The sequence below is a fragment of the Pseudoalteromonas sp. AWH4_217 genome, assembly GCF_056161105.1.
This window is the reverse complement of record NZ_JBSWYM010000024.1, coordinates 1-56096: the sequence shown is the minus strand read 5'-3', so window position 1 is coordinate 56096 and position 56096 is coordinate 1. Positions and strand designations below refer to the sequence as shown.

General features: G+C 49.3%; 45 protein-coding genes, 3 tRNA genes and 1 rRNA gene. 26 read left to right on the top strand and 23 right to left on the bottom strand.

Annotated elements, in window-relative coordinates:
* Positions 1 to 4 precede the first annotated feature (4 nt).
* The 3 genes from ACXAH1_RS21880 to ACXAH1_RS21870 all read left to right on the top strand — a co-directional run bounded on the left by ACXAH1_RS21880 (position 5) and on the right by ACXAH1_RS21870 (position 422).
* A tRNA-Leu gene (locus tag ACXAH1_RS21880) sits at positions 5 to 91 on the top strand.
* A 148-nt stretch (positions 92 to 239) separates the two neighbouring features.
* Positions 240 to 315: transfer RNA gene (locus ACXAH1_RS21875), tRNA-Gly, on the top strand.
* Positions 316 to 348: 33 nt separating this feature from the next.
* A tRNA-Cys gene (locus tag ACXAH1_RS21870) sits at positions 349 to 422 on the top strand.
* Positions 423 to 445: 23 nt separating this feature from the next.
* On the opposite strand, the gene ACXAH1_RS21865 is transcribed toward ACXAH1_RS21870, so the two are convergent.
* Genes ACXAH1_RS21865 through ACXAH1_RS21835 form a run of 7 tightly spaced genes read right to left on the bottom strand, consistent with a single transcriptional unit; the run spans position 446 to position 8858 of the window.
* Positions 446 to 1543 carry a hypothetical protein gene (locus ACXAH1_RS21865; RefSeq protein WP_475199631.1) on the bottom strand — a complete coding sequence of 366 codons (1098 nt, stop codon included), beginning with the start codon at positions 1541 to 1543 and terminating at the stop codon, positions 446 to 448.
* A gap of 22 nt (positions 1544 to 1565) precedes the next feature.
* Positions 1566 to 2900, bottom strand: a complete 1335-nt coding sequence (locus ACXAH1_RS21860) for a sensor histidine kinase (protein WP_475199628.1) — start codon at positions 2898 to 2900, stop codon at positions 1566 to 1568.
* The gene (locus tag ACXAH1_RS21855; protein WP_475199626.1) at positions 2897 to 4228 is read right to left on the bottom strand and encodes a sigma-54-dependent transcriptional regulator; all 1332 of its coding nucleotides are present in this window, start codon (positions 4226 to 4228) and stop codon (positions 2897 to 2899) included. The genes ACXAH1_RS21860 and ACXAH1_RS21855 overlap by 4 nt, the downstream gene beginning before the upstream one ends.
* A gap of 54 nt (positions 4229 to 4282) precedes the next feature.
* Positions 4283 to 5500: an ABC transporter permease gene (locus tag ACXAH1_RS21850; protein ID WP_253049723.1), complete on the bottom strand. Its 1218-nt coding sequence runs from the start codon at positions 5498 to 5500 to the stop codon at positions 4283 to 4285.
* Positions 5501 to 5504: 4 nt separating this feature from the next.
* Positions 5505 to 6866, bottom strand: coding sequence for an ABC transporter permease (locus ACXAH1_RS21845; RefSeq protein ID WP_475199625.1), 1362 nt, complete (start codon positions 6864 to 6866; stop codon positions 5505 to 5507).
* Positions 6867 to 6875: 9 nt separating this feature from the next.
* On the bottom strand, positions 6876 to 7571 hold the full coding sequence (locus tag ACXAH1_RS21840; protein WP_138552918.1) for an ABC transporter ATP-binding protein: 696 nt from the start codon (positions 7569 to 7571) through the stop codon (positions 6876 to 6878).
* Positions 7572 to 7589: 18 nt separating this feature from the next.
* Positions 7590 to 8858 carry an efflux RND transporter periplasmic adaptor subunit gene (locus ACXAH1_RS21835; RefSeq protein ID WP_475199623.1) on the bottom strand — a complete coding sequence of 423 codons (1269 nt, stop codon included), beginning with the start codon at positions 8856 to 8858 and terminating at the stop codon, positions 7590 to 7592.
* A gap of 269 nt (positions 8859 to 9127) precedes the next feature.
* Between ACXAH1_RS21835 and ACXAH1_RS21830 the strand changes: the two genes are divergently transcribed.
* The 3 genes from ACXAH1_RS21830 to ACXAH1_RS21820 are packed head-to-tail and all read left to right on the top strand — an operon-like array spanning position 9128 to position 13275.
* Positions 9128 to 9784, top strand: coding sequence for an ABC transporter ATP-binding protein (locus ACXAH1_RS21830; RefSeq protein WP_475199621.1), 657 nt, complete (start codon positions 9128 to 9130; stop codon positions 9782 to 9784).
* The gene (locus tag ACXAH1_RS21825) at positions 9777 to 12191 is read left to right on the top strand and encodes an ABC transporter permease (protein ID WP_475199618.1); all 2415 of its coding nucleotides are present in this window, start codon (positions 9777 to 9779) and stop codon (positions 12189 to 12191) included. The genes ACXAH1_RS21830 and ACXAH1_RS21825 overlap by 8 nt, the downstream gene beginning before the upstream one ends.
* A gap of 10 nt (positions 12192 to 12201) precedes the next feature.
* The gene (locus ACXAH1_RS21820; RefSeq protein ID WP_475199616.1) at positions 12202 to 13275 is read left to right on the top strand and encodes a lipocalin-like domain-containing protein; all 1074 of its coding nucleotides are present in this window, start codon (positions 12202 to 12204) and stop codon (positions 13273 to 13275) included.
* A 241-nt stretch (positions 13276 to 13516) separates the two neighbouring features.
* Here the strand turns inward: ACXAH1_RS21820 and ACXAH1_RS21815 are convergent, their stop codons facing one another.
* Positions 13517 to 14452: an acetoacetate decarboxylase family protein gene (locus ACXAH1_RS21815; RefSeq protein WP_475199615.1), complete on the bottom strand. Its 936-nt coding sequence runs from the start codon at positions 14450 to 14452 to the stop codon at positions 13517 to 13519.
* Positions 14453 to 14787: 335 nt separating this feature from the next.
* Here ACXAH1_RS21815 and ACXAH1_RS21810 point away from each other — a divergent pair, with 335 nt between their 5' ends.
* Both ACXAH1_RS21810 and ACXAH1_RS21805 read left to right on the top strand, forming a co-directional pair.
* Positions 14788 to 15159, top strand: a complete 372-nt coding sequence (locus ACXAH1_RS21810; protein WP_475199613.1) for a hypothetical protein — start codon at positions 14788 to 14790, stop codon at positions 15157 to 15159.
* A gap of 24 nt (positions 15160 to 15183) precedes the next feature.
* On the top strand, positions 15184 to 15480 hold the full coding sequence (locus tag ACXAH1_RS21805) for a hypothetical protein (protein ID WP_475199612.1): 297 nt from the start codon (positions 15184 to 15186) through the stop codon (positions 15478 to 15480).
* A 37-nt stretch (positions 15481 to 15517) separates the two neighbouring features.
* Here the strand turns inward: ACXAH1_RS21805 and feoB are convergent, their stop codons facing one another.
* Together feoB and ACXAH1_RS21795 are read right to left on the bottom strand one after the other, a co-directional pair.
* Positions 15518 to 17602, bottom strand: coding sequence for a ferrous iron transport protein B (feoB, locus tag ACXAH1_RS21800; protein ID WP_475199611.1), 2085 nt, complete (start codon positions 17600 to 17602; stop codon positions 15518 to 15520).
* A 19-nt stretch (positions 17603 to 17621) separates the two neighbouring features.
* Positions 17622 to 17846 carry a FeoA family protein gene (locus ACXAH1_RS21795; protein ID WP_475199608.1) on the bottom strand — a complete coding sequence of 75 codons (225 nt, stop codon included), beginning with the start codon at positions 17844 to 17846 and terminating at the stop codon, positions 17622 to 17624.
* 264 nt (positions 17847 to 18110) lie between these two features.
* Between ACXAH1_RS21795 and ACXAH1_RS21790 the strand changes: the two genes are divergently transcribed.
* Both ACXAH1_RS21790 and ACXAH1_RS21785 read left to right on the top strand, forming a co-directional pair.
* On the top strand, positions 18111 to 19490 hold the full coding sequence (locus tag ACXAH1_RS21790) for a YHYH protein (protein ID WP_475199606.1): 1380 nt from the start codon (positions 18111 to 18113) through the stop codon (positions 19488 to 19490).
* Positions 19491 to 19500: 10 nt separating this feature from the next.
* Entirely contained in the window at positions 19501 to 19986 is a 486-nt protein-coding gene (locus tag ACXAH1_RS21785; RefSeq protein ID WP_138552929.1) for a hypothetical protein, read from the top strand.
* 34 nt (positions 19987 to 20020) lie between these two features.
* Here ACXAH1_RS21785 and ACXAH1_RS21780 read toward each other — a convergent pair whose 3' ends face one another.
* The 3 genes from ACXAH1_RS21780 to ACXAH1_RS21770 form a co-directional block, all read right to left on the bottom strand.
* The gene (locus ACXAH1_RS21780) at positions 20021 to 24256 is read right to left on the bottom strand and encodes a DEAD/DEAH box helicase (RefSeq protein ID WP_475199634.1); all 4236 of its coding nucleotides are present in this window, start codon (positions 24254 to 24256) and stop codon (positions 20021 to 20023) included.
* Positions 24257 to 24333: 77 nt separating this feature from the next.
* Positions 24334 to 24855, bottom strand: a complete 522-nt coding sequence (locus ACXAH1_RS21775) for a GNAT family N-acetyltransferase (RefSeq protein WP_475199605.1) — start codon at positions 24853 to 24855, stop codon at positions 24334 to 24336.
* Positions 24842 to 25267: a hypothetical protein gene (locus tag ACXAH1_RS21770; protein WP_475199603.1), complete on the bottom strand. Its 426-nt coding sequence runs from the start codon at positions 25265 to 25267 to the stop codon at positions 24842 to 24844. Before ACXAH1_RS21770 ends, ACXAH1_RS21775 begins: the two co-directional genes overlap by 14 nt.
* 122 nt (positions 25268 to 25389) lie before the next feature.
* Between ACXAH1_RS21770 and ACXAH1_RS21765 the strand changes: the two genes are divergently transcribed.
* A complete protein-coding gene (locus tag ACXAH1_RS21765; protein WP_475199601.1) occupies positions 25390 to 26196 on the top strand; it encodes a helix-turn-helix transcriptional regulator in 807 nt (268 codons plus the stop codon).
* Between the two features lie 216 nt (positions 26197 to 26412).
* Positions 26413 to 27345 (top strand): GGDEF domain-containing response regulator, encoded by a 933-nt coding sequence (locus ACXAH1_RS21760; RefSeq protein WP_138552934.1) that lies wholly within the window; start codon positions 26413 to 26415, stop codon positions 27343 to 27345.
* Positions 27346 to 27376: 31 nt separating this feature from the next.
* On the opposite strand, the gene ACXAH1_RS21755 is transcribed toward ACXAH1_RS21760, so the two are convergent.
* Positions 27377 to 28651 (bottom strand): aromatic amino acid transport family protein, encoded by a 1275-nt coding sequence (locus tag ACXAH1_RS21755; RefSeq protein WP_475199598.1) that lies wholly within the window; start codon positions 28649 to 28651, stop codon positions 27377 to 27379.
* A 322-nt stretch (positions 28652 to 28973) separates the two neighbouring features.
* On the opposite strand from ACXAH1_RS21755, the gene ACXAH1_RS21750 reads away from it, so the two are divergent.
* Together ACXAH1_RS21750 and ACXAH1_RS21745 are read left to right on the top strand one after the other, a co-directional pair.
* Complete coding sequence (locus ACXAH1_RS21750; RefSeq protein WP_138546336.1) at positions 28974 to 29444, top strand: GNAT family N-acetyltransferase; 471 nt, start codon at positions 28974 to 28976, stop codon at positions 29442 to 29444.
* A 76-nt stretch (positions 29445 to 29520) separates the two neighbouring features.
* Entirely contained in the window at positions 29521 to 30744 is a 1224-nt protein-coding gene (locus ACXAH1_RS21745; RefSeq protein WP_475199597.1) for a DEAD/DEAH box helicase, read from the top strand.
* Positions 30745 to 30772: 28 nt separating this feature from the next.
* Here the strand turns inward: ACXAH1_RS21745 and ACXAH1_RS21740 are convergent, their stop codons facing one another.
* The 5 genes from ACXAH1_RS21740 to ACXAH1_RS21720 all read right to left on the bottom strand — a co-directional run bounded on the left by ACXAH1_RS21740 (position 30773) and on the right by ACXAH1_RS21720 (position 37978).
* The gene (locus ACXAH1_RS21740) at positions 30773 to 32104 is read right to left on the bottom strand and encodes a sensor histidine kinase (protein ID WP_475199595.1); all 1332 of its coding nucleotides are present in this window, start codon (positions 32102 to 32104) and stop codon (positions 30773 to 30775) included.
* A complete protein-coding gene (locus ACXAH1_RS21735; RefSeq protein ID WP_475199594.1) occupies positions 32101 to 33474 on the bottom strand; it encodes a sigma-54-dependent transcriptional regulator in 1374 nt (457 codons plus the stop codon). The genes ACXAH1_RS21740 and ACXAH1_RS21735 overlap by 4 nt, the downstream gene beginning before the upstream one ends.
* Before the next feature lie 82 nt (positions 33475 to 33556).
* On the bottom strand, positions 33557 to 35968 hold the full coding sequence (locus ACXAH1_RS21730) for an ABC transporter permease (RefSeq protein ID WP_475199593.1): 2412 nt from the start codon (positions 35966 to 35968) through the stop codon (positions 33557 to 33559).
* Positions 35969 to 35979: 11 nt separating this feature from the next.
* Positions 35980 to 36687 (bottom strand): ABC transporter ATP-binding protein, encoded by a 708-nt coding sequence (locus ACXAH1_RS21725; RefSeq protein ID WP_054017043.1) that lies wholly within the window; start codon positions 36685 to 36687, stop codon positions 35980 to 35982.
* Positions 36688 to 36721: 34 nt separating this feature from the next.
* Positions 36722 to 37978 (bottom strand): efflux RND transporter periplasmic adaptor subunit, encoded by a 1257-nt coding sequence (locus tag ACXAH1_RS21720; protein ID WP_475199590.1) that lies wholly within the window; start codon positions 37976 to 37978, stop codon positions 36722 to 36724.
* A 202-nt stretch (positions 37979 to 38180) separates the two neighbouring features.
* On the opposite strand from ACXAH1_RS21720, the gene ACXAH1_RS21715 reads away from it, so the two are divergent.
* A complete protein-coding gene (locus ACXAH1_RS21715) occupies positions 38181 to 38636 on the top strand; it encodes a GNAT family N-acetyltransferase (protein WP_475199587.1) in 456 nt (151 codons plus the stop codon).
* Here ACXAH1_RS21715 and ACXAH1_RS21710 read toward each other — a convergent pair.
* Positions 38633 to 39484, bottom strand: coding sequence for a DMT family transporter (locus ACXAH1_RS21710; protein ID WP_475199586.1), 852 nt, complete (start codon positions 39482 to 39484; stop codon positions 38633 to 38635). The genes ACXAH1_RS21715 and ACXAH1_RS21710 overlap by 4 nt on opposite strands.
* A 745-nt stretch (positions 39485 to 40229) precedes the next feature.
* On the opposite strand from ACXAH1_RS21710, the gene ACXAH1_RS21705 reads away from it, so the two are divergent.
* Both ACXAH1_RS21705 and ACXAH1_RS21700 read left to right on the top strand, forming a co-directional pair.
* Positions 40230 to 40793: a lipid-binding SYLF domain-containing protein gene (locus ACXAH1_RS21705; RefSeq protein WP_054017039.1), complete on the top strand. Its 564-nt coding sequence runs from the start codon at positions 40230 to 40232 to the stop codon at positions 40791 to 40793.
* Between the two features lie 127 nt (positions 40794 to 40920).
* Entirely contained in the window at positions 40921 to 41643 is a 723-nt protein-coding gene (locus ACXAH1_RS21700) for an NAD(P)-binding oxidoreductase (protein ID WP_475199584.1), read from the top strand.
* Here the strand turns inward: ACXAH1_RS21700 and ACXAH1_RS21695 are convergent.
* Positions 41640 to 42833, bottom strand: coding sequence for a porin (locus tag ACXAH1_RS21695; protein WP_475199583.1), 1194 nt, complete (start codon positions 42831 to 42833; stop codon positions 41640 to 41642). The two genes, ACXAH1_RS21700 and ACXAH1_RS21695, sit on opposite strands and share 4 nt — an antisense overlap.
* A 189-nt stretch (positions 42834 to 43022) precedes the next feature.
* Between ACXAH1_RS21695 and ACXAH1_RS21690 the strand changes: the two genes are divergently transcribed.
* Together ACXAH1_RS21690 and ACXAH1_RS21685 are read left to right on the top strand one after the other, a co-directional pair.
* Positions 43023 to 44807, top strand: a complete 1785-nt coding sequence (locus ACXAH1_RS21690; protein ID WP_475199581.1) for a methyl-accepting chemotaxis protein — start codon at positions 43023 to 43025, stop codon at positions 44805 to 44807.
* 57 nt (positions 44808 to 44864) lie between these two features.
* Positions 44865 to 45326 carry a YaiI/YqxD family protein gene (locus ACXAH1_RS21685; protein ID WP_138552943.1) on the top strand — a complete coding sequence of 154 codons (462 nt, stop codon included), beginning with the start codon at positions 44865 to 44867 and terminating at the stop codon, positions 45324 to 45326.
* A 47-nt stretch (positions 45327 to 45373) separates the two neighbouring features.
* Here ACXAH1_RS21685 and katG read toward each other — a convergent pair whose 3' ends face one another.
* Positions 45374 to 47527 carry a catalase/peroxidase HPI gene (katG, locus tag ACXAH1_RS21680; protein WP_475199577.1) on the bottom strand — a complete coding sequence of 718 codons (2154 nt, stop codon included), beginning with the start codon at positions 47525 to 47527 and terminating at the stop codon, positions 45374 to 45376.
* 201 nt (positions 47528 to 47728) lie between these two features.
* On the opposite strand from katG, the gene ACXAH1_RS21675 reads away from it, so the two are divergent.
* The 4 genes from ACXAH1_RS21675 (at position 47729) to ACXAH1_RS21660 (ending at position 53244) form a co-directional block, all read left to right on the top strand.
* Positions 47729 to 48211: an N-acetyltransferase family protein gene (locus ACXAH1_RS21675; RefSeq protein ID WP_475199576.1), complete on the top strand. Its 483-nt coding sequence runs from the start codon at positions 47729 to 47731 to the stop codon at positions 48209 to 48211.
* Between the two features lie 195 nt (positions 48212 to 48406).
* Positions 48407 to 48727, top strand: coding sequence for a hypothetical protein (locus ACXAH1_RS21670; RefSeq protein WP_475199574.1), 321 nt, complete (start codon positions 48407 to 48409; stop codon positions 48725 to 48727).
* Positions 48728 to 48916: 189 nt separating this feature from the next.
* Positions 48917 to 50086, top strand: a complete 1170-nt coding sequence (locus ACXAH1_RS21665) for an efflux RND transporter periplasmic adaptor subunit (RefSeq protein WP_475199573.1) — start codon at positions 48917 to 48919, stop codon at positions 50084 to 50086.
* A gap of 11 nt (positions 50087 to 50097) precedes the next feature.
* Positions 50098 to 53244: an efflux RND transporter permease subunit gene (locus ACXAH1_RS21660; RefSeq protein WP_475199571.1), complete on the top strand. Its 3147-nt coding sequence runs from the start codon at positions 50098 to 50100 to the stop codon at positions 53242 to 53244.
* Between the two features lie 53 nt (positions 53245 to 53297).
* On the opposite strand, the gene ACXAH1_RS21655 is transcribed toward ACXAH1_RS21660, so the two are convergent.
* Positions 53298 to 54215 carry a DMT family transporter gene (locus tag ACXAH1_RS21655; protein WP_475199569.1) on the bottom strand — a complete coding sequence of 306 codons (918 nt, stop codon included), beginning with the start codon at positions 54213 to 54215 and terminating at the stop codon, positions 53298 to 53300.
* Positions 54216 to 54451: 236 nt separating this feature from the next.
* Between ACXAH1_RS21655 and ACXAH1_RS21650 the strand changes: the two genes are divergently transcribed.
* The 3 genes from ACXAH1_RS21650 to ACXAH1_RS21640 all read left to right on the top strand — a co-directional run.
* Positions 54452 to 54916 (top strand): nuclear transport factor 2 family protein, encoded by a 465-nt coding sequence (locus tag ACXAH1_RS21650; RefSeq protein ID WP_475199568.1) that lies wholly within the window; start codon positions 54452 to 54454, stop codon positions 54914 to 54916.
* A gap of 94 nt (positions 54917 to 55010) precedes the next feature.
* Positions 55011 to 55346 carry a hypothetical protein gene (locus ACXAH1_RS21645; protein ID WP_138552951.1) on the top strand — a complete coding sequence of 112 codons (336 nt, stop codon included), beginning with the start codon at positions 55011 to 55013 and terminating at the stop codon, positions 55344 to 55346.
* 670 nt (positions 55347 to 56016) lie between these two features.
* Positions 56017 to 56096 (top strand): 16S ribosomal RNA (locus ACXAH1_RS21640); the annotation flags it as partial.

The window sequence follows — 56096 nt, the reverse complement described above, 5'->3', positions numbered from 1 at the left end:
CGATGCCCGGGTGGTGGAATTGGTAGACACAAGGGATTTAAAATCCCTCGCTGGTAACAGCGTGCCGGTTCAAGTCCGGCCCCGGGCACCACTGTCACAGACAGCTTAATCGCTTGATATGACAGTAAGATTAAGTTAGAGTAGCAACAATATGGAACGCGAGTATAGCTCAGCTGGATGAATGAAAAGACGCAACCTTGCTTCTTACATATCCAACTAAGTTAAAAAGCTTCTGGAGTGCGAGTATAGCTCAGCTGGTAGAGCGCAACCTTGCCAAGGTTGAGGTCACGAGTTCGAACCTCGTTACTCGCTCCAATCTCTCTGATACATTAAGTATCAACACAATGTGGCGGAATGGCAGAGTGGCCATGCAGCGGATTGCAAATCCGTCTACCTCGGTTCGACTCCGGGTTCCGCCTCCATTTTCTTTTCCATTTATCTTTTTTTAAATTCTTTCCCCAGTTTTTTCCAGTAACCACACGTAAATCACGGGTATATCATTTTTATATTGAATTCTCAGGTCTACTAACTCACCGCTGACACTTTCATTGATGGTAAATTCGCTGCTGGTGAGCAGGTATTGCCCCTGGTGGTGTTTTACTTCTACCTGCGCATCTACGGTGATCCCTTTGTTCTTGGCAATCTCTGTCAGGGCATCCTGAATAGCAAGCTTGATGGCAGTGCTGAGCAGGTTATCTGAGGTCATAGTACCATCTTCACCAAACGCGCCTAAAACCAGGTGTCCACTGCGCTTCATGTCAGCCATGGCGCTTACTGTCGGTGTACTTATAGCCTCCAGAACATCTGGCTTATACAGACCGATTAGCGTGGAGCCATACTGACAGCTTTGGTGCAGTGCCAGCCGAGTGGGTACACCTTGTGCCGTTACTTTACCATTGCGATTAAAGTCTATTTCATGCTGCAAAGTACCATCGCGACTGATTGCGCGCTCTTGAAGGTATTCCGTCGCATTTACCCTGGCCTGCAACAAAAAGCTCGCTACTGCTTTGGCATTGTGCTCACTGACTGAGATCTGTTGATGGGGCGATGCCGTGTAATAACTCACTCCCAGCACCTGATTGCGCTGTTCATTTTCACAAAGCCAGGCAGGCTGGCAAAGCGCAAAGTCACAGTCACGTACAGGGCAGTTGGCACTTTCTTTAAGTGGCATGAAGCTGACATAGCTGTATTGGGTATCTTGGGTATTGAAGGGCGCTGAGTAATAGACGGTATGACCGGAAGATAACACCTGTGTGGATTCATCCGGTGTCACACCTTGTAGATCGCTGCGTTGCAACTGAATAGCATGATAGGCCGCCAGCTTTTTGAGAGCACGGGTCCGACTGGCCAACTCAGAACCATTGGGAATGGCGCTGAATGGGGCCGCTGTGCCAATGAAGCCAAGTTGTTCGGCTTGTTTTGGCGACTGAATCCAGCAGGGCAGGTGTGTCTCCCGGTGCTTTTCGGGTGGCTGTGGAAGCGTTTTACAGCCCGTTAAAACTAGGGTGCCAGATAGCAGAGCCCAAAGCAAAGGTGAATGCACAGTCGATCCTTGTGAATGTAGGTTACTGTCCATTCTCTCCCAAAGGTAAGTCGAATTCTACCATCAGGCCACCCTTTTCGCGGTTGCGGAGCCTCAACTGGCCCTGATGTGCTGTGATGATGTCATGACACAGGCTCAATCCGAGCCCAGTACCCTGAGATTTAGTCGAGTAAAATGGCTGCAGTGCCTGATGTAAATTACCCGGCTGGATCCCACATCCGCGGTCAACGATGGCAAAGCGAAGCCTGCTTTGATCCCGAACCACCTGCACCGAAATTTCGCTTTTATCACTGCCTGATTCGTGGGCATTTTTGAGCAAATTAAGCAACACCTGCTCTACCTGAGCAAGATCGAAGTCGCCGCTGTAATCGGGGACTGTGCCCAGTAGTGTAAAAGGGTAAAAGGTCTGCAATCTATCCAGAAGCGGTGCGATAGCGTGCGTTGCGCTGCTAGGGGCCGGTAAACGTGCATACTCTGCATAGCGCTGGATAAACTCGCTCAGATTATGCGCTCGCTGTGAAATGGTGTCCAGCATGTCTGGCAGCAGCTCAAGGTGTTTTTGCTGGTTCAGCATAGTCTGTGCCGAGCTGGTCAGTGACTGAATGGGTGCCAAAGAATTGTTTAGCTCGTGGCTTATCAGACGAATGGCATTTTTCCACAGCATGATCTCTTCACGATTTTGCTCTGCCGAGACGTTTTTACAGATCACCAGCGTATGGGGCTGATAATTTAAAGTAACCTGTTCGATGCCAAGATAAAAAGTGTGCTTTTGCTCTTGTTGCTCAAAGCTTAACATACCTGTGTAACCCAGGCTGAGTGCCTGAGCCAGTGGTGCGGGTAAAGCATCACTGGCCGTTTCGAATGTGCTGCCTGTGAGTGCGCCAGCTTGTTTGTTTAGCAACTGGCGCGCGGCAGCATTGTGGTAAACAATGTGGCGGTGTTTATCGAGTAACAGTGTCGCCATCGGTGAAGCCTGAACTATGCTATCCAGCACCAACTCTTTTTGATTGAGCTTTTGTTTCTGCTGCTTCAGGTTGGTTGTCAACTGGTTGTACAGCTCAATCAGGCTGGTTAACTCAGGATCGGATGTTGGTGAAATCCGCAGTGACAGGTCACCATCTTTGATACTCTTAATGCCATCTTCTAAAGTCGCCAGTACCCGCTGACGGCGGGCTGTTAAACGGCTCAGTAGTGCGAGTAAAGTCAGTAAGGAGATGAGCAGAATCGAACAACTGGCAATGATCACGGGGATTTGGTGGTGTAAAGCTATCGCCAGCGCTATCAGTGCGCAAGCAAGCACTAAAGTACTACTTAACAGGATCTGGCCCGCGAAAGACCAGTGCAGGCGCACGTTCATCGCTTAATTCCAAACTTGTCCATACGACGGTACATAGCCTGGCGACTTAAGCCAAGGCTCTTGGCCGCATGCGTTACATTACCCTGGTGTTTATCGAGGGCCTGGGTAATATCCTCAATAGTAAATTCATGGCTTGTCAGCGTAGATGCCGATGCATTCAGGCCCAGGTCCGTCGCTTCAATGCGCTCTCCGGCAGCGAGCAGCTCGGCCCGTCCTATCACATTTTGCAGCTCTCGCACATTGCCCGGCCAGGCATATCGCTTCAGCAAACGTTGCGCGCCTTCACTCAGCGATTTGTGGCTGCTGAGGAAATGCATAGCGAGCGGAACAATATCATCGGGTCGCTCAGCGAGGGGAGGAAGCCGCAGTTCAATCATATTCAGGCGGTAGTAGAGATCTTGTCTGAATTCTCCACGGGCGATGGCCTCATTCAGATTCGCATTGGTCGCACTGATCACCCTGACTTTCACTTTTTGCGTGGTGCTACTGCCAACGGCTTCAAACTCGCCAGTTTGCAGTACTCTGAGTAATTTTTGTTGTCCGGAAAGTGGCAGGTTACCAATCTCGTCAAGGAATAAAGTTCCGCCATCCGCAGCACTAAAGCGGCCTTCGCGGCTTTTTGTTGCGCCAGTGTATGCACCGCTGACCACGCCAAACAACTCAGCTTCGATCAGATCTGCGGGCAGGGCACCGGCATTGACCCGAATAAATGGTCTATCCCGATAGGCGCTGTTGGCCACCAATAGCTCAGCGATTTTTTCCTTGCCAGCCCCATTAGGACCTGTGATCAAAACCTGAGCATCGGAATGTGCCACTTGTGTTGCAGTTTCAAGCAAAGACAACATGGCCTGATCGGCGAAGATCAATCCACAGAGGTCGTAATCCTGGCGAAGCTGCTCCTGTCTGACCTTAAACTGTTTTTTACTGCGGGTTTGAGCTTGCTGGAGCTGATACATTTCCAGCAAGTTGTTCACCGAGCTGAGGAGCTTGTCATCCTGCCAGGGTTTAGCAATATAATCAGCAGCCCCATGTTTAATGAGTTCTACGGCCATTTCCAGCTGGGCCCAGGCGGTTAGCAGGATAATTGGCAGATCCGGATTGAGTGCCCGGATCTGATGATAAAGGGTTTTACCTTCTTCACCTGAAGTCGTGTCATGGGTGAAGTTCATATCCTGGATCACCAGATCGTAATCCTGTGACTGCAGCATGGCTAATCCCTGCTCTGGCGAACTCGCACCTTCGCAGTCGATATCGTTAATTAAAAAAAGAATTTTAAGCGCTTTGATAACATCAGTATTGTCATCAATCACCAGAATTTTGTGTTGCATGGCGTTATTTATCGTTATTATTTTATCAGTATCAAGGGCTTTTCAGCCCTTGGTTCAGGTTTTTGTGACTCTTGCAGGCGCTATCTTAGCGGCTTTACGAACAGGAATATAGACTGCCACCGCACTGAGCAACCAGACAGAGATGGCAACCAAGACAGCCAGCCAGGGTTCTACCAGGCCTTGTGCTCGTAAATGAGTCACAAAATAATTGTTCAGCCATAAGGCCGCAAAACTGCCAAGCAGGATACCCGCCATGGCCAGCAATGCGTTTTCGATCAACAGCGTTTTAAGCACGGTGCTCTGGCTGGCACCCAGAGCGCGCAAAATACCAATGTCTTTTTTGCGGATAGAGACAGAAAATGAGACCAGGCCAATGATCCCAAATGTGGTGACCGCCACAGCGATCACACTGATCCCAATCATGATAAAGGCGAAGGTACTGCGGCCATCCCATAACCGCTTTTTTGCACGGGCAGCAAATTCTACTCGTTCTACTATGCGCCCACCTTGTTGGTACAGTGTGTCTTCAACGTCTTTTAAAATGGCTTCTGCGGTGCCTTTTTTGACTCTCAATAAATAGTTGATGTCTGTGTTGCCAAAATGCGCCTGAGGGACAATCGTCGAGTGATACCAGTGTTGCTCATAGACCGCACTTTCGCCGAGCATTTTATTCGCATAGACCCCGACGACTCGATAAGGCAGACGCGCGCGTTGTAAATACACGGTTTGTCCCAGCGCACTTTGTTCACCAAAAAGTGACTTCGCAAGGGCTTCGCTGATCATGGCGACACTGGCAAACCGGCTCTGATCTGAACCCGCAAAGACAAACTCATTAGGATAGAAGTCCCGTCCTTGTGTGATAGTCAGGCCCAGAGTGGCAACACCTTCAGAGGTAATGTCAAACTGCGCATTTTCAATACCAGCTTCCTCCTGGTCGGTGGTTTTGTAAACCTGATTACTGCCCGAGACTGTGGCCAGCACCAGTTCATTGCTGGCATAAGTTACCTGAGTTACCTCTGGTAATGCACTGAGGTTGCTTAAATCCCGCTGGATCAGGGCTGATTTATCAACCTGGTTGTCAAACACTTTAGTGTAGACGTTGAGTATCTCATACTCGTCCAGGTGAGACGGTATCAGCCAGTTTTTGAGCGTCCCATAACTGATGAAGCTCGCATTGCCTACTATTGTCACCGCAATGGCTATCTGGATCAGGATCATCAGTGAGATATTTCGGTGCTTAACAATAATTTTAAGTATATGTTTCAATGACATCGTCTTATCCTCTTAGCTGAGCTGCGGGTGCAGTGCGACTGGCTTTGATGATGGGGTAGAGCCCGGCGGTAAATATCGCGATAAAAATACCCATGGCGGCTTGCAACGCAAACGGAATATCCATGCTGTACATGCGGCGCACTTGCTCAGCATCGGCCAGGTAGTCCGCCTGATACAGCGCCAGATGAAACATGGCAACCAGTCCAAATTGTGCTAGCAGTATTCCCAGCACAATAGCAGCACCGCTGAGCATACTCAGCTCCAGAAGTTGGATCTTCAGAATATATAGTTTGTTAGCCCCAAGTGCCCGATACAAAGAGACCAGCCTGGCGCGACTTTGGTTTTTTGCCAGCAAGATCCCTATGGTGTTGATAAGACAAATCGCAAACAGCAAATAGGCAAACTTAAGGTAGATCTGCTCCCAGTAAAGATTGTCACTCATCCTGTCGTTCAGAGTCGCAAGTTGACCCAGATAGAATGGCTCGGCGTGACCAAAGCGCCCCAGAGCAACCTGTTGTTCTGCATAGTTACGTAGCCAAAGGGTGAGCTCTGCGTGGCTTTGTTCCTGGTTATGAGGGGCAAATTCTGCCCAGGCATGCAGATATCCACACTCGGCACTTTTTAATCCCTGTACATCGTCACGACGATAGCTGTTTCGCAGTGGCTCGTCTTTGGTACGACATGGCATATAGCCGGTACGGGCAATATTATTTGCATGTGCATACCCTAACGGTACAACGGCCATATCATTGACCCGGCCACGAAAACGCATGTTCTGAAAGCGACGCAAATAGGCCGACATATCCATTACACCCACTACCTCAAGCTGGCGGTTGTTGATCACAACCTGCTGACCGACCGAGTTTTCACCGCCGAACAATAGATCGTTGGCTTTTTTATCCAATACAATGACGGCTGTGTTATCCATGTCTGCGCGCCAGGGAGCGCCATAGATAAAAGGGACCTGAAGTAAGTCAAAGTAGCGCGTATCGGCCGCCGAAGCTTCTGCTGTGACGGGTCTGACGCTGCGATCAGGCAAGTCAATGACGAACGACGTGGTGTAATTTAAAGACAGGCTCACGCTGCTGTGACTTGCCCAGTCGGCATAAAGTGACTGTGCATCTGTGTAGGTCAGCGGTGGCACGCTAAAGGGCGAGCGATTCTCATAGTCCGGATCCATAAAGTTTAAGCTCACGTGGTAAATGCGGTCGGCACGTTCGTCTATGGGGGAATGTCCGCTGCGAGTTACTATGGTGCCCATAGTTAACAGCAGCGTAATGCCAATGGCCAGATTAAGAACCATCAGCAAGGTCAGTTTGCGTTTTTGTTTCAGACCACGCCAGGCCAGTTGCACTAAATCCTTCATTGCAGTCACCTAAGAGATCAGCTCAACCAGTTCATTTTTATTGATGTCGCGCAGTTGACCATCGAGGATCTGAATATTTCGATGGGCACGCTGTGCCAGCTCATTATCATGGGTCACCATGAGTAAGGTGGTGCCCTGACGATTAATCTCCTCCAGCAGGTCCATAACCTGTCTTGCCATCATAGTGTCCAGGTTGCCGGTGGGTTCATCGGCGAGCAGAAAACGCGGCTGGCCCGCCAGTGCCCTGGCAATGGCGACCCGTTGCTGCTGACCACCACTTAACTGTGCGGGAAAGTGGCTGGCGCGGCCGCCAAGGCCGACTAGTTCAAGGCTGTCTTCAATACGTTTTTTACGCGCCTGAGCGGATAAGCCCCGGAAAATCAGCGGCACTTCGATGTTGTCGTAAAGATTTAGGTCGCTGATCAGATTAAATCCCTGGAAAATAAAGCCAATCTTCTCATTGCGCAAACGAGACAGCTGTTTATCACCTAATGTACTGACATCTTCTCCGTCCAGTTCATAGCTGCCTTGTTCGAAGCTTTCAAGCAGCCCGGTAATATTCAAAAAGGTCGTTTTACCTGAGCCAGACGGGCCTGTCACGGCAATAAATTCGCCTTCTTCTACGGTGAAATTAACGTCTGACAGTGCGTGTGTCTCGACCAGCTCAGTGCGATATATTTTACTGATGTTCTTCATGCGTAACATGGGTATGTTCCTTTATTATTATTCGCTGAGGATCACTTGTTGTGATTGTCCGAAAGCAGCCAGACTTGAGATAATGATTGTATCACCAGGTTGCAGCCCCTGGGTAATCTCTACTTCTCTGACACTTTTGACACCCAGTGAAATAGGGGTTCTGAATGCGGAGTTTTGTTCAATTTTGTAGGCGGTGCGTGATGCGCCGGTTTCGACAAAGGCGCCGCGTTCAACCTTAAGTACATTCTGTTTTTGCGCGATAATGATCTGAGCATTGACGCGTTGATTCTGGCGTAAATTTCCGGGCTGCTCGGTAAAGCGGATCCGACCACGAACCTGGCCCTGCTCAACTTCGGGAGAAATAGCCACTAAAGTCGCACTGTAGTGTTCATTGTTAATTTGTACATTTGCTCGCAAACCTATGCCTAGCTCATCTGCGAGGTTTTCAGGGATATAGGCTTCGACCTCCAGCTCGTTGAGGTTAACCAGTGACATCAATTGCGTGTCTCGCTGCACATGTTGCTTCTGCTGAACATTCAGTGTGCCGACAATACCGGACAAAGGTGAATGTAAAGTCAGCGCTTCGACCTGGCGGCGCAGTTCTTGTGTCAGGTGGCGCTGACGAGTGAGATTGAGTTCGCTACTTTTTAGCTCAAAGCTGAGTCGCTCTTGCGCCAGTTGCAGGCTGGCAATGGCATGGCGTTCATTCAGCTCTGCACGTTTCAGAGCAACCTGAGTTTGCTCCAATTCTTCTTTAGAGATGATCTGTTTTTCGATACTGGTGCGGGCTCTGGCCATTTCACTTTGTGCGGCCTCGAGCTCTACTTTGGCCAGCTCCATTTGTTGCGTGTTGTCCAGTTGCTGTTGTTTGATGGCGATTTTCTGGCGGCTCACTTCCATCTCCAGGCGTGCCAGGGTGGCTTCTTCCTGAAGTAGCTGGTTACGTAGTTCCGGACTGTCGATGGTCAGCAATGCTTGCCCGGCCTTAATTTCATCGCCAGCTTTGACAAACAAAGTAACAGTGCCGGCCGCAATGGCGTACATAGAGGGACTATCTGCCGCCATGGTACGCCCTTCCACACGCAGATCCTGGACCATATCGCCTCTTACTACGGTGGCTGTTCGTAAGGTTTGTAACGACACCACCTGATCAGCGTTGAGTAGTTGGTCGAAACTGTTGTAGGAAGCTGTTGCAGCCCCTATTAGCCCGATGGCCGTTGCCATCGCCAGCCACCAGCGGGGCAGTCTGCGTGTTTGCTGGATCACTTTGTCTTGTTGTCTGGTATCTCGGATCATGCCGGGTACGGCTCCTTGTTTTCTGGATTACTCCTCTAGTTACAAAATCAATGCCAAATCTTAAGTTTATGAAATTAGAGGTTTATTTTGTTTTTCTCTGTTGTGTTGTTATCGCAGCGGACGGACAGCGGACAGTACGCGGACAGTGGATGGGTGTCCGGACAGGTGCAAAGTGGGGAGCTGACAGAATACACTAGCATTGCTGGGTTGTTCCTGTACCATAGAGACATAAGCTAAGCTGCTGTTAATTAAGTGGTAATGGAGATACGATGATCCAACTTGATGAAGTCACCTTTAAGCGCCCGGATGGTATCGGGTACAGACATGTGTTGGATGGCTTAAGCTGGTCGGTGGCAGCCGGTGAGCAAGTCGCGTTAACGGGTGAGAGTGGTTCTGGTAAAACAACACTCCTCAATATTCTGGCAGGCTTGTTGACACCAGATGCCGGTTCTGTGTTGATCAATGAGCGGAAGATCAGTCATTACAACACCACTGAGTTGGCATTATACCGTCGTACAATTGGCATGATCTTTCAGCACTATCAGTTACTCAGCCCGCTCACGGTTGCTGATAATATGGCTTTCCAGGCACGTTTGAATGGTCGCTCAGTCAGCCATGGCGACATTATGGCTATGGCAGAAAGACTGGGGATAGCAGCTAAGCTCGACGCATATCCATCGCAATTAAGTGGCGGGGAGCAACAGCGCGTAGGGATCGCCAGAGCACTGCTCAATCAACCTCGCATGCTACTGGCGGACGAACCCACCGGCAACCTGGATAGTGTGCGAAGTCAGGAAGTACTGGAGTTGCTGATGGCGCTGTGTAAGGAGCAGCATGTCAATCTGATTATGGTGACGCACAGTCGCGCACTTGCAGCGCAATTGCCACGGCTGGTGGAGTTACGTGATGGGCGTATACATGAATGAGTTGAGCCTGATCTTAGTCACCTATGGCCAGTTCTATCGGCGCCATAAAGGTCTGCTGGTATTGTTTCTGGTGGGTTTGAGTTTGGGCAGCGCCTTGCTCAGTGCAACACTGGGCTTGAATCAGGAAGCATCGCAGCGTTACACCACCAGCACAGCGCTGTTGTCACAACCGGTAAGTCATTTTATCCGCCCACCATTAGGGGAGAATGGTCTGGCTTTTTCGTTATGGCAACGACTTAATGCAGCCGGATTTAAGCAGGTCCAGCCGGTGCTCGAAGGGCGGTTAAGAACTGATGAAGGCCAGACACTGGCTGTTCGGGGTGTTAATCTGCTGCAATGGCAAACCGCAGGTGCTTCAGAACCAGCAACAGATGAGTCGGCTGCGCAAGCAACACGAACTAAGCTGTTTGATACTGTGTTTTTGTCACCTCAGTTAAGTGCCCGGATGAAACTGGATGGATCTGTGCTGCACATTGATGGAACGAGCTACCCGACCAGCCTGTTAGATGGGACGGGCCATTATGCCCTGATGGACATCAGTTTGGCGGATAGACTGTTGCAGGCGGGTGGACAGAGTAGCTACTTTGAAGTATCCGGTCTGAGTGAGTCTCAGTCACAACGCCTGATTACGCTACTTGGCGCTGAAGCCAGACTGGAGTCTGCCCAGGCACAAACCTTCGATGCACTATCGGGGGCCTTTTTCTTTAATCTTCAGGCACTGGCCTTACTGGGTTATGTGGTGGGGGCCTTTTTAAGCCTCAATGCCATCAAACTTGCCTATCAGAGTCGCTTATCACTACAACAACAGATGGCCACGCTGGGCTGCCGTCAGGGTCAATTACTGAAGGCATTGTGTCTGGAGGTTTCTGTACTGAGCATTGTGGCGGCAACACTGGGCAACCTGATTGGTGTCGTGATGGCCAATGCGATGATGGGTGACATCAGCACTGTGTTAGGGAGCTTTTATCAACTTGACCGCGCACTGACGGTGCAGTTCAATGTCTGGCTGGTGCTCGTGGGGAGTTTACTCAACCTGGCTATTTTGGCCGGGTTTGTTATGTTACAAAGTCCGCTGGCACACCAGCTTTCCAGATGGCTGGCACCTGGCCTGTTTTTCATGGCGTGTCTTGGTGGTCTGCTATTGATGCATTTTGCACAGACTAAATGGCAAGCGCTACTTTTGTGTGTTTGTGTACTGCTGTTATTTTTTGCGCTCACTCCTGTGCTGGTGGGCCAGGTGTTCCGTGTTCGCTGGCCAACCCGCTCCCCTTTGCTCGGCTGGCTCAGAGCTGACAGCCTGACCCAGTTACCCGCTTTATTGAGCTCTGTACTCGCGATTTTGATGGCGATGGGCGCAGCCATAGGTATGCAGGTGATGGTAGGGAGTTTTAGCAGTGCATTGGATGCACATTTGCAAACTCGCCTCAATGCCGATCTGTATGTCCGGCCCGATGAGCCGACTTCCCAAATGCGTCAGGCACTGGCTGAAATGAGCGAAGTTGAGCAGGTTGGTGTGTACTGGTCAGCACAAAGCGAATTCACACTGGGAAACGACGTAATCCCCGCAACTATCATGAGCTTTGGTGAAGATCATACTTATCACCAGCATCTGACCCTGTTAAACAAACGACCACTAGAAGCGGCACATCTGGCCAATACAAGCCAGCATATATCCTGTCTTATCAATGAACCCGGTATGAGACGGCATGCTTTGAAAGTGGGCAGTATATTGGAGGTAAAGCAGGGCCTACGTGCATTTCATTGCAAGGTTAGAGGTGTGTTTTATGATTATGGTGAGCCCGGTATTAATCTGGTTGTAAGCTCGTCGGTCATAGTACAACAGGCTTTTTTGTATGAGGCAGTTGGCTTTATGTTGACGCTAAAAGATGGAGTTAACTCAGAGCGGATTGCTGATGTCATTAGTCAGCGTTGGTCACTGGCCGGACACCAGTTAATTCACAACCGGGTGTTTAAGCGCTTCGCAAAACAATTATTTAGCCAAACTTTTCTGGTTACCCATGCACTGAACTTGTGCATTATGCTCATTGCTTTATTCGGTGTCTGGGTGAGCTTTCTCACTCTTGGGCGGCAGCAATTACACCCTATGGCGGTGCTACAAACGTTGGGCGTGACCCAATGGCAATTATTTGCTCTCAAGTTATGTCAGGCTGCGCTTATTCTCGGTATGACGTTGTTTCTGGCCGTGCCCCTGGGCATTCTGTTGGGCTGGGTATTGTTAGAATATGTGATGCCCATCGCCTTTGGCTGGAGTATGGCCATGGTGCTCAGTTGGGGCGACATTTTGGGGTTCTGTGCTGTGATACTGTTACTGGCGCTGGTGGTCAGTGCCATCCCGTTGTTGAGACTGATCAGGCGCAATGTAGCCGACAATGTGGCGCAGTTATAAGGAGTAACGAATGCAGTTTATCGGTTTAATTTTACTCATTATATTAGTTTTAACGGGATGCCAGCCCGGCGCACCTGAAGCTAAAAAGAATAATGCAGCGATGGCTGTCCTTGGCCAGGAACTCGGTGAGCAGGTAAGTGCTGAGCACTCTCTGGTGTTTCCCCGCGATCATGGTGCGCACCCTGAACAGGGGGTGGAATGGTGGTACGTGACGGGCAATCTGAGCGCACAGGATGGCACTCAGTTTGGTATGCAGTGGACCTTGTTCCGGGTGCTTGACCCGGGGTTTTCTGCTTTTCAGGGGTCGCCCTGGTGGGACGGCCAGCTGTACTTTGCGCATTTTGCCCTGCAGGACGGCCGCACCCATCATGCCTTTGAGCGTTATGGCAGAGCTGGGCAGGTCGAGATCCAGGCCAGTCCTTTTATTGCCCGGCTGGATAACTGGCAACTGGCAAGTCGGGAGAGTTCATTCTTACCTTTGCGATTACAAACCCGGGAATCAGGTTATGGCCTGGATATTACACTGGCAAACAGCCCGCAGGTGTTGCATGGCGAGCAGGGATACAGCCAGAAAACACAACAGGGTCATGCCTCCTTTTATTACAGTTACCCCTTTTTACAGGTGGCGGGTACGTTGACCTATGCGGGCACACATTATGAGGTCACAGGTCAGGCCTGGCTGGACAGAGAATGGTCTTCGGGCCTGATTGACAGTCAGCACGGAGGCTGGGACTGGTTTAGTTTACAAAGCACGGAGCCTGGTCAAGGTGCGCTGATGGCATTCTGCACTCGAGATGAAGAGCACGCTTATGCTTATTGCAGTGCCTCAGAGATATCATCTTCCGGAGAGGTTACGGCTTATCCCGACGAGCAAGTCACTCTGACAGTGCTGGACAGAGCGAAAACGCACGACGTGACACACCCTGTTAGCTGGCAATTGCAGTTACCGGGCAAAGAAGCGGTGATCATTGATGCGCTGCAATCAGACTCTTTGAATACTTTGAGCGTGCCTTACTGGGAAGGCCGAATACGCAGCCGGGGTGGGTTTTCCGGGCAAGGGTATGGTGAGTTGTTTGGGTATTGAGTATTCCCGGGTCAAGGAGGCAGAATTGTGCAATTGTCTTTATAAGATGTTGCTATATAAAACTGTCTTATGGCTTTTCGGACTGAGTTGGCTGACAACCTTGTTATCAGGGCTGTAATGATAAAGGGGCACAGGTGTACCAAGTGCCAGCATTTAATTCAAACAACCCTGGTGGGGCCTGCCACAAAAAATAATGAGTAATGGGTTATGCGGGCAGGCATACACTGTCGGTGCTTAGGTGTTACTCCCGATTATACAGGGGCATGGCGACTCCTGAGACGTCAGGGAACTCCAGAACAGCGACAGGCGTGAAATCACTTTCGGCCAGGAAGAAAGTTGTCAGGCTGGCTCGTGAATGAATCGTAAACTCCCCCACAAATGGCATCATCCAGCCACTGTCACTTGATAGTACACCACTCAATTGCGGTACTTTACTGTAATCGGGTAACAGGTAGTCAGGAAGCACGTTATCACCAACAGAATGCAGTGGCAGGTTGACGCCAATCTGACGGGTGTAGGACACATCCAGCATGGGCTGTCCTGTATATTGGTTATTCAGGGTTAACGTATGCTGGCGTGGCGTGATGGTAATCGACACATCGGCTGCTTGTTTGGGGTAGCCCCAGATCTCGCGGCCAGCTCTGATTGCTACTGGGTTATCAAGCATCAGGTGCTGGTTATATAGTGCATAATTATGCGGTTTTCCAGCAGCTTGCTGTTCAGCATTCGCCGCTGCCAGTGCCGCCAGTACTTTACCGGTAAAATCCAGTTGAGCACTTGGGTCGGTCATATCACCCGGGCAGGGCAAAATGGGGTCGACACTACCGCGACGTTTAACATAAAAGCTAGAAATAGTTTCATTATAGGCACCCGCCGGGCTGGCGGTAATTTTTTGCGTATACAGCGCGCCAATGCCTTGTGATGCAGTGCCTTCACAATGCAGCCGGACCGGCTCCCATTGCCAGTTCCATAAAAAGAACTGTGCAATATTCGCATCAATCAATCCAACGACAGCACTGGTGGCTTCACCTTGTACATGAAAGGGCATATCGACGGGCGTGCCATCTGAGAGGTAAGTGGTATCGGTTATTGGATAAGATTCACTCAGATCCACGGCATAGCTTGTAGTGCTCAGCGATATTATAGTGCCGAGCAAGAGGGATTTGATCTTCATCATAGATCCTTTTTAGTTATGGTTTTCCTTTAGGGTATTTTGCCGGATACACACTGATTTAGGTACGCAGTGTGTAAAAGCGGGACTAGGTTAGCATGGCGCAATGAAAAGTAAATGAAATGAGCTGTTCAGAGACGGCTGACTCAAATGTATACGAGTGTAAACCAGCTATTCTTTCCATATCCGCAATGCTGTAAACTGCAGCCCCATTTCTGTGGGCAGGCTGATTATTAAATCGCAATGTGCGTAATTAAGAGGGATGTATGCCTGAATTAAACATCTTTCAAGCGCAATTCGGCTCCTATCCGAGCCAAGAGATAAGAAGGTAATTGTAACTTATGATCCCATTTGTGGTGTTGATCACGGTATTGGTATGTTTTATCAGCTACGGGCTTTGGCCTTTAGCAGTCTCTGTGCTGGGTTATCTGGTATCAGAGCAGCCATCGGAGGCGGTGGTCCTGATGTTGTTCTGGTTAACCATGGTATTTATCCAGTTTGTAGCAATGTGGCACATTGCGAAAAGAAAGCCCAGAGGGCGTAATTTCTTTTTTTATACCGTGTGGATCTGTGTTTTTGTGCAGAGTGCCGACTTGTTATTAGGTACAGAGGGCGCCTTACCTGTCTGGGATTTAGTCGATTTGTTTATCTATCCGGCAGCAGCAATGTGGATACTGTATGCCAGCGACGTCAAAGAGTATTTTGACAAGTAATAACGTAACACAAAGAGTAATAATATGAGTAAATGTGGTAAATGTGACAGCGATATCTCCTTTATGTCGGTATTGAATACGCCGAATCCATTCAAGCTAAAATGCAGCAGCTGTAAAGCTCCGATTTCTCTGAGTCTGGTGAGTGCTGGTATTGTTGCGAGCATCATACTGGCGGTGATAAGTACCATCCTGATATATTTTTATGGTTCTGATGGGTATTGGATTAAGGTGGTGTTACCTACTGTTTTAGCCGCAGAAGGTCTTTATTTCGCCGCTATCCGAATGGGGCTGGTAAAAGTCAAGCCAGAAAAAGCAGCATAAAAAATGGGAGCCGGCAGCTCCCATTTTTTATGTGGAATTAGTTCAATTCGATCTTGTAAGTTGGCACGGCACTGACTCGCTGGCTCAGGCGTCCGAGCAGGATCCACCAGGCAAATAAGGCGCCAAGCATCAGCGCAATCCACATGGCTGCCGATGCCGGTGCTGTGCTGAGTTGACCGACCTGATAAACAAGCGTTGCCAGTATATAGGCAATTGAGGTTGTCCAGCCAATGACTACCCACATCCACTGACTGCCAGACTCGCGTTTAATGGCGCCCAGTACTGCAACACAGGGGGTATAAAGCAGGATCAATACCAGGTAGGCAAACGCACCGAGCTGGCCATTGAACTGAGCAGCCATGACAGTCAATAGCTCATTGCCAGCGTCACCGCCTTCTTCGACGGCCCCCAGACCTAATGGGTCACCAAGGTTGTGAAGCAAATCCACCGAGTTGTCCCATAGTGTCATAGCCGCTTGGTATGCAGAGTTGCTAAGAGACCATGTTTGTGGTTCTTCCGGTGCACCGACATACAAGGCGTCCATCGTGCCGACAATGGCCTCTTTGGCGAACAGACCTGTCACGATCCCAACGGTTGCAGGCCAGTTGTCTTCTTCTATACCCAAAGGTGCAAACACAGGTGTCACCACTTGTGCGGCCTTAGACAGCATAGAAGCTTCGCTGTTTTCATGGCCAAAGCTGCCGTCCGTACCGATAGAATTGATCATACTCAGCAGCGCAACGACAAATACTATGGTTTTGCCGGCACGGGTAATAAAGCTCCGTAAGCGCTGCCAGGTGGTCATCATCAGGTTACGCCATACCGGCAGGTGGTAGGCGGGCATCTCAATAAAAGAGGGCACTTTTTCCTGTTTGAACACCCGTTTTCTGAACAGGTAGCCAGAACCCACAGCAACCACAATGCCAAACAAGTACAGTGCAAAGACAATATTGGCCCCATTGACCGGGAAAAATGCCGCGGCAAACAAAGCGTACACGGTTAAGCGGGCACCACAGGACATAAAAGGGGCCATAATTACCGTCAGGAGGCGATCCGACTCTCGGCTCATTGTACGTGCGCTCATCACGGCAGGGACGTTACAACCAAAGCCCACAATCAGCGGCACAAACGCATTGCCCGGCAAACCAATGGATGACATCAGACGGTCAATAACAAAAGCAGCACGCGACAGATAGCCACTGTCTTCAAGAGTGGACAAACAGAAATAGAGTACTGCAATGACAGGAATAAAGGTCGCGACCAGTTGTAAACCGGCGCCAAAGCCGTCACCCAGGATCACTCCAAGCCACTCAGGTGCCCCCAGGCTGGTCAGTAGCAGTTTCGTCCCGTCGATAAAGATGGCACCAACCAGAATATCGAAAAAATCGATAAAGACGGCCCCGAAGTTGACAGCAATGGTGAACATCAGGTACATCATAAACAAGAAAATAGGGACGCCCAGCCAACGATTTAGTACCAGTTTGTCGAGCCGGGTGGTGAAATCAGAGCGCGTCTGCGACATGATACTGACGCCGTTACTGAGCTTTTTGACGCTTTGATACCGTTTTACAGTGTCTTCGCGGTTGCTGTCTGAGTTGGCGACTGGCTGCCTGCTTGTTGCCGGTTTATCTGATGCAAGGTGGTGAGTTAAGGCATCGGTCAGTGCCTGCATTCCCTCGCCTGTTGAGCCCACCATAGCGATAACGGGTACGCCCAGGCGTTGTGACAATAACGCAAAGTCAAGCTCTTTACCTTGTTGGCGAGCGACATCAGTCATGTTAGCAACCACAATCACAGGCGTTCCCGTTTCCTGCATTTGGGTAGTCAGAACCAGGTTGCGTTCGAGGTTGGCACAGTCGACAACATTGACTATCAGGTTAGCGTCCCGGGAGCGGATATAGTCAATGGCAATCTGTTCATCCTGGCCCGGATCAATCTGAGCCATACTGTACAGGCCCGGTAAGTCAATGAGCTCAACCTGCTGACTTTGTAATGTCAGCTCGCCACTTTTGCGTTCAACTGTGACGCCTGGCCAGTTCCCCACTTTTTGCCTGGCGCCGGTAAGGCGGTTAAATAGGGTGGTTTTACCACAGTTGGGATTACCAACGAGGGCGATTCTCACGTGACCTTACTCCTTTAAATTAGCGGTTCAGTTGGATAAAGCGTGCATCCGTTTTGCGGATACTGATATAGGTGTTACCTACTTTGGTCTGAATAGGACAACCCAGTGGAGCGACATTGAGCACTGTGATCTCTTCACCCGGGATCAGGCCCAGCGCCATCACTCGGCTGATCAGGGCTGCATCCGGATGATCAATATCCGCAATGGTTGCTTTGTCATTTGGTCTTAAATCTGCAAGTGTCATAGAGATAATGCAAACCTTGATAAGAATTATTTATTATTAGGGTGCTATGGTACCGCAACTTAATTGTCATAAACAAGCAAACGAGGCGAAAGTTCGACACTATTAAGTAATTAATAAAGCTAAATTTTTTAAATAGTTACGTGTTTTAAAATGATGTCATCTGGGGGTGTTGAGTGCTACACACTATTTGCACATTGTTTGCCATCTCTTTGCACATTGTTTCGCTAGTGTGTAAGTCAGGCCGAACAGCAACGGAGACAGGCAATGAAGTTAACGAACGAATTCAGCTACCCAGGCACACTTAAAATATTGGCACTTATGATGAGCGCCACCGTGCTCAGTGCCTGTGGCTCAGGAGAAAGCCAGAATACGCAGTCAGCGGCTACTGACCAGAGCACAACGAACCAGAGTAATGACAGTACAGAGTCAAATGGCGATGATAGCGGGTCTGATCCGAGTGATACCAGTGATCAAGTATCAAACAACCCAGATGAAACAAACACGCTACCTGGCTGGATCCTGAGCTCAGAGGCAGAATCAGCCGCAGTTATGCTGGATGATTCGGGACAGCCTGCGCAGGTTAACGTGCAGGTTGTCAGCGCCATTGAGCAGTCGGGCCAAGGTTATACCGTGGTTATGGCGTCTGGTATGCCGGATTACCAGGTTGTCATCGACGAAGCGGTATTGACAAGCTTGTCTTCACGGCCCAGAGCCAATTCCGATTTTGCCACAGGTTCGCCCGATGTGGCGATTGGCGATGTGGTAGAGTTTGGTCAGGATATAGGGTACAACAGCAACAACAGTTGTGCATTAGACGCGGGACAGGGTTACTGGCCGCCGGGTCCGGTATGCCCTGAAGTGATGGACAAAACGGGTACCTTTCCAAACCAGCCAACACTGAGCAGCGAAACCTGCGAGACGGGCTTAGGGTCGGTAGGTTTTTGGGTTAACGGGACCTCTGTGTATAACTGGGGGGATGGACAGAGCTATAACAACGAAGGAGTATGGCAGACACTGGCACCGGTTGCAGAGCAATATGATGTTGATGTGTGCGGCGGCCATGCTGCACAGGGTGACTATCACCACCACTATTACTCGTCGTGTCTGGCTGATATGGTAGGTGACACAGGTATGGGTCACTCTCCTATTTATGGTTATGCAGCGGATGGGTATGCGATTTATGGCCCCTGGGAGGCGCAAGGGCAACTGGCAATCAGTAGTTGGGAAGTCCGGGACTATAGCGCCAGTGAAGCGACGGGATGCAGCGACGGTGCCCGAAGCTGTGTGCTGAATGACCAATATGATGTCAGCCAGGGCACCCGTACTGTTTCCAGCGGACCCGGTTTTTCTGCTGTGGTGCGCACGCTTTCCAACAATGAGCTAGTTGCTGAAAACGGCTACTTTAAAGAAGATTTCTATTGGAATACAGCGTTGACTGCTCAGGGCGGTAATTATCTGGACCAATACAATGGCCACAGTGATGCTGAGCGTGGCTATCACTATCACGTCACAGCCAGCGAAGAGAATGGCAAACTGATACCGGCATTTCCCTATACGGTAGGCGATAGATTTGCCGGAGAGCTGCAAAGTAATGCGCTAACCAGTTGCGGTGGCAGACTACCTGGTGGTCCGGGTCGGGGATAGGGGCAAATCAATGAAAATATTCGCACTGATCATTGCTGCATGCCTGTGTGTTAGCAGCACGGTAGCGTTAGCTGATACTGCCATTCACCAACATAAAAGCCTGGAAATTAAGCAGCAAAGCCAGTTACCCAGGGTATCTTTGACGGTTGTGCGTGACCAAACAGATGGTCTGAATCTGACAATTGGCATTGCTAACTACGTGCTAAATTCGCCTGCCGAGGCGGAGCGTAAACAGCAAACTCTGACCGGTCATGCTCATCTGTTTATCAATGGGGAGAAAAAAATGCGTGTCTATGGTCAAGATGTACACTTGCCGGCCAGCTGGTTTCAGGAAGGGGTCAATCAGATTGCGGTATCGCTAAACAGCCATCAGCACGAGAACTGGACCTGGAAAGGCAATACCGTCATGGGGTCGGTGTTTGTTAATTTGGCTGAGCCTGATTTGGTATTGCACCAGTTTTCTTCTCAGCCATTGCTCAGCCATCACCACCATTAATACGCAGCGCTGGCCACTGTGTTGTGGCCAGCCTTTAAAAGGTCTCTTTGAGTAAGTTAAGCATATCCTCGACCGACAGCTTGCCAGCCTGCTCGTTACCTGCCAGCAATTGATCCGCCAGGTCTCGTTTGTGCTGGTGCAGTGCGACTATTTTCTCTTCTATGGTGTTCTTGGCGATGAGGCGATAGATAGTCACCGGACGTTGCTGACCCATGCGATGAGCCCTGTCAGAGGCCTGTGCTTCGACAGCCGGGTTCCACCAGGGATCCATATGGATCACATAGTCGGCAGCGGTGAGGTTCAAGCCCGAGCCACCGGCTTTTAGGCTGATCAAAAATACTTCGCCATTGCCACGCTGAAACGCATTAACGCGCTCCTGACGTTGTGTGGCAGGTGTACTACCATCCAGATACTGGTAGGCTATTGCACGTTTCTCAAGGAGTGTTTTAATGATCTGAAGGTGGCCCACAAACTGGCTGAAAATGAGCGCCTTATGGTTATTTTGCCGTAATTCATCGAGCAGCTCACCCAGGGCATCCAGCTTACTGCTGGGCAATGTGCTTTCTGCCATGACCAGTTTAGGGTGACAGCAGGCCTGGCGGAGTTTAGTCAGCTCTGCCAGCATTTTTATTCGCTGTTCCGCTGCTGAGCTGGTGCTGGCAGATTCGGTGATCTGATCGATGGCATGCTGTCGCAGCGCTTCATAAAAATTCATCTCATCATCGCTGAGCGAGACAGTCAGGTTGATTTCGGTTTTCTCCGGCAGCTCAGTGAGAACCTGGCTTTTCAGGCGCCGCAGAATAAAGGGCTTCACCAACTGTTTTAGGCTTTGACGCGCTTTATGTGCCGCGAGCTTGTCTTGTTCGGCATTTTCCATGGGCTGTGAAAAGCGGGCATTAAAGCGCTTCAGATTACCGAGTAATCCGGGGTTTATGAAACGAAACAGTGACCATAATTCGGTCAGGTTGTTTTCTATTGGGGTGCCTGTGGTGATCATCTTAAATTCGCCCTTGAGAGCACAAGCTGCCACAGTGCGTTTGGCCAGCGGGTTTTTCAGCGCCTGCGCCTCATCGGCGATGATGGTATGCCATTGCTTGGCTTTTAACAGTTCAGCCTGACGCTGCAACAGACCATAACTGATCACTACGCAATCAAATGGGCCTGCCTGGGTCAACAGCTGCTCACGCTCTTGCGCACTGCTATGATCGCTAAACAGCATCATGTTTAAAGCTGGTGCAAACTTACTCGCTTCCTGTTGCCAGTTAAAACACACAGAAGTTGGTGCGATGATCAGGGTTGGCCCTTCACTGGCGCGTGCCAGGATCACGGCCAGAGCCTGTAAGGTTTTGCCCAGTCCCATGTCATCGGCCAGGCAGGCTCCGGCGCCCCAGTGGGCCAGGCGCATCGCCCAATCGAATCCTGCCAGCTGGTAATCGCGCAGTTGCGCCTGCAAGGTGGGAGGAACGCTGAGTGTCAGTGCATTGGCCTGGTACATCTTTTTGCTTTGCTCTTCCCAGGCTGGCAGGGTTTTCATGCGCATGCCTGCGGTGGCTTCAGCCACCTGACCACTGGCAAGCGGGTGGAATTGACCCTCATCGGTCACCGTATCAAGCTGGGCGAGTTGATTACGCAAGTCTTGAGACAGTGCCAAAATTTGTTCACCGTCCAGGCTGACAAAGCGGCCATGGCTGGTGACCATCAAACTTAACAGCTTTTTCAGCTCAATGACCTGTGCATCATCGACCTGCAGCTCTCCGGTCACGTCAAACCACTGATTTTGTTTGCTCATGGCCAGGGCAAGATGCTGGGACTCAAGTGGTTTGCTGAGACGGAATTTCTTCCCTCTTGGCCAGCGCAGTCTTAATGTCAATTCATTCACAGGTTTTGCAATACATTGCTCGAGCTGCTCCAGGGCTTCCAGCGCCATTTCCAGGTCGTCCAGTTGCAGTCTATTGTCAGACATAGCCAGGAATGCCGGGCAGTGTTCATCCAGCAACTCCAGCCAGCATTGCTCCCGGGCTAAGTTGCGCTGAGTGGCTACCCGTTTGTTATCAATTTCTGTTGTCAAATTAGGACTGCCAATGCCTGGATGCAACATCGGACCCTGGTCGCCAAATGGCATACTGACACAATGAAACTCCAAACCGCCCTGATAGGGGGTGATGTTGACCACCAGCTCTTCGGCTGGTTCCACTGTGCTTAGTCCGGTTTCTACCCCTTCGAGATCGGATTGAATATTCAGTAAAGGGGCAATGGCTGTGATACTTTCGAGCAGCTTGGGTTTGGCGGCTTTGGGTACCACCAACCCGCTCTCACCGATGATCTCTGCCACTTGTAGGTGCTGACGTGTGAACAGGGTAAACCCATAGCGATGCCCCTGAAGTGAATAGAAGGCGTATTCGTCCTGTCTGGCATGCTCATCCAGCTGCATTCGGTAGTCTATTCCTTGAGGCAGGTTAGGGATCGACATCATCAGCTCATCGCCGTTATCGCGGATCTGAAGCTCAGCCGGATATTCAGTCAGTTCAATTTCTGTATTTAAATCCTCGCCCAGATACAGGTTTTGAGCGCCCGCCGCTGCGCTTAGCGCACTTGCGCCTTCGAGCTCAAATGTGCGTCCACCATAGTAGCTGTGGTTTTCATATACCCGAATGGCCGCGATGATCTCTTTATCCTTGTCGCTCAGGTATTCAAAGCTTTCGGGCTCGTCGATTAACCTTTTCAGCGCGACATTGCGGCCCTTACTCCAGCCTTGTTTCCCCAGTTTTTGTTCCCGAGGCTTCAGGGTGAGGTCAAATCGTGATTGCTCAAGCTGCCAGATGAGTCGATGGCTCTGTGGTGATTTATCCTCAGTGGCTGCGTGATTTGGTGCCAGGTTTTGCAGCTTTTCCAGAGCCAGTTCCCAGCCGCTTTTTTGTTCTATCAGATTGGCAAAGTTGAGCACCAATCGCTGAGGTATGCTGGGGACCGGAGCCTGATGGAGCAGCAAAAGATCCGCCCCCATACAGGCAAACAAAGGTTGCTGCATTGTGCTGAAAGTCGTACAGGCCTCGCTGAGGCGATTTAGCCTGGCTGCTTGTGCGCGGGCACCCGTCCAGTGTGTAGCAAGGGCAATCAGTAACTGCAGCAGGGCAAAATCAAAGGGCTGCGTATTCCTGAGTACTTCATAATCTTGATATTGTTCACTGAATGTCTGAGCGTCATTGAGACATTCGGTAAGATACTCTAGTAAGTTCAGAATGGCGTAGTTAAATGTGGGTGCTTTCTTATCCGCAGCTTCAGCCCGAACCAACTGGCGCACTGTTTTAAATAGCTGGGGCTGACCCTGACAGGCCTCGACCAGAATGGTCAGTTTATGAAACAGGCCAGGCAGGCCACCCAGATATTGCTGTTTGCGTCGGGCCAGTTTGTTTTTGGCCACGATGGCTTGTTCAAATAATGCGTGTGCGGTTTGCTGCTCGCCAGAGCACATGGCCACAATTGCACGTAACTGCAATGCATAGCAGCTGGTGTCGTTGCCAAGACTGGCGATACATTGATCCAACTGTGCGCGATACAGGTATTGCTCGGCCAGTAAGCAGTGCAGCAGCTGATTGTCAGGCTGACGCTGACAAAGCTGCTCTATCAGCTTGAGCGCGGCAAAATTATTCTGACAGTCACTTCGTAAGGAATGAACTAATGTGGCACACGCCTGATATAGTAACAGCGGCGGTAGCTCAGCCAGACGGTCGGCGTCTGCCGGAAAAAACAGCGAATCGACTAACACCTGGTTGGTGTAATGATCCAAATATTGCGGATTCTTGTGAAACGACAACAGGTCCGCGGCTTTGTCATATTGGCCAAGCATGAGCAGGTCGCGGATAAAACGCTGTTCGTCCGAAAAATCACGTTCCCATTCGTACAGGTTGATTATAGGCACGATTTGTTCGGCGTAATTCAAAGTGCTCATAAAGCGATCTTCACGCAACGCGTTGTGACACAAAGAGGCTTCAATGAGCGGCTGCACCCTGAGGCCCTTTTGATTGCTGATCAACAACCCGGCTTCTGCCAGAGCGGTTCTTTGTTCTGGCAGCATACCCTGACTGAGCGCGGCTAAGTCGTGAACCTGTGCTTCAACCAATAACTTTAGCAAACGTTTTAGTCTACTTATTGCGACGGGTTTGCCGATCAATGCCAGGACCTCCAGCATGATCTGTTGTTCTTTAGGCAGCTGCGCGTAGCGTGTCAGGAGTTCTGTTATTTGTGTCTGACTGAAAGGGGTATAGTGCATGCTCATGGACCTAACCAGGCCGTGCTCCGCAAGTTGTTGTTAATTGCGAAGCAAAGTAGCAGATGCGAGGTACGCGCTCAAGTCAAACCAGCCACAGAGAAAGTATAATACAGCTGCGAGCTGCTGTTTTGAGACTGAGCCTGGCAAAGTACAAAGCCCGCTTTTTCCAGCACTTTTATTGAAGCGGGGTTGTCTGCTGCAACGCCGGCATTGAGTATGGCATCAGGCTGGATTTCTCGCAGATGAGTCACCAGTCCCTGTAGTAGCTCACTGGCATAACCCTGACCCCAGTGTGCTTCGCCTATTAAATAGCCAAGTTGTATGGTTTTGGTTGAAAAGTACAACATTGTCAGGCCGAGGCACTGTGCTTGTTTATCTCGCACCAGCAACAGGTCACAGTGTGTGAGTTTGTCCTTTATCCAATCAATAAGCTGAGCCGGAGATTGTGGGCAGTGTTGCCAGTCTTCGGGTAAAAAGTGCACCGTATTCGGTGTCAGCAAGTGTATTAGCTGGTTTGACTGTGCCGGGCTGAGCTCGTTGACCAGTAAGGATGCGGGGATGACCTCTAACCTGGCCGTACTGAATTCAAGCTTTGTCATGAGCTTGCTCCTTTGTGTTGACTTGCGCTTCTGACATGCCTGCTTTAAATGCCTGAGTGAGCTCGTGGCCTTTTATTGCCGGTAATGCGAGTGCTTTCAGAGCCAGGCTGCCAATCATGATCAGTAACGCTGTGACCAGCGCATCCAGACCCATCCCGATCATTGTACCAGCCAGACCAAATGTCTCTGTTAAGGTGGTAAGTTCAGGCAAAGTATAGACTCCAGTGAGCAGTTGTAGGGTTAAAGCCGCCCAGAAGCCAAAACAATACGGGCAGTGCCAGGCTGAATATAAATAGGCCAGTGGGGCCGGCAAACGCGCCACCAGAGCGTTAAACCAGATACCCCATTCGGGTAGCTTCTCCCACACAAGGACATGAATGGACAGCCCCATCAAAACGAGTGATAAAGTCATGCGTGTCTCCTTAAAATCGGTGTATTGTTTTATCTGTGTCTATTATTCTCAATAAAGCTGACTGGTGTTATTGTTGGGTTTTTGATTTAATCGGCTTATTTTAAGATTGCGGGTGAAATAAGATGACCAATCATGTTGTAGCCTGTGGTCAGATGAAAGTGGCCAGACTGGCACAAGAGCCGCATGGTACACACAGCGAGAGTGTTTTAAGTTTTATTCGTTCAGGCTCACTGGATATGCTACATGGGGAGACTTTTACCGCCACGCAGGGCATGTTTGTGCTGGTGCCCGGCGGGATGCCACATACTTTATTGTCGGGGTCCGACTTACATGTTCACTGGATGAGCTTTTGCCCTGACTGTCTGGGGCTTGAACCCGATGCCGCTTTATTGCAACCTTTCCAGCAGGTGCGCCTGGGTGCTTTACCTGCATTGACCTTGTCAGGTGAGCGCGTCGAATTTGTTCAGACTTTATATCAGGAGTTTGAACTGGCGTTGCAGCAGACATTACCACTGGAGGTCATGAAGAGCTTTGTATTTTTGCTGCTGCACGAAGTGTCACTGGCGCAACAACCCGTTAGCTGGCGTGCGGGCATGCATCCTAAAGTGGTCGCGGCACTGTCCTACATAGAGAGTCAGGGGTTGCAGCCGGTTTCTTTGCAGGGGGTGGCCGACGCGGTGTTCGTGAGTGCCCCTTATCTGGCCACTCTATTTAAACGAGAAACGGGTTACTCAGTCGGTCAATGGCTCACAAAAAAGCGCCTTGGTGAAGCCTGTAATCGCCTCATGCATACGCATACACCGATTGCGACCTTGGTTGAAGAGCTTGGTTGGTCAGACACCACTCATTTTATTCGCCAGTTTAAGGCTGCCTATGGGGTGACGCCTGCGCTGTGGCGCAGGCAGCATAGTCTGAAACAAGCGCGTTAATGATATGTACCGCTTGTGTGTAAAAAGCACACAGTCATGAGAGGGTTAAATTACTGATCTTAAGCTTCTAATCCATTTCATAAAGCACAGATGCATGATAAGTTAGTCATAACATGTTAACGGGTATTTATTTGTGCGCCTGCTATAATTGCAATCGGGACCGAAAAAAACCGGTCTAGGTTGAGCCGAAGAATCACAGTAATAGGTAAATGCACTTTGTTTAAGGAAATTGAAGACCTGAGCGAGAGTCTGGTGTTGATTGTTGAAGACTCAATGCTGACGCAAAAAGTCATCTCGTGCTTTTTAGAGGGGATTTGTTCGGTACATATGGTGACATCTGGCGAAAAGGCGATTGAATTTTGCCGTGCTACACCGCCAGACCTGATCCTGATGGACTGGGTATTGGAAGGTATGTCTGGAGTAGAGGCCTGCAAACAGCTACAGGAAATGGAGGGGCTGTCTGATATTCCCATTATTTTTGTGACCTCCAATATCAGTGAACAACAACAGGACTTGTGCTGGGATGCCGGCGCGGTTGACTTCATTCCTAAACCCATCGTAGCCAAGACTCTGATCAACAGGGTTAAAACTCATTTAAAATACAAACAGCAGGCCGATACGCTCAAGCGCTATTCGTATTACGATGGCCTGACAAAAGTATTCAACCGGCGCTTTTTTGATATGGAAGGAGCGCGTCAGTTCAAACAGAGCGTTCGTCAGCAGCATACCTGCTCAGTGGTGATGCTGGATATTGATCACTTTAAAAAATTCAATGACCGCTATGGTCACTTGAATGGCGACGATGCACTTAAGGCTGTTGCCAGTGCGATCGATGGCCAGATACGCAGACCAATGGATGGGGTATATCGCTACGGTGGTGAGGAGTTTGCCATCTTACTACCAGACACAGAGCCTGACGGGGCGAAACAGCTTGCCGATCAATTTGTTGATGCGGTCAAAGCGCTGGACATTGTCCATGAAGATTCGGAGTTTGGGGTGGTTACTATCAGTGCGGGTGTTGCGAGTAATAATCGGGGTGAACACTATCAGGATCTGGCGCAGCTGATTGCTGCGGCGGATGAAGCGCTCTACAACGCAAAACACCAGGGTCGAAATCAGGCCTGTGTGGCAGAAAAAAAGGGCGCTTAGGCCCTTTTCAATTGACTGCTAGTACCAGGGCTTAACCTGCCATGTTGTACAGCAGTGCAGAGACAGCTAAGAGGCCGACTATCAGGATAAAATAGGTGCCAAGATGGTGGCGGTATTTTTGTAGTGTCGGTACCTTAAAAATGGCAATGGTTGGCATGATAAAGAGGATCATGGCAATAATGGGGCCTGAGATGGCACCCATCATATCCAGAATACTGGGGTTCATTACCGCACATACCCAAATGGCGATAAACATCAGGCCCACACCCAGTTTATCTATTAAACCCACAGATAAAGATGACTGCTTGCTCAGCAGACCGTTAAAGCTCTCGCGTGCTCCCAGAAAGTGACCAAGGAAGGATGAAGTTATGGCAATAAAGGCGACCAGTGGACCCAGCATGGCAATAAACGGATTGTCATACACATTGGCAAGATAAGATAAAACAGACACGTTGGCTTCTTTGGCTTCGCGCATTTGCTCGGGGCTCAGTGACAATACACACGAAAAGACAAAGAGCAGCACGAAGACAATCAGCATGAGCGAAGTATTACGCAAAATGGCTTCAGCTTTGTGTGTGGTATTGTGTGCATAATGACGGCGCTGGGCATTGGCAAAGCTTGAAATGGCCGCAGCATGGCTGAATGAAAAGACAATTATTGGTACAGACAACCACAGCGTTTCACTCAGGGTGGCGATGTCCGGCGTTGCCACAACGGGTGCTTGCCAGTGTGGGATCAGATACAGTGACAGCATAAGCAGGATGGCAACCAGTGGGTAGACCAGTAAGGCAAATGCACGTAGTAACAGCTTTTCCCCGCCCAGCATAATGGCAATCATGCCCGCAACCAGCAAGCCGGAAAGTAACACTCTGGGAGGCGATGCCATCTCCAGCTGATTCACCATGAAGCTGTCTACGGTGTTGGTCAGACCAACACCATAAATCAACAGAATTGGGAAGATTGAAAAGAAGTACAGCAGTGAGATTAAGCGGCCAGATGCTGCGCCAAAATGCTCTTCAACGACGTCGGTAAAATCACTATCTTTATGCCCGGAAGACAGAACGAACCGTGCCAGTCCTCGGTGAGCCAGGTAGGTCATGGGAAAGGCCAGTATTGCCATGATCATTAGTGGCCAGAACCCACCGATACCTATATTGATAGGCAGAAATAAAATACCGGCGCCGACAGCGGTACCAAACAGGCTCAGAACCCAGTTGGTGTCATGCTGTGTCCAGCGACCCCGACTGCTTTGGCTCTCCCCGTCAGCGAGTGCTGCTGCAGAGAGCCCTTCTGGGGTATTACTCATACTTGTTGTCCTATGATTAGAATTATATGCGCGCGGATGATATAAAAAATACGGCAGATATGCATGTTTTCATCGGTACTCAGTCTGTATGTGAGCAAATACTCAGCAGGGATGGTTAAATACTGGCCATATGGCCCGGGGTAACGACAGATACCACCACGGCATTTGACTTTGTAACTTTAAAAGGTACGATTGGGGTCGGAAAATAAGCTAGTATCATAATACAGAACATAGTATTTTAGTCTCTATATCATGCCCAGTTATCAAATACCGTCATGCGTCGTGCAGTTAATCTGATTGGGCTAGCAAGGTAAATCACGCTATGGAAATAATTAATCTTGATCCGCATCACCCGGAAGTGTCGCAGTTACTGAGAGACATAGATGCGTTGATGAATACATTGTACCCACCAAGCAGTAACCAGCTGATCCCTGCGGATGAGCTAGCTGCTCCGGATGTCTATTTTGTTGGGGCCAGAACAGAACAAGCGCTGATGGGTTGTGGGGCATTGGTGCCAAAAACCGATGAGGCTGGTGAACTGGCGTGTTATGGGGAGCTCAAACGGGTGTATGTGCAGCCGCCATATCGAGGTTTAGGTGTGTCCAAACAGATTATGCAGTCACTCATTGGGTATGCCAGACAGTGTGGATTCAAAATACTCAGGCTTGAAACTGGGATCAGGCAAACTGAAGCCATAGGACTTTATACGTCATTGGGCTTTATTCAATGTGAGGCGTTTGGCAGTTATGAGCCCGATCCGTTGAGCGTATATATGGAATTGCATCTTTCATAAGTGCGCTTTTCTTTGCGGGCGTTGAGTCACATTTTTGCTATACTCCCGCGACGAATTTTTTGAGCTTTACACAATTATGTCCTTTGAATCTCTCGCCATAGCGCCGACCCTTTTAGACGGGCTTGCGGCGCTCGACTTTATCGAGCCGACGCCTATTCAGGCAAAAAGTATTCCCTTAGTTTTGGCAGGTCACGACTTGCTGGCATGTGCACAAACGGGTACCGGTAAAACCGCGGCGTTTATGTTGCCTATAATGACACAGCTGATAAGCAAACCGGCTAAAGGTGTCCGCGCTTTGGTACTGGCCCCTACTCGTGAACTCGCTCAGCAAGTGGCACAGCATGCCAGTGCTTATGCGGCTCATAGTGACTTGGTGACTGTTTGTCTGCATGGTGGAGCCAACATTGGGCCTCAGGAGAAAGCCCTGAGAGAGGGGGCTGATATTGTGGTTGCCACACCCGGACGGCTGTTGGATCATTTGATCAAAGGAACATTGACGCTATCAGCTATAGAATATCTGGTATTCGACGAAGCGGATCGAATGCTTGATATGGGGTTTATGGGTGAAATACGCCGTATTATGCGCAAGATGCCATCTGAGAGGCAAACTTTACTGTTTTCAGCGACGGTTGATGAGGCCATTTTTAATCAGGTCAAAGATTGGTTGAAAGAACCCAAACGAATAGGCATAGAAGTTCAGAACCAAACCGCAGCTAAGGTCGAGCAAATCTTCTATGCGGTGGATGAAGAGCGCAAACGTGAGCTGATCGCCCACCTTATTGGAAAGAAAAACTGGCATCAGGTGCTCATTTTTACACGCACCAAAAAGCAAGCTGATGACTACGCAAAAGAGTTAAATAAGGATGGTCTGAAGACGCAGTCTATCCACGGCGATAAGTCTCAGGGGGCCCGGAATAAAGCGCTTGCACAATTTAAAGACGGCGAAATTAGAGTACTGGTTGCAACCGATGTGGCGGCGCGTGGTATTGATATTCAGCAACTGAACTACGTTATCAATGCGGAGCTACCTTACGTGGCTGAAGACTATGTACACCGTATAGGTCGTACTGGCAGGGCAGGAGAAGCGGGCACAGCGATTTCATTGGTCAGCATTGATGAGCAATGGTTACTGGAAGAGATTGAAGTGCTGCTGGATGAGCGCCTCACGCCTCAGTGGTTAAGCGGTTATGAACCTGATCTGACCCGTGAGCCTAAAAATGAGCGGCAAAACTCAGCCAAATCTCGCCGTCAACGTGATAAAAAGCGCGTACTGGGTCAGCGTGGTAAGCGTCGGCGTTAATTGCTCAGATAATTATAGTAATGGCACACTAATTTTTTGGTTGAGCTAAGGGTAATCTTAGTTCAACTTGGCATCCACTTACCTCTTCAGACTGCTGGTAATTGGACAGCGATAACTGCCCGCCATGGTTTTGTACAATCTGTCGTGCAAGGGCCAGTCCCACGCCTGTTCCATGCTCTTTTGTGGTGTAAAGAGGAATAAACAGGTTGTCTGGGTTTTGGATACCAGGACCTAAATCACGTATCTGTATGGTCACGCTATTGTGAGTATGCAAAAGTTGGCAGTCGATGGGCTTATCAGGGGCGGCTTCGACGGCATTTTTAAACAAATTGATCAAACACTGTTCCAACTGGGTCTGATCTAACATCAGCGTGGGCAATGGCTGCGCCTTGAATTGCACTGGATGGCCGATTAAAGCGATCACCCCATTTAACATCTCGTTTAGCACACAGGGCACACGTTGTGGTGCCGGAAGCTGACTCAATGCCTTGTATCCACTTATAAAGCTGTGTAACCGTCTTGCGCGTTCAGCGATAATCGCGAGTCCTTCGTGGAGATCCTGCTTGTCCTCTTGGGGGGCTGAGAGTTGGCTGACCAGCTTAGTTAAAGTGGCAGACAAACTATTGATGGGTGCCAAAGAATTATTAACCTCATGGCTGAGTACTCGAACCAAATCCTGCCATGCTTTGTGTTCCTGACGACTGATCACCAGCTCAAGATCAGACAGAATATACAAAGTATGTTGTCTGGCTTGTTCCCTGAAGGAGTCTTTGAATAAATGCCAGCGAGTTGGCTGCTGGCGCAAGGTCAGGGTGACCAGATCGTGGTTGCAGGCGCTGTCCAGCGGCGCGAGCTGCAAAGCCGTCAGTGTTTGTCCGCACAGCCGTGATTGCGACTGGGCTAGCAAACGTTCAGCTGCTGGGTTTGCCATGGTGATTCTGTTGTCAGAGTCGGTCGCAATGATCACAGCATCAACTTGTTTGAGGAGCTTTGCCATCAGCAGTTGATGTTCTTTGTAGTCGAAGCGGGCGGAAGCCAGGCTGTCGCAAAGCTGATTAATTTGACTTATCAGTAGCGCTTGCGGGCCTGTTGCGTTGGCTGATTTGGCGCGCAGTGTAAAATCGCCATGGTTGAGAGCTTCGATCAGATTACCAAATGAGATAAACTGCTCGCTGAGTTTGTCATGAATTTTGTATAACGAGGCCAGAATCCCACAGCTTAGCAGCAGAACAATCAGTGCTTTGAGGTACAGGCTGATATCACTCAAAGAAACAAAAATCAGCGCTGTGAGCCAGCTGGGCAGTAGTGCTAAGGAAACATAAATGAGTTGTTTGCATTCAAAACTCAGGCGCGTTGTCATAATTGATATTTCTCTAACCGGCGATAAAATGCACTGCGGCTTAGTCCTAGGGACTTAGCTGCGGCCAGCGCATTGCCTTTGTGGTCCATCAGTCTGCGTTCAATCACCCTTTTTTCTATTTCGTCCAGTGTTCCCTCTGGCGGCTCAGAGTCATGCACTGTCGGGGGAACATGTGGTTGTGAGGGGGTTAGCATCAGGTGTTCTGTGGTGATTTTATTTGCTGCCAGCAGCGTTGCTCTTTCCATCGTGTGTGCCAGCTCTCTGATGTTGCCAGGCCATGGGTAAGTCATCAGTGTAAAAACGGCCTCCTGACTGAGTTCTGGCGCGTGCTTTTGTAAGCGCCTGGCAGCCTGTTCGATAAATGCATTTGCCATAGGTTGAATATCTTCCTGTCTCTGGCATAAAGGTGGCAGGTCAATAACAAAGGTGTTGAGGCGATAGAACAGGTCCTGGCGAAAACGCTGTGACTGCACCATGTGTGCGAGATCTGCGTTGGTGGCGCTAATCAATCTGAAATCAGCCTCCTGGGTTTTACTGCTGCCCAGTCTTTCAAATTGGCGCTCTTCCAGTAAGCGTAATAGCTTGGCTTGCTGTGATAGAGGAATATTGCCAATTTCATCTAGAAACAAGGTGCCCTCACGCGCCAGCTCAACCCGTCCTATTCGTTGTGATTTGGCATCGGTAAATGCGCCTTTTACGTGACCAAATAGCTCGGATTCAAACAGGGACTCGCTGACGGCACCCATATTCAGAGAGACAAAGCGATGTTCACTGCGAGTGCTCATTGCATGAATGTGTCTGGCGAGCAGGCTCTTTCCGGTACCATTGGGGCCGGTGACTAGTATGTTTATATCAGTTCTGGCAACTTGCTCAATCTGAGCCATCAACTTTTGCATGGCGGCAGAATGAGTTATCAGAGGGGGCTGGCTGTCAGCCAGAGATGCTTTCAGGCTGGCATTTTCAGCACTTAGGAGCTGGTTCTGGTGGCGCTCAGCACGCAGTTTAAGCTGGTTTACAATAATGCTGTGTAGCCGTTCATTTTCCCAGGGCTTTTGAACAAAATCCCCGGCACCGGCTTTCATCACTTCAACGGCGATTTCAATACTGGCCCAGCCGGTCATGCAAACGATGGCCAGGGTATCGTCGAGCTCGTGCAGGCGCTGTGTCAGGGCTATGCCTTCCTGCCCTGAAGTGGTATCGGCACCATAGTTAAGATCGATCAGTGCAAGATCAATGCGCTGTGACTTAATAAAATATTCGGCTTCTGACGGTGAGCTGGCGGTGCTGACCTCAAAGCCTTCACTTCGTAAAAACAGACGCAAGGCGCTAATGATGCTGCGATCATCATCGCAGATCAGTATATGTGACATAGGTTCTTCTTTAATTCTTATTAATCCAGGTTAGTGTAGAGTGTTTGAATTCGGCCCACAAGCACAGTGGGCCGCTGTAACGCTATTCGTCACGCAGAGCCGCGGCCGGCTCAAGCCTTAATGCAGCGCTGACGGGAACCATAATGGCAGCGAGGATGACAGTAGCAATTAAGAGTGGTACCCCCAGGGTGATGAGGGGGTGGCTCTGGGCCAGGCCGGCCTGAGTCATCAGATTGACCAGAGCAAACCCCGCTGGTAAGCCAAACACCAACCCAACTCCCAGCTGTTTACTTCCTTGCCAGATAAAGTGGACCAGAATTTCGCTATCACTGGCGCCTAACGCACGACGAACACCGACCTCTTGTTGCTTTTGTGCAATTGCATTGGCCATGACCGCATAAATTCCGCTAAAGGCAATAACCATTGAGGCGAGCGCAAACAAAGTGAATACTTTACTGACAAAGTTCATCCCGGCGACGCGTTCAGCCACTGCAGGCTCTATGGACATGACACGATAAGGGGGAACGCTTGGGTCCGCTTTGAGTGCAGCGCGTTCAAGCGCTTGGCGAATACTGGCCTGCTTGCCTTTGCCTTGTATGGCTAGATGCATATAACTGCGTGGCATCTGCTCGAAAGGTACGAAGGTTGTGGTGCGAATTAAATTATTACCAGTCGGTTGACCCAGTATCACGTCATTGACGACACCTACGATGGTATACCAGTCATCACCTTGTTCAACATACCGGATCCGTTTGCCCAGTGCAGAGCCCGCAGGGAAAAACTGACTGGCAAATGATTGGGTCACGATAACAACCTTGGGGGCATCCTTGTTGTCCTGGTTATTGAATCGACGTCCCGCAAGTAAAGTCACATCCAGCATCTCGAAAAAATTATTTGTGATCACATTTAAGTTCGCTGCCGGGTACTGCGCCATACGGCCGTAGTCTTGTCCCTCAATAGCAAAGTTATTGTACGCCCCCCAGGTGTGTGCCATTGAACTGGCCATCGTCACCTGATCAATTTCGCTCTGTTGTAGTATCAGGGTACTGAGCGTTGAGAAATACTGTCGCCGACTTTCTTCGCTTTCGTAACCCAGATCCGGTAACTGAATTCTCGCGGTTATGTAGTTTGTTGTACGCATACCGTAGTCGGCCCTGTTAATGGTATCAATGCCATTAACCATTGCCGCCGAGACCATAATTAGGGCACAGGAGAGTGCAACTTCCAGAGCGACAATCAGTTTACTAAGACGGGCATTTTTCTGGCCTTGCGCACCTCGGGTGCCATCTCGTAATACTGTATTGATATCCGTGCTGGTGGCACGCCAAGCTGGCAGCAATCCGGTGAGCAGGGCAGTTGCAATGACAATAGCAAACGCCACTAACAGACTATTTTGGGTAAAATTTGCATGCCACCAGTAAGGCATTTCAATAGGCATGGCTGTGGCAAAGTAGTCAACTGACACCTCCACTCCCCATCCCGCCAGCAGTATGGCGAATGTGCCAGAGAGCACAGAGATCAATGTACTTTCTATCAACATTTGCTTAATCAGCGTGGCCCGTGGTGCGCCCAGCGCACTGCGGATTGCGGTTTCTTTGGTGTTTTCCAGTGCCCGGGAAAGTAGCAGATTACCCACATTCACACATGCGAGTAACAGGATCATAAAGACTGAGATATACATAGTAGCGACAATTTGCGTCCCGCCACTGCCGACCAGTTCATCCTGAAAAGTCCAGACATGACCCAGTACGTTGGAATTGAGCTGTGGATGTGCCTGTCTGAGTTGATTGAAGTATTGTGCCACTTCCTGAGCCAGTTCGGCACGCTCAGTGCCCGGCTTAAGTCTGGCATACATGGCGACATAGGGGGAGTCTTTGCGTGCGACCCCCTGAGTTGAGAGTGAAAATGGTAAGTATAGAGTTGCGTCCGACGGGAAGCGGTAGCCCTGCTCAGATACGCCTATGATCGTATGTGCAGTACCATTGACGGTCAGTGTTTTGCCAACAACGTTTGCGTCACCTGCAAATAGTTCTTGCCACAGGGCATACCCTAGTACCACGACTTTGTCTTGGCCTGGTAACATGTCTGCGTCACTGAGTAAGCGACCAAGAACAGCACGCCCTCCAGAGAGGCTAAACAGCTCAGGGGTAACCAGGTGAGCACGGTAGCGCAGTGCCCGGTCACCTGTACTCAGGTTAGCACCGCGAATGGCAAAAGCGTCGACGGCATCTACCGTGGTAAGGCGTTGCTTGAGCTCCAGATACTCATGCAGTCTAACAGAGGGCCCGTCATAAATGGTGCCATTGCTGTTGATGGTGATCCGCACCATACGTTCGCCGCCGCTAAAGGGCAGTGGTGCCTGAATTGTAGATTGGATAAAACTGAACATGTAAATGCACAATGCCAGGCCTGTGGTCATAACAAACAGGGTCAGCGCTGTAAATCGGGGGGCCTTGAGCAAGCGTCTGAGTGTATAATGGATATCTTCAATCATTATCTTGATCCTTAAGCGACGACACTGTTTTGAGCGGCGCGGGTATCAGAAATGATCCGTCCGTCAAACACTTCTATAATACGCTCAGCACGCTGTGCGCCTCTGGGGTCATGCGTAACCATACAAATCGTCGCGCCTTCGTGGTGCAGTTTATCCAGTAGCGTCATAACCAGCTCGGCATTTTTTGAGTCCAGATTTCCGGTTGGTTCATCCGCAAGGATGATTGCCGGATCTCCGGCGATGGCTCGTGCGACCGCAACCCTCTGTTGCTGCCCACCGGATAGCTGGCCAGGATAGTGGCTAGTCCTGTGTCCCATATCCACTTTTTTCAGGGCATTCATCGCCATGGTTTCGCGTTCCTGTCTGCTGAGTGTTTTGCGATAGCGAAGCGGTAGCGCCACGTTTTCCAGTACGGTCAGGTCACTGATAAGATTAAATGACTGGAAAACAAAGCCGATATCCTGATTGCGGATGGCAGCTCGTTGTTTATTGCTCAGGCCCGTAACCTGCTTACCATTTAGTTCATAGCTACCTGAGCTGGTGCTGTCGAGTAAGCCCAGTATTGACAGTAAGGTTGATTTTCCACATCCAGATGGGCCAGATATGGATACGTACTCGCCTTGTTCTATAGTTAGATTGATATCGCTTAGGGCATGTGTTTCAACGTCTTCTGTAGTGAACACTTTTTTCAAGTTTTTCAGTGTAATAAGCGCTGTCATGAGGTGATTCCTGATTGTTTTTAAGGTTTGTAAACTAATGCAGCGCTATGCTGCTATGATGTGCAAATTGTTCCTGATCTGACACTATGATGGTGTCTCCTGCCTGTAACCCGGCTAAGATTTCTATTTCCAGGCTGGAAGCCTTGCCAAACTGTACTTGGGTTTTATTGGCAAACTGTTGCGCCGCATCCAGTTTAAGTATGTTCATGGTCTGATCAGGTTGTGAAAATGCCGGGCGCTTCACGTACAGGGCATCATTTAAGTGACGAATGATAATCGCCCCATCAATGGATAAGTCGGGTCGGGCTTCATTTGGCAAATCACCGAGCAGCTCAACATCTACCTGTACGGTGCCGTTAACCACAGCGGGGTCAATACGTGTGACTTTGCCCGTAATAGTATTAAAGCGCGTGTCTATCTCAACGGACTGACCCAGTGCTATGTTTGCAGCTTGGATCTGTGGCACTTTTAACTCTGCTATGAGCTCATCAGCGTGAGCAAACTTGGCAATGTTTTGACCTAATGCCACTCGTTGGCCAAGCTCCAGAGGCATTGCCTGAACGATACCATTGAGCGGGGCTGTGATCTGTAAGGATGTTAGCTGAAACTGCGCTTGCTCAATGGCTTTATGCAGTTTTGCCAGACGTGCTCTGCGTGCTTTATAACTGGCCTGAAGGTTCTTTGCTAATTGTAGCTGACGATTTTTATCTATCCTGAGTGTTTGTGCAAGCTGAGTAACGGTTAATTTGGAGTCTTCATAGTCCAACCTGGATACCGTTGCATTACCTTGTTTGATCAAATCTTCTTCTGCATCAAGACGTAGTTTGGCTTTGTCATATTGCATTTGCGTTCTGAGCAATAGTGCCTGCATTTCCAGCTTTTCCGATTGGTGGCTGACGGCGAGTGCTTCGAGCTCAGCCTCCAGTGCCGTGTATTCCCAGTTTAACTCATCCAATTGTTGTTTTAGCTCTGGGTTACTTAATTCGACTATCAGGTCCCCGGCGTTAACTTCTGCACCTGGCTTTACAAGTATCCGCTCAACTTTACCGGTTACATTACTTGCAACCCAGCGAATATCTTCTGGCACCAGCGTACCAGGGGCTGCAACTTTTATACTGAATTCTCCGCGTTGCACTATGGCTGTGAGCAGGGTGCCCCGTTCGACACTGAGCGCGCTAAACTGCTGTTGGCTTATAACGAACAGCAGGGTGAGAAAACCAAATAGTGCAGCGACAATGAATGTGCTTTTATGCTTGTACCAGGCTTTGCGTTGCTTTTTAACTATATCCATGGGTAAACTCCGGTCTGAACTTAGCCACATATAATCAAGCTTTGTGCCAAAAGATAAAGTGTATAATTATCATGCTCTTATTTGCGGTATTGTAAATGTGCGGCATCACTTCACTGAAGTTGAGTCCCATTTTTGGGATGTCAGAATGAGATGGCAGTCCCAAAACTGGGATGAGGCAGGCAAGGCAGACAGGAGTTAACTTATGAGAGAAATTCAGTGGCATATTCATCAGGGTAGCATTGAAGACATGCTGGTGGTTGAGCAGCAGATCCCTGAGTTTTCAAACCCCAAGACTCGGGAGGATATCCTTCAGAGGCTGGCTGGGCGCAAATATCTGGCGTTAATCGCCAGCTGTGATGGTCAGCCGGTTGCCTATAAACTCGGTTATGAGCAGGCTGCGCAACAGTTTTATAGCTGGCTTGGGGCTGTGATACCAGCTTGTCGTGGCAAGGGAGTGGCACGCGCGCTATTGCTTGAGCAGGAGCACTGGTGCCGTGCGCAGGGCTTCAGTCACATTGAAGTTAAGACGATGAATCGTTTTAAAACCATGATGCAGATGCTGGTAAGCCATGACTATCATATAGCAGAGCTGACTCATCCAGCAACGCCGACAGACACATTGCTGGATGTTCAGATCCGATTTCGCAAGGCGCTTTAACGCGCGCGCGTATCAAAGTATTGATTGAGCCCTAAGGCCGTAAAAATAATTGCACTGCCCAGTCCCAAAGTGACCAGATCCGCAGTGCGGTTCCAGATCAGGATATTTACCAGGATCCCCGCTGGGATCAATACATTGTTCATTACCGCCAGCGCCCCGACTGATACCAAAGTGACACCTTTGTTCCAGACAAAATAGCCCAGTGCAGATGCAATAACGCCCAGGTAAATCAGGATCCCCCATTGCTGTGGGGTTGCAGGCAGCCGGTTCAGATCGCCAAACAAAGCAAAACTCAGCAAAGATACGAGTAACGCGCCAATAAAGAAAAAACCAAAACTTTGATGGTGCACCAGCGTGTGTTGCTCAGCAAGGCGCTTGTAAAGAACCTGACCCAGTGCAAAACACAGGTTGGCGCCCTGAACGATGATAAAGCCCAGCCAGAAGTCAGGGTTAGGCGTTGTGAGGCGGATCACGACAGCACCAAGTGTGGCCAGCAGTGCAACCATTAGGTAGCGGGCATTGAAACGTCTTGCAAACAAATCATTGAGCAAAGTGATGTATACCGGCGTCATAACGGTAAATAAAAGTACTTCGGGCACGGACAGGAATAAAAAAGCATGGTAGTAAAAACCATACATAGCACCTATCTGGATAGCGCCTATTGCCATTAATCTGAACATGACGGGGCGGGCAGTTTGCTGCCAACGAATAAACGGCAAGAAAACCAGAGTCGCCAGTGCAATACGACTTAGTGCCGCAAACCACAAGTCAACGGAACCTGCCAGATAGACGCCGATCAGGCTGAATGAAAATGCCCACACCAGGGTGATAAAAATCAAGTGATACATATTCAGGTAAGTTATTCAGAGTAGCAAGATGTACGGGATCATACCGCAGCGGGAGTTGATTAATCTAATGAAAACAGAGCATAACAGAAACTAGGTGAGTGTTGGCCGGCCGCTTAACGCAACTTTGATTAAGTTCGGTGCAACTTGTTTGAGCAAGTAAAGATTGAATCATCGAAAATAGCGAATTAAAAGCGCGTTATAATATGATTTTATTTTATAAGCACCGGGTTACAATGATCTTGTTTTCACATTTATCCCTTCATGATTACCCATGATGTGTATTAAGGCCGCTTTATGCGGCCTTTTTTTTGTCAGCATTTTCTGCTTTCTGCACTTGTAACCCTAAAAATAGTTTTTATGCTGCAGATGTCCCATTGTTTTCTTCCAGCAGGAAAAGGTGCACCCACAGTTCCATTAAAGGCAATACGGCTTCGTTGCATAAGGCGCTGTCATTACAGTAACCTTGTTTAGTGAGCAAGGATCAACAAGACAATTAAATCAATCGGAAATTACGAACTAACAGAACGTAATAATATGATTTTATTTTATAACGGGCGAGCTACAATGATCTTGTTTTCACATTTATCCCTTCATGATTACCCATGATGTGTGTTAAGGCCGCTTTATGCGGCCTTTTTTTTGCTTGTCAGTTCTGTTCAGCTGCGCCTAACCTGCCTACCCTTAAGATGATACTTTTCAACAGGCAGTGCTTTATTGTCTGTACCAACTGTAAAAGGAAAAAGGTATGCGTACAATTCCATTGTTGATGTCGGTTGTTTTATCTGTGTTGCTGAGTGCCTGTGCGTCCATGGGACCGGGCGACGCCGCACAAAAGCGCGCCGAAATCCATAAAATGAAACGAGAAACCCTGACAAAACTGTATAGTAAAAAACCAGATATCCGTGCGCAGTTGAGTAATGCACCGGGTTATGCGGTGTTTTCCAATGCGAATCTGAACATCATTTTTGTCGCTGCCGGTACAGGCTATGGCGTGGTGGAGGATAATATCGCGGGCAAGTCAACCTACATGAATATGGCCGAAGGGGGAGTCGGGCTTGGCCTGGGTGCCAAGGACTATCGCATCGTGATGGTGTTTCACACTAAAGCGGCCATGAAACAGTTCGTCGAGTCGGGCTGGACATTTGGCGGCAACGCAGATGCGGCGGCAAGAGCTGCTGATAAAGGGGCATCCATTGAAGGTGAAGTTTATTATGGGGATGTCACCGTCTATACGTTTACCGAAAGTGGTTTGGCGTTGCAGGCGACCATCAAAGGCACCAAGTTCTGGAAAGATAAAGAACTAAACTGATTGGCTTACGCTCAGCTGGCTTCTCAGGCCAGCTGACAAATTTGCTTACCAATTGTCACAATTGTACTGGTTTTAACTCGCCGCTCTGACGTTACACTGACAGCAGACTAAAAACCAGGGAAGCAATATGATCTTAGTGCTTGGCGCAAGTGGCGCGACGGGTAAGCTGGTTGTTGAGCAGTTGCTGTCGGCGCAGGAGCCAGTCAGAGTGCTGGTACGAAAGTGCAGTACTCAACTGGCATGGTTGAAGGCTAACCCACAATTGGATGTCAGAGTCGGTGATATCGCTGAGCTCAGTACAAATGAACTTAATGCCTTGATATCGGGCGTACAGACGGTAATTTGTTGCCTGGGACATAGGGCAACGTTTCAGGGCATTTATGGCCCGCCGCGCCGCTTGGTGCGTGATGCTGTGCGTGATGTGTGTGAGGCAATCGATAAGAATCATGCCCACACTCAGGTAAAATTCATCCTGATGAACAGTACCGGATGTCGCAATGAGCTGCTGAATGAACGCCCATCTTTGGCACATCGAGCTGTAGTCGCTTTACTCAGATTATGTCTGCCACCTCATCCGGACAACGAAGCGGCCGCACGGACCCTGCGGGCGTACTCGACCGTCGAAACAGGGGTTGACTGGGTGGTCGTTCGTCCAGATTCACTGATTGATGAGCCTGAGGTGAGTGCCTACGACGTCCACCCATCGCCAATAAGAGATGCCATTTTTAACGCCGGGCAAACCAGTCGTATTAATGTTGCCCACTTTATGTGTCAGTTGGCACTGGACTCAGGCTTATGGCTGCAATGGCAGGGTCAGTCGCCCGTACTCTACAACCAAAGCCAGCCTTAGTACTCAATCGTGGTTTTGTAATCGTACCGAAAACCGATTGAAATGGAGTCGAAATCATCACCGTTGACAAACGACTTGTTAAGGTACTCCAGGTGTACCCTGAGTACCTTGATCGGGCTCCATTCCAGGGTGACGTTAAACCCATCAAAGCTGCCAGCCGCGGGATCTGAATCCTGAAAACCGTCATCAAAATCAAAATACCCAGCTTTCAACTTGTAGGCTTTGGCCAGTTGATAGGCGAATGATAAATCAAAGGTGTGGCCGCTGCGATCGGCGCCCGGAGCGCGTCGGTCATAATTTTTGTCCTGATAGGCAACCGCTGCGTAGAAGCGGGGTGTAAACTGGTAAGCCAGTGAGGTCGCCCAAAGATTATTGTCTCCAAGCTGGATATCATCCGCATAAACATCATTTTGCTGATAGGTGATAGCTGCATGCAAATCGTTGGCATCATAGCTCAGACCCACATTGATTAAATCGTCAGAATTGCTGCCTGATTCTCCATTAAATTGTGCAACTGCGACAAAAGTAAAGGGTCCGGGGGTGAGCCGGTAACTTATTAGGTTATCAACAAAGAACAAGCTCTCAGGATCATAGGCGAACGGACTGTTAGCATGGTTGAAGATATCAACGTATTCGGCGATGAATAAATACTGCGCGGGTCTTTGCTTACCAATACCAAAGCGGCCTACAGGTGTATTTAAGGCAGTGTAGGCTCGCCGAGAGCGACCAAAATTGCCTTCATTTGCAACGTCAATACTCCATTCACCATGCAGCTCAGCACTCCAGTCTTCGTCGAATTCGTGCGTTACTTTGAGTCCGGCGTGAGACAGTGCATCGCGTACGTCCCAATTGTCCTCGCCATTAGTTTCAAGGCGGCCGTAAGTCGGGCGCATTGTGGCATAGACGTCTAATGTACGCTTTTCTTCCTGGGCTGTTTCCTTGGATGTATGAGCAGGCTTTTGTTTGTCCGCTGTCGGTTGTGAGGTTTTGGCAGCGGGCTCAGATACGTGCGTTGCTGTTGTCGGTGGGTGTTGTTTCTCGAAGCGTGCTTTTAATGCCCGCAGTTGCGCTTCCAGAGCTTCGATATCTGCCATTGTGACAGGGCGCTCTGAGCTTGCATGGCTGCTGGATAATGGGATACACAGCGCCACCAGGATAGCTTTAGCTACAGAAGAGATCGCGATTTTCATAGCAAATTACCAAATTCGTTGCGTTAGTTGCGATAAATCGAATTATAGACAACACTTTGGCAAAGGGTGATTTTAATTGGCCTAAATTATATGAAAATCCGCAGCAAATTCTCTTTGGCATCGGCGCTTCTCATCTTCGTGATCATCTTAGTGATCAGCACGACCACGTACTGGTTGGTGAATACTTCTATGAATAAGAAAACCACCGCCTATGTGAGTGATTCCGCGCAGTTACTGGCGTTGGGAATTGATAACTGGCTGGCCGAGAAAGCCGCTTTGATTAGATTACTGCGAAGTCAGATTGAAGCCGATTTTAGTCCGGAACAATTTCAAAAGGGGCTTGAATCACCCTATTTTAAAGAGGCATTTTTGCTGGCGTTTGGTACTTTAAGTAACGAGCCCGTTTTAAGGTCGAACAATCCTAACCGGCAAAATCCGCCGGATGTCGACTTTCGGGAGCGGGGCTGGTACAAACTGGCCAGAGACAAAGGCAAGACGGTGTTTACCAGCCCGTATACGGATGCCGCGACGGGGGAGTTATTGCTCTCAGTGGTGGCACCTATCAATTCGGGTGGCCAGTTTCGCGGTGCCATTGGCGGCGATCTCAGTCTGGATACCATTGCCAAAAGCGTCAATGCAGTGAACTTTGATGGCACAGGTTATGCGTTTTTAGTAGACAGCAAAGGGACCATCGTCTCTCACCAAAATGCCAAGCTCAATGGCAAGCCGCTTAGTGCTTTATCGCCTCAATTGCATAAATCAGCAGAGCAGACCCTATTGGAAGTGACTGTAAAAGGGGAGGCGAAGCTACTCTACTTTTATCCATTGTCTCAGCAATACGGCACGGATTGGTATCTGGCAGTCTTGCTTGATAAAGCACTGGTGTTTCGTGATCTGAGAGAGTTGTCTATGAGCACTCTGATGCTTGCTGTTGTGGCGATCCTGCTAGGGGCATTTCTGAGTCGTGCGTTAGCAATTCAGCTACTTAGACCATTGAAAGACCTCAACGATGCGATCACCAACATTGCGTCAGGTAGCGGCGATCTGACGCAGCGTGTACGCATAAAGCACCAGGATGAATGCGGTAAGGTGGCGCAGGAGTTTAACCAGTTTCTGGGGTCGTTACATAGCTTGGTAACTGACGTGAAACAGCGGGCTGATATGGTGGTTGCCAGTTGTGACGAGGCACGAACTTTGGCCAATCAGTCCAGCTCTCAGCTCACTGAGCAAGTACAGTTAATCGAGGGGCTGGCAACGGCAATGCACGAAATGAGCACCACCTCCAGTGAGATAGCTGGCAGTGCGCAGAATGCGGCAACATCCATTACTTCCGTTAATGAAAAAGCGGCGCAGGGTCAGCAGGTATTCCAGAAAACCCGTGGAGAAATTAGCGCGTTAGCAGACGAAATTAACACATCACACGAAATGAGTACGCAACTGGCCGAATATAGCCAAAGTATTGAAAACATCTTGTCTGTCATCAACGGTATTGCAGAACAAACAAACCTGTTGGCATTGAATGCCGCCATTGAAGCAGCCAGGGCTGGTGAGCAAGGGCGGGGCTTTGCCGTGGTTGCTGATGAAGTACGCTCACTGGCGACCAAGACGCAAGAATCGACAACCGAAATCAAGTCCATGATAGAGCAGATCCAAGCCTCGTCGATACAGGTCCAAAGTGCGATGGGCAGCAGTCGCGATAAAACTTTGCTCTGTGTGGAGCAAACAGAGCAGGCCACGGGTATGCTTAATGAGATATCCGAAGCCGTCAAAGACATCATGGATCGCAATATTCAGATTGCAACCGCCATAGAAGAACAAAGTGTGGTGATTGAGGAAATTAATAAAAATACCTCTAATATCAATGATATTAGCGTAGAGGTAGGGAGTTTTGCGATTCGTCAGTACGAGTCCAGCAAGGTGCTGGCACAACATGCTCATGAACAAGAGGGGCTGCTGTCGAAATTCACGCTTTAGCTTGGCTGCGGCAAGTTGTACACTTGTCGCATAACCAATAGAGTAAATGAGCCAACTTTGGACAACAAGAAAAACATATGGGTGGATGCAGATGCGTGTCCTGTGGTGATCCGCGAGATTCTGTTTCGTGCCGCAGCAAGAACCCAGATGCCCGTCACATTCGTCGCCAATCAGTATATAAAAACACCGCCGTCACCCTATATTCACAAGCTACAGGTAAGCAGTGGTTTTGACGTCGCTGACAACGAAATTGTACGTCGTATGAACGCGGGGGATTTAGTGATCACCAGTGATATTCCGCTGGCGGCAGAGGCTATAGAGAAAGGCGGACTAGCACTGAGCACACGCGGCGAAGAATTTACCCGGGAAAACATTCGCTCCCGGCTGAATATTCGTGATTTTATGGATACCATGCGCAGCAGTGGTATGGTCAGTGGCGGTCCACCTCCGCTGGGACAGGCAGAAAAACAACAGTTTGCCAACAGCCTGGACCGCTGGTTGCAACAAAACAAAGGCTAGCCTGAAACACCGACTCATCCCGGGTCGGTGTCTTGTTCGTCTGACCGTTATGCCATATCGGCGTGCATCACTTTTGCCCAAACCTCAACAAAATCTTGTACAAATTTGGCACGGTTATCGTCCTGTGCATAAAATTCAGCATAACTGCGTAATACTGAGTTAGAGCCGAAAACCAGATCGACGCGGGTTGCCGTCCACGCCACTTCGCCGCTCTGACGGTCAATCAATAGATAAGTGTGTTCATCCTTCGGCTGCCACTGGTATTGCATGTCGGTCAGCGTAATAAAAAAGTCGTTGCTTAATACTTCAGGCTGATCTGTAAATACACCATGTTGCGTGTCACCATGATTGGTGTTGAGTACACGCATGCCACCCAGCAGTGCCGTCATCTGCGGGGCTGTGAGCCCCAGCAACTGGGCTTTGTCCAGCATGAGCTCTTCCGGGCTCACCTGATAGGGTGCTTTTAACCAGTTACGAAACGCATCATGCAACGGCTCCAGGACGGCAAACGCCTCGACATCCGTCATCTCATCGGTGGCGTCGCCCCGTCCGGGTGTAAACGGCACCTGAATGTCGAAACCTGCCGCTTGTGCGGCCTGCTCAACCGCAAGGTTGCCAGCCAGCACCAGCGTGTCTGCCAGACTGGCATTGTGTTGCTTTGCAATGGGGGTGAGGGTAGCCAGTACTTTATTCAGTCGAGCAGGTTCGTTGCCTAGCCAATCCTTTTGTGGTGCCAGACGAATACGCGCGCCGTTAGCACCGCCACGCCGATCTGAACCGCGAAACGTTCTTGCACTGTCCCAGGCCGTCGCAACACGCTCTGCAATACTCAGATTGCAGGCCGCGATGGCTTGTCTGAGCGCCTGAAGGTCATAGCTGGTATTACCGGCCGGGACCGGATCTTGCCATAGACTGGTTTCCTTTGGCACATCTGGCCCTATATAACGCGACACGGGGCCCAAATCGCGGTGCGTAAGTTTAAACCAGGCCTGTGCAAACACCTTTGAAAAATAGTCCGGATCATCGTAAAAACGCTGAGAAATTTTACGATAGACGGGGTCAATTTTCATCGCCATATCGGCGTCCGTCATAATTGGGCTATGGCGCTTTTGAGGGTCGGCGACATCCGGATATTTGTGTTCTTCTTTCACATTAATGGGCTGCCACTGCCAGGCGCCTGCCGGGCTCTTTTTTAGTTCCCATTCATAGTTAAGCAACAAATGAAAATAGCCGTTGTCCCAGCGAGTTGGCTCGCTTGTCCAGGCACCTTCCAGTCCGCTGGTTACGGCATGTTTTCCAGTGGCGCCGTCATTGAGCCAGCCAAATCCCTGGGCTTCCAGGTCGGCTGCTTCGGGCTCGGGGCCAAGTGCCTGTGCATCGCCATTACCATGGCATTTGCCTACCGTATGTCCACCGGCGGTTAGTGCAACCGTCTCTTCGTCGTTCATGGCCATACGGGCAAATGTCGTGCGCACATCTTCGGCAGTTTTTTGTGGATCCGGCTTTCCGTCTACCCCCTCCGGGTTGACATAAATAAGACCCATCATCACGGCGGCAAGAGGGTTATGCAGCTCCCGCTCACTGTGATAGCGACTGTTGTCGCTGTCGCTGGTGGCGAGCCATTCAGATTCAGGGCCCCAGTAAATGTCTTTCTCAGGATGCCAAATGTCTTCGCGGCCAAATGCAAACCCGTAGGTTGCCAAGCCCATAGATTCATATGCTATGGTCCCGGCATAGGCGATTAGGTCAGCCCAGCTCAGTCGGTTTCCATATTTTTGTTTAATCGGCCAAAGCAGGCGGCGGGCCTTATCCAGATTAGTATTATCGGGCCAGGAGTTAAGCGGCGCAAATCTGAGGTTCCCAGTGCTGGCACCACCACGGCCATCGGCAATTCGATACGTCCCAGCGGCATGCCAGGTCATACGTATCATCAGTCCACCGTAATGCCCCCAGTCTGCCGGCCACCAGGATTGACTGTTGGTCATTAGCGCATGCAGATCTTGTTTTAGGGCGTCGAAGTCGAGTTGTTTTACGGCTTCGCGATAGCAAAATTCTTCACCCATGGGGTTAGTTTTACTGTCGTGTTGGTGCAGTATGTCGAGGTTCAATGTTTTGGGCCACCATTTTGGCTGCGCCAATTGCTCTGTTGTGGGGCTGTTATGTAATATCGGACAGGTGCCAGGGCGGTCATTTGCTTGCATTGCTGTGTCTCCTTTCAAGTCACGGCGTGTTGGACTGCGCTGATTAAATACGGCTGTTATCAGGCGACGGGCTATAAATTATAGTCAAAACATGATTAAGTTTAGTAAATTTAATACGCAAGTTCGGGCAGTTAAGATCACCAAGACTGATCCATGCAACGCAATTACCTAAGTGCGCCAGCACGCCAAACAGGAGAGAATATGATAAGAAAAATGACACAAAGCGATTTTCAACAATTCTGGCCAACCTTCAAGGCGATAATTGAACAGCAGGAGACTTACGCTTTTGACCCTGATATGTCGCAGCAAGCGGCTTATACACTATGGTGTGAAAAAGTAGACTGTGCTTATGTTTTGGTTGAAGAAGATGAGATACTGGGAAGCTACTATTTAAAAGCCAACGCGATGGGGCCGAGTAATCATATTTGTAACTGTGGCTATATGGTTGCGACCCAGGCAAGAGGCAAAGGGGTTGCCCGGACTTTGTGTGAGCACTCGCAAAATGAGGCAAAAGCAAGAGGCTACCTGGCTATGCAGTTTAACTCTGTGGTCGCCAGTAATCAGGTTGCGGTACAGTTGTGGCAACGCCTGGGGTTTAAAATAATTGGCACAATACCAAAGGCTTACCGCCATCCTAGCCTGGGTTTCATTGATAGCCATATCATGTATAAATGGCTCGTGTAACTGTCAGAATGTTATTTCATATCAATGCCATAGAGTTTAAATCAAGCATTGACATCTCCTCTGCGCCAGCCTATATTGCTGGCAACTCATACCAATTTGCTTTTTCAAATTGAATAAGTATTAAGTGAAATTAATGGTATTAATTAACCGTGAGAGGGTAAGTTGCGTTTACGACAGGGTTTGCTGAGCATAGTAATGATGTTACTGATTGGCCTGCAATCGGTGACAGCTGTAGTGGATCCCGGCAACTTTCATCAACCTGATCAAGCACACCTGCAAACTAAGCACGTTCATGATGACAACTATTCTGCCTCGGACAGGCTTATTTTTGATGAGCAGGGACATGTGATCTCCGACTGTCACCATTGTGGTCATTGTAGTGGTAGTCATACTATTTGGATGTCAGCCAGGCTCTCACTGGTATCCGGATTAATAAAACCTGAAACCTCATTTTTACCAGGCGACACTCAGGTTCGCCGACGTATTGAATCTCAGTTTAAACCTCCCATCGCCTAATTCTGCGCCTACTGACCTTGTTTAGGTCAGCGTTTGTTTTTTCCGTTTGACGGATCGCAGCCGTGTGCCTGTTGTCATATGACAATGAGCGGCGCGATTGGTCGTCCCATTTTTGCCTGAAACAGACAGGCTGAAGCTTGTGAGCATACCTGATGCACGACAAGCTACGAATTAGAGATTTACACAACCATGAATAAAGGTATTTTTAGTTACGCTACAGGATTAGTGCTGATATCACTGCAGGTCAGTGCCGGTTTGAGCACCGATCCAGATCATAGTCATAAAGAACAACATGCGCCAGTTGAGGCTTCTCGCGTTACCCAGCCTCATGCACAAAGTGTGATGCTTAGCGAAGCTCAACAGGCAAAGATCAACCTAAAGTTGGTGGCAGTCCAGCCAGTATATGAACGCATTCCATTTTATGCACCAGGTGAACTCAAAGCCAATAGTTTTACCAGCTATGTCGTTACGCCACGCATTGACTCCGTGATTGAGCGCCGTCATGCCGTTTTGGGCCAGATAGTTAAACAGGGCGATAAGCTTGTTACCTTATTTAGTCAGGATATGGCACAGGCGCAGGCAGACTATCTTATTGCTGCCAGTGAATGGCAGCGAGTCGCGCGCTTAACCGATTCGAGCGTGAGTGTAAACCAGCAGGTTGTCGCGAAGGCCCAGTTCAAGGCGGCGCAGGGCAAACTGCTGGCGATGGGGATGAGTCTGTCTGATATCGACCGGTTACAAGAGACTGAGGCTCAATCGTTGGGTATCTATACCTTGTCCGCACAGCGCAGCGGGATTGTCCTGGCTGATAACTTTGAGCAGGGCCAACGCTTTGAGCCGGGTGAGGCCATCATGCAGCTCGCCGATGAATCAACTTTATGGGTTGAAGTCAGGCTAGCTGCCACACAGCAGGACCCGATCAATACCCATACGCGTGTTGAGATTGAACACAATCTTCGTCGCTACCCGGCAGAGGTGATCCAGCAGGGGCACACACTGGATCCACTTACGCGTACTCGAATTGTTCGCCTGCAAGTAGACAATCCGGACGATACGTTACATGCAGGGATGTTTGTCAGTGCGTTTTTTATGTTTAACACTGCCAGCCCAGTTATTACTGTGCCTGAATCAGCTCTGGCGCGCGATACTGCGGGCAAGTGGCAGGTGTTTGTAGAACATGACGCGGGTGAGTTTGTCGCTATACCTGTTGTACGCGGCAAGCTGATCGGGGATAGGGTGATAATTGAACCTGCGTTGCCCTCGCAAGCGATTGAGGCGGGCACACGGGTGGTTATTGAAGGCGCATTCTTTGTTGCCTCCGAATTGGCAAAAAGTGGCTTTGATCCACATAACCACTGAGGGCGCATAAGATGTTAGACAAGCTAATAAAAGGTGCAATTACACACCGTGCCCTGGTGCTATTTGTGGCACTCTTTATTCTGACTGGGGCGCTTTGGCAATTACCTCGCCTGAATCTGGATGCTTTTCCGGATGTGACCAATGTTCAGGTAACCGTAAACACTGAAGCGCCTGGGTTAGCGGCACAGGAAGTTGAGCAGTTGATCACTTACCCGATTGAAGCCGTAATGTATGCGCTGCCGGATGTTGAGCAGGTACGTTCAGTGTCGAAGACAGGGTTGTCCGGGGTGACAGTCGTCTTTAAGGAAGGGACAGATATTTACTTTGCCAGGCAGTTGGTGTTTGAGCGGCTGCAGGCCGCCCGTTCACTGATCCCTGACTCTGTGGGTATCCCAGATATGGGCCCGAATACCTCTGGTTTGGGTCAGGTTTATCAATATCTGCTGGTGGCTGAACCCGGTTCAGGCCTTGATGAAATGGCGCTGCGTGGAATCAACGATTGGGTGGTTAAACTTTTACTGATGCCGGTAGAAGGGGTGACAGACGTGCTGTCATTTGGAGGGCAGGTTAAACAATATCAAGTGGATCTGGACCCTACGCGCTTGTTGGCATATGAGTTAACTCAGGCTCAGGTGCAGCAAGCCTTAATGGACAATAATCGCAATGTAGGTGGCTGGTATCTCGACCGGGGTCAGGAGCAACTGGTGATCCGCGGAGTTGGTTGGTTCGCAAGTGGCGAGCCAGGCTTGGCACAAATTCGGCAGGTCCCCGTCAAGACAGAGCATGGGACTGTGGTTCGAGTGAGTGACATTGCACAGGTCAAATTGGGTGGAGAGATCCGTCAGGGAGCGGTGACCATGACCCAGCGTGATAATACAGGCAAGCTTCAGCCCCTGGGTGAGGTAGTGAGTGGTATTGTTCTTAAACGTATGGGGGCTAATACCAAAGCGACAATTGACGGGATAAACGAAAAAGTGGCGCAGATCAACCGAGCGCTACCGCCGGGTGTGAAATTTGTACCTTTCTATGATCAGAGTATGTTGATAGACAAGGCTGTGAGCACAGTAACCCAGGCGCTTTTGCTGGCATTTGTGTTTATTGCCGTGGTGTTAATCTTGTTTCTACTTAATCTGCGCGCGGCAATCCTGGTTATACTTTCGGTGCCTGCGGCCATTGTTCTGGCGCTAGGGCTGATGTCTGTGGTGGGAATGTCGGCAAATTTGATGTCGCTGGGTGGGCTGGCGGTAGCTATCGGTATGCTGGTGGATGGCTCGGTGGTTATGGTCGAGCGCATATTGCAACGACAGTCCTGTCAGTTGGCGCCTTCCGGCGAGGAGAGCTGGCGCTTTCATGAACTGGTTACCTTAGCTGCAATGGATGTCGCCAGACCTATCTTTTTTGCTTCCACGATTATCCTGTTGGTTTTTTTGCCTTTGTTTTCCTTCGAGGGCGTTGAAGCCAAGCTCTTCGTACCCATGGCTATTAGCATTATGCTGGCCATGGTGTGTGCCGTTGTGATTGCTTTGCTGGTGGTGCCGCCTTTAGCCTGCTATTTGCTGAAAAGCCGCAAACCGGGGCAGCGCAATGCGATGTTAGCAAAAGTGGAAGAGTACTATCGACAGTTACTGACACAAGCGCAGCGATACGGCAAAGCATTGCTTATGGTCATCTCGGCTTTGTTTGTATTTGCGATATACACACTGGGACAAATTGGCACTGAGTTTGTCCCTGAGCTGGAAGAAGGGACCTTGAATTTACGTGTAACACTGGCACCGTCTGCCAGTCTGGAAACGGCTTTGTCTGTTGCGCCTAAACTGGAGCAAACGTTATTGGAATTTGAAGAAGTCACTTATGCACTGAGCCGCATTGGCCGCCCAGAGGTCGGTGGCGATCCCGAGCCGGTCAACAACATTGAAATCTATCTTGGACTCAGGCCTGTTGACCAGTGGAAAAATGCGGACACAAGGGTAGCGCTGCAAGAGAAAATGGCGGTGGCACTTGCCGTTCACCCGGGTTTGCTTTTTAACTTCTCTCAGCCTATTGCGACTCGCGTTGATGAGTTGCTATCGGGCGTTAAAGCTCAGCTAGCGATTAAACTGCTCGGTCCGGATTTAACCGTATTGATGAAAAAAGGAGAGGAGCTTGAGCACTTAGTCCAGAGCGTCACCGGCACAGTGGATGTCGCATTGGAGCAGCTGAGTGGGGAGGCGCAATTGGTGATCACACCAAACAGGGAAGCTTTATCGCGTTTTGGACTCTCTGTCAGCGATGTAATGGAGTTGGTCAGCAGTGGTTTAGGGGGCAATACCGCGGGTCAGGTTGTAAAGGGGAATGAAAGGTATGATATTTACGTCAGACTGACTGAACCTGCCAGGCGCAACCCCGCTGTAATAGAATCTCTGAGACTTCTGTCCCCCTCAGGTGCCTGGGTCAGTTTAAAAGAAGTGGCAAATGTAGAATTTGCGTCAGGCCCGGTACAGATCCGCCGCGATGACGTGCAGCGCAGAATAGTTGTGCAGGCCAATGTGTCTGGCAGGGATATGGGCAGCGTTGTCGAAGATATCAGAGCAAAGATTGACGGTGCGTTATCACTTCCTCCAGGTTACAGTATTGAGTTTGGCGGTCAGTTTGAAAGTCAGCAACGTGCCCAAAAAAGGTTAGCGCTCGTTATTCCCTGTGCCTTGTTGTTAATGGCCCTGTTGCTGTTCGTGACCTTTAATTCCGCAGGTCAGGCTGCTCTTGTAATGATGAGTATTCCGTTGGGCGTGATTGGTGGTGTCTTTTCTTTATACTGGTCTGGGCAATACTTATCCGTACCGGCTTCTGTAGGGTTTATTACGTTGTTCGGTGTAGCAGTATTGAACGCGGTGGTCCTCGTGGAGAGCATTAATCGTCGCATTGCCTCAGGAGAAGAGCTATCGACTGCAATACAAGAAGGTGCCGCGTCCCGATTACGCCCGGTATTGATGACTGCGCTCACCTCCGCATTGGGATTAATGCCAATTCTGTTGTCCTCGGGGGTAGGCTCAGAAGTTCAGAAACCTTTAGCCAGTGTGGTTATCGGTGGCTTGATTACTTCAACCTTGCTCACGTTATTTGTATTGCCCATCTTATTTGAACGATTCAGTACCAAATCTGTAACGAGGGTAGCTGGTTAAGGTTGGTCTTGGTCAGAAAGCCGATTCATAGTATCGGCTTTCTTTATTGCGTTCTAGCTTGACGCTTTCTTATTGAGTAAATAAACAGCACACAAAGCACACGCACCGCCCACAGCAACGCCTACGCTGAGCCGTTCACCAAAGTACCAGGCAGACAGTCCCATTGCAGTGACGGGTACCACGAAGACGAAAGAGCTTGAACGGTTGGGACCAAGCTTTTGTGTTGCCAGGAAGAATACACTGGTGGCGATGCTTACCACGACGATCGATAAAAACAGCAAGTGATGCCAGTAATACGTCGGAAACTTTGCTGCACCGATGAAAGGGTCATGTTGATAAGCAAATGCGTAGCTTAATAACGAAGCCCAAAAATACATGAGCGTACTAAATGTAATGAAGTCAGCATAACGGGTCCCGCGCTGGCTGATGAGGGTCAAAAAGGCCCAGGTGAGTGAGGCGAGGATAAAGTACAGATTACCTGCAGAAAGTATCTGATCAAGGTCGAAATGCCACACTTCAATCATCATTAGTCCACCGCCCAGACCCATCGCCAGCCCAATTCCCTGGCGCCGGTTGATGGCTTGCCCCAATAATATGGCACTCAAAATAAAGGTAAACACGGGATTGGAGGTGGTGACCAGCATGCCACCCTTACCTGGCAACCCATCGGCCAGGCCAAGAAAAAACAACTGATTGTAAAAAGCGAGAAAAAAGCCTGCTGGCAGTGACCATACTAAAGCGCGCTTATTGAACCTGAGGTTCAGCAAGTTGAATTTTTGCATTACCCACATAATAGGAAGCATGCTGATTGCAGCCAGAAAAAGTCGGTAGAATACGGTGACCTGAGCGGGTGCAACCTCTGCGATAATTTTTCCTGAAATCCAACTCATTCCCCAAAATAGCATGGCTGAAACTAAGGCAAATACAATCGGTGATTCGTTGGGTTGGTCGTGGCACGTTGTGGTCGACATGAGAGTCCTTTCTGGCTTAATTGCTTTTTGAAGTCGCTAGAGTAGCAAATCTAGCCAATGGTGAGGAGAGTGTCGTTTTAATATTAAACTACCTTTTTGAAATTAAGAGTTTTATTTATTCAAACGGCGGGATCAGAAAACCTTAAGTTGTATGGCTGAGCGATACCTTTAACCTTGTTGATACGGAAGTCGTGTCTGGCTGCCGGAATGACAACAGTTTTACGAAGGAGCCAACGATGGCAATATATATTCAACTTATTTTAACTTGCTGTGTTTTGGTATCGGGATATAGCTATGCAACAACAGAAGCTGATAAGCAAGCGATAGAGTTCGCAGCTAAGGGCTATTTGATTGCGCAGATAGAAGTTCGCCCTGAGTTGATGGCAAAAGTAACAGATGATGAGCTGATAAAGCGGACTTATTGGCGCGATCAGCAAGGCGAGGAATTCGTCATGGCTATGGGTAAACAAGGAATGATTGAACTTGCCGCAGAATACAACCGTGTGGGTACTCGTTTTGCAGCCCAACCAAAAATGGAACTGAGAATTTTAGATATTGATAAACGTGTGGCTACTGTAAAACTGATCACTGACGAGTGGATAGACTATATGCATTTATATAAAACGGCCTCCGGCGAATGGCAGATCCTAAATGTGCTGTGGCAGTTTCATCAGATACATAAGCATAAGAGCGTGAGGTAATGTGTAAGGAACAAAACTGTAATGGCCCGTAATTGCTTTTATCTGTCAGAAATCTATAGTTTGCACATAGATTATTCAGTCAGAGAATGCCACTGTGATTACAAATATTGCTGTTACTTATGAGAACAAAACATCAAAGCCAATTTTCGCATTTCTATGTCAAAAAGGAGATATCAAAGCGCTTACCCTGACGCAGATCTTTCCTGGCTCTTGTTATAGGCTGTCAGCCGAGTTTGAGGATTTACAAGATCTGGAGGTTGGTTTTGGTGACTCTTGGTCTAACCCTAAGTTAGTGATGCCTTTGAGTGCGTCTACAGGGCACAGTGAATTCCACGTATGCCTGGATGACAACAATATGATGGAAGTTGAGCAGTCGGGTACATCGGTAAAAAAGCACAAGCGATACTTTTATGATGCGGTTTGCGTCTAGATAAATAGGTTTTCTTTATATAGCAATCTGGGTAATCATTTATAGTGTCTACACTTGGCGTTCTCTAGATGACACAGGTTATTACTTCCAGGCTAAAATATATTATAAGAGTAATAAAAAGGTTTCTAAGCACAGCTGGAAACCTTTTTTATTTGAATGAATTTCAGGCTTAAATTGAAGATAAACGGTTTTTTTGTGTGTTATTTGTTCGAATGAGTCGGGTTGGGTATTTTTCTTCAAAAAAGGGGTTGCGCTGAGGTTCGATTTCCCTATAATGCGCATCCACCAACACGGGGCACAACGCTGAAAAGCAACAAGCTAACGAGTTGGAAGTCAGATAAAACTTAGTGTTGAAAGTTTTCAAAGTTAAGTGTTGACATTAAAAGGGGAGTGATTAAAATGCACAACCCTCAGCGCTAACAGCGCAGCGACATTAAGTCGCACCGTTCTTTAAAAATATGAAGCAATCATCTGTGTGGGCACTCGTACAGATTGAGTTCTAACAGCGAATTTCAGTTTTACTGAATGACGCACAAAAATTTAGAGTCTCAACTGAACTGAGTGACTAACATAGTCAATTCGTTTTGATTTTACTTTTTTGAAAAGTAGAAACAGACAAAATCAGAATTCATTGAGCATGGTTTGAAGTTTACTTCAAACAAAAAACTTTTAATTGAAGAGTTTGATCATGGCTCAGATTGAACGCTGGCGGCAGGCCTAACACATGCAAGTCGAGCGGTAACATTTCTA

Excerpts from the sequence above, each read along its gene's own strand:
- ACXAH1_RS21860 (WP_475199628.1), bottom strand. The coding sequence starts at position 2,900 with ATGAACGTGCGCCTGCACTGGTCTTTCGCGGGCCAGATCCTGTTAAGT.
- ACXAH1_RS21855 (WP_475199626.1), bottom strand. The coding sequence starts at position 4,228 with ATGCAACACAAAATTCTGGTGATTGATGACAATACTGATGTTATCAAA.
- ACXAH1_RS21850 (WP_253049723.1), bottom strand. The coding sequence starts at position 5,500 with ATGTCATTGAAACATATACTTAAAATTATTGTTAAGCACCGAAATATC.
- ACXAH1_RS21845 (WP_475199625.1), bottom strand. The coding sequence starts at position 6,866 with ATGAAGGATTTAGTGCAACTGGCCTGGCGTGGTCTGAAACAAAAACGC.
- ACXAH1_RS21840 (WP_138552918.1), bottom strand. The coding sequence starts at position 7,571 with ATGTTACGCATGAAGAACATCAGTAAAATATATCGCACTGAGCTGGTC.
- ACXAH1_RS21835 (WP_475199623.1), bottom strand. The coding sequence starts at position 8,858 with ATGATCCGAGATACCAGACAACAAGACAAAGTGATCCAGCAAACACGC.
- ACXAH1_RS21830 (WP_475199621.1), top strand. The coding sequence starts at position 9,128 with ATGATCCAACTTGATGAAGTCACCTTTAAGCGCCCGGATGGTATCGGG.
- ACXAH1_RS21825 (WP_475199618.1), top strand. The coding sequence starts at position 9,777 with ATGAATGAGTTGAGCCTGATCTTAGTCACCTATGGCCAGTTCTATCGG.
- ACXAH1_RS21820 (WP_475199616.1), top strand. The coding sequence starts at position 12,202 with ATGCAGTTTATCGGTTTAATTTTACTCATTATATTAGTTTTAACGGGA.
- ACXAH1_RS21815 (WP_475199615.1), bottom strand. The coding sequence starts at position 14,452 with ATGATGAAGATCAAATCCCTCTTGCTCGGCACTATAATATCGCTGAGC.
- ACXAH1_RS21810 (WP_475199613.1), top strand. The coding sequence starts at position 14,788 with ATGATCCCATTTGTGGTGTTGATCACGGTATTGGTATGTTTTATCAGC.
- ACXAH1_RS21805 (WP_475199612.1), top strand. The coding sequence starts at position 15,184 with ATGAGTAAATGTGGTAAATGTGACAGCGATATCTCCTTTATGTCGGTA.
- ACXAH1_RS21795 (WP_475199608.1), bottom strand. The coding sequence starts at position 17,846 with ATGACACTTGCAGATTTAAGACCAAATGACAAAGCAACCATTGCGGAT.
- ACXAH1_RS21790 (WP_475199606.1), top strand. The coding sequence starts at position 18,111 with ATGAAGTTAACGAACGAATTCAGCTACCCAGGCACACTTAAAATATTG.
- ACXAH1_RS21785 (WP_138552929.1), top strand. The coding sequence starts at position 19,501 with ATGAAAATATTCGCACTGATCATTGCTGCATGCCTGTGTGTTAGCAGC.
- ACXAH1_RS21780 (WP_475199634.1), bottom strand. The coding sequence starts at position 24,256 with ATGCACTATACCCCTTTCAGTCAGACACAAATAACAGAACTCCTGACA.
- ACXAH1_RS21775 (WP_475199605.1), bottom strand. The coding sequence starts at position 24,855 with ATGACAAAGCTTGAATTCAGTACGGCCAGGTTAGAGGTCATCCCCGCA.
- ACXAH1_RS21770 (WP_475199603.1), bottom strand. The coding sequence starts at position 25,267 with ATGACTTTATCACTCGTTTTGATGGGGCTGTCCATTCATGTCCTTGTG.
- ACXAH1_RS21765 (WP_475199601.1), top strand. The coding sequence starts at position 25,390 with ATGACCAATCATGTTGTAGCCTGTGGTCAGATGAAAGTGGCCAGACTG.
- ACXAH1_RS21755 (WP_475199598.1), bottom strand. The coding sequence starts at position 28,651 with ATGAGTAATACCCCAGAAGGGCTCTCTGCAGCAGCACTCGCTGACGGG.
- ACXAH1_RS21750 (WP_138546336.1), top strand. The coding sequence starts at position 28,974 with ATGGAAATAATTAATCTTGATCCGCATCACCCGGAAGTGTCGCAGTTA.
- ACXAH1_RS21745 (WP_475199597.1), top strand. The coding sequence starts at position 29,521 with ATGTCCTTTGAATCTCTCGCCATAGCGCCGACCCTTTTAGACGGGCTT.
- ACXAH1_RS21740 (WP_475199595.1), bottom strand. The coding sequence starts at position 32,104 with ATGACAACGCGCCTGAGTTTTGAATGCAAACAACTCATTTATGTTTCC.
- ACXAH1_RS21735 (WP_475199594.1), bottom strand. The coding sequence starts at position 33,474 with ATGTCACATATACTGATCTGCGATGATGATCGCAGCATCATTAGCGCC.
- ACXAH1_RS21730 (WP_475199593.1), bottom strand. The coding sequence starts at position 35,968 with ATGATTGAAGATATCCATTATACACTCAGACGCTTGCTCAAGGCCCCC.
- ACXAH1_RS21725 (WP_054017043.1), bottom strand. The coding sequence starts at position 36,687 with ATGACAGCGCTTATTACACTGAAAAACTTGAAAAAAGTGTTCACTACA.
- ACXAH1_RS21720 (WP_475199590.1), bottom strand. The coding sequence starts at position 37,978 with ATGGATATAGTTAAAAAGCAACGCAAAGCCTGGTACAAGCATAAAAGC.
- ACXAH1_RS21715 (WP_475199587.1), top strand. The coding sequence starts at position 38,181 with ATGAGAGAAATTCAGTGGCATATTCATCAGGGTAGCATTGAAGACATG.
- ACXAH1_RS21710 (WP_475199586.1), bottom strand. The coding sequence starts at position 39,484 with ATGTATCACTTGATTTTTATCACCCTGGTGTGGGCATTTTCATTCAGC.
- ACXAH1_RS21705 (WP_054017039.1), top strand. The coding sequence starts at position 40,230 with ATGCGTACAATTCCATTGTTGATGTCGGTTGTTTTATCTGTGTTGCTG.
- ACXAH1_RS21700 (WP_475199584.1), top strand. The coding sequence starts at position 40,921 with ATGATCTTAGTGCTTGGCGCAAGTGGCGCGACGGGTAAGCTGGTTGTT.
- ACXAH1_RS21695 (WP_475199583.1), bottom strand. The coding sequence starts at position 42,833 with ATGAAAATCGCGATCTCTTCTGTAGCTAAAGCTATCCTGGTGGCGCTG.
- ACXAH1_RS21690 (WP_475199581.1), top strand. The coding sequence starts at position 43,023 with ATGAATAAGAAAACCACCGCCTATGTGAGTGATTCCGCGCAGTTACTG.
- katG (WP_475199577.1), bottom strand. The coding sequence starts at position 47,527 with ATGCAAGCAAATGACCGCCCTGGCACCTGTCCGATATTACATAACAGC.
- ACXAH1_RS21675 (WP_475199576.1), top strand. The coding sequence starts at position 47,729 with ATGATAAGAAAAATGACACAAAGCGATTTTCAACAATTCTGGCCAACC.
- ACXAH1_RS21670 (WP_475199574.1), top strand. The coding sequence starts at position 48,407 with ATGATGTTACTGATTGGCCTGCAATCGGTGACAGCTGTAGTGGATCCC.
- ACXAH1_RS21665 (WP_475199573.1), top strand. The coding sequence starts at position 48,917 with ATGAATAAAGGTATTTTTAGTTACGCTACAGGATTAGTGCTGATATCA.
- ACXAH1_RS21660 (WP_475199571.1), top strand. The coding sequence starts at position 50,098 with ATGTTAGACAAGCTAATAAAAGGTGCAATTACACACCGTGCCCTGGTG.
- ACXAH1_RS21655 (WP_475199569.1), bottom strand. The coding sequence starts at position 54,215 with ATGTCGACCACAACGTGCCACGACCAACCCAACGAATCACCGATTGTA.
- ACXAH1_RS21650 (WP_475199568.1), top strand. The coding sequence starts at position 54,452 with ATGGCAATATATATTCAACTTATTTTAACTTGCTGTGTTTTGGTATCG.